This is a genomic window from Rhizobium sp. BK418 (genome assembly GCF_004341105.1).
In the GTDB taxonomy this organism is placed as follows: Bacteria; Pseudomonadota; Alphaproteobacteria; order Rhizobiales; family Rhizobiaceae; genus Rhizobium.
In genome coordinates this window covers 1-57,671 of sequence record NZ_SLZK01000013.1, presented here as the reverse complement: position 1 = coordinate 57,671, position 57,671 = coordinate 1, and the positions used below count along the sequence as shown (strand labels likewise).

Annotated in this window: 53 protein-coding genes (1 of these 53 running past the window's edge); 30 read left to right on the top strand and 23 right to left on the bottom strand. The window is 59.1% G+C overall.

Going from position 1 to position 57,671, the window contains the following annotated elements:
- On the top strand, nt 1-335 hold the 3' portion of the coding sequence (locus EV281_RS30165; RefSeq protein ID WP_132658510.1) for a beta-N-acetylhexosaminidase. Its footprint begins 1,687 nt before the window's first position; 335 of the gene's 2,022 nt are visible here — the last part of the coding sequence; the start codon falls outside the window, past its left edge; its stop codon occupies nt 333-335.
- Nucleotides 336-388: 53 nt separating this feature from the next.
- Here EV281_RS30165 and EV281_RS30160 read toward each other — a convergent pair whose 3' ends face one another.
- On the bottom strand, nt 389-1,591 hold the full coding sequence (locus EV281_RS30160; protein ID WP_132658523.1) for an ROK family transcriptional regulator: 1,203 nt from the start codon (nt 1,589-1,591) through the stop codon (nt 389-391).
- 276 nt (nt 1,592-1,867) lie between these two features.
- Here EV281_RS30160 and EV281_RS30155 point away from each other — a divergent pair, with 276 nt between their 5' ends.
- Nucleotides 1,868-2,782 (top strand): DMT family transporter, encoded by a 915-nt coding sequence (locus tag EV281_RS30155; protein WP_132658509.1) that lies wholly within the window; start codon nt 1,868-1,870, stop codon nt 2,780-2,782.
- On the opposite strand, the gene EV281_RS30150 is transcribed toward EV281_RS30155, so the two are convergent.
- The 6 genes from EV281_RS30150 to EV281_RS30125 are packed head-to-tail and all read right to left on the bottom strand — an operon-like array spanning nt 2,751 to nt 11,980.
- On the bottom strand, nt 2,751-3,932 hold the full coding sequence (locus tag EV281_RS30150; RefSeq protein ID WP_132658508.1) for a glycosyltransferase family A protein: 1,182 nt from the start codon (nt 3,930-3,932) through the stop codon (nt 2,751-2,753). The two genes, EV281_RS30155 and EV281_RS30150, sit on opposite strands and share 32 nt — an antisense overlap.
- Nucleotides 3,933-3,942: 10 nt before the next feature.
- Nucleotides 3,943-5,685 carry an ABC transporter ATP-binding protein gene (locus EV281_RS30145; RefSeq protein ID WP_132658507.1) on the bottom strand — a complete coding sequence of 581 codons (1,743 nt, stop codon included), beginning with the start codon at nt 5,683-5,685 and terminating at the stop codon, nt 3,943-3,945.
- A complete protein-coding gene (locus EV281_RS30140) occupies nt 5,682-6,752 on the bottom strand; it encodes a glycosyltransferase family 2 protein (RefSeq protein ID WP_132658506.1) in 1,071 nt (356 codons plus the stop codon). The genes EV281_RS30145 and EV281_RS30140 overlap by 4 nt, the downstream gene beginning before the upstream one ends.
- A 6-nt stretch (nt 6,753-6,758) precedes the next feature.
- Nucleotides 6,759-9,776, bottom strand: coding sequence for a trifunctional glycosyltransferase/class I SAM-dependent methyltransferase/polysaccharide deacetylase (locus EV281_RS30135; RefSeq protein WP_132658505.1), 3,018 nt, complete (start codon nt 9,774-9,776; stop codon nt 6,759-6,761).
- Entirely contained in the window at nt 9,770-10,948 is a 1,179-nt protein-coding gene (locus EV281_RS30130) for a glycosyltransferase (RefSeq protein WP_132658504.1), read from the bottom strand. Before EV281_RS30130 ends, EV281_RS30135 begins: the two co-directional genes overlap by 7 nt.
- Nucleotides 10,949-10,981: 33 nt before the next feature.
- Nucleotides 10,982-11,980, bottom strand: a complete 999-nt coding sequence (locus EV281_RS30125) for an NAD-dependent epimerase/dehydratase family protein (protein ID WP_132658503.1) — start codon at nt 11,978-11,980, stop codon at nt 10,982-10,984.
- A gap of 792 nt (nt 11,981-12,772) precedes the next feature.
- Between EV281_RS30125 and EV281_RS30120 the strand changes: the two genes are divergently transcribed.
- The 7 genes from EV281_RS30120 to EV281_RS30090 all read left to right on the top strand — a co-directional run bounded on the left by EV281_RS30120 (nt 12,773) and on the right by EV281_RS30090 (nt 21,050).
- Nucleotides 12,773-14,299: an ABC transporter substrate-binding protein gene (locus EV281_RS30120; RefSeq protein WP_132658502.1), complete on the top strand. Its 1,527-nt coding sequence runs from the start codon at nt 12,773-12,775 to the stop codon at nt 14,297-14,299.
- A 77-nt stretch (nt 14,300-14,376) separates the two neighbouring features.
- The gene (locus EV281_RS30115) at nt 14,377-15,318 is read left to right on the top strand and encodes an ABC transporter permease (RefSeq protein ID WP_165912003.1); all 942 of its coding nucleotides are present in this window, start codon (nt 14,377-14,379) and stop codon (nt 15,316-15,318) included.
- Nucleotides 15,318-16,187, top strand: coding sequence for an ABC transporter permease (locus EV281_RS30110; protein WP_132658501.1), 870 nt, complete (start codon nt 15,318-15,320; stop codon nt 16,185-16,187). The genes EV281_RS30115 and EV281_RS30110 overlap by 1 nt, the downstream gene beginning before the upstream one ends.
- Nucleotides 16,188-17,396 (top strand): amidohydrolase/deacetylase family metallohydrolase, encoded by a 1,209-nt coding sequence (locus EV281_RS30105; RefSeq protein WP_132658500.1) that lies wholly within the window; start codon nt 16,188-16,190, stop codon nt 17,394-17,396.
- A gap of 23 nt (nt 17,397-17,419) precedes the next feature.
- Entirely contained in the window at nt 17,420-17,935 is a 516-nt protein-coding gene (locus EV281_RS30100) for a RidA family protein (protein WP_132658499.1), read from the top strand.
- A 51-nt stretch (nt 17,936-17,986) separates the two neighbouring features.
- Entirely contained in the window at nt 17,987-19,183 is a 1,197-nt protein-coding gene (locus EV281_RS30095) for an aminotransferase class V-fold PLP-dependent enzyme (RefSeq protein WP_132658498.1), read from the top strand.
- A gap of 31 nt (nt 19,184-19,214) precedes the next feature.
- Nucleotides 19,215-21,050, top strand: a complete 1,836-nt coding sequence (locus tag EV281_RS30090; RefSeq protein ID WP_132658497.1) for an ABC transporter ATP-binding protein — start codon at nt 19,215-19,217, stop codon at nt 21,048-21,050.
- A 67-nt stretch (nt 21,051-21,117) separates the two neighbouring features.
- On the opposite strand, the gene EV281_RS30085 is transcribed toward EV281_RS30090, so the two are convergent.
- A complete protein-coding gene (locus tag EV281_RS30085) occupies nt 21,118-21,321 on the bottom strand; it encodes a hypothetical protein (protein ID WP_184328125.1) in 204 nt (67 codons plus the stop codon).
- Nucleotides 21,322-21,567: 246 nt separating this feature from the next.
- Between EV281_RS30085 and EV281_RS30080 the strand changes: the two genes are divergently transcribed.
- Nucleotides 21,568-22,776 carry an adenylate/guanylate cyclase domain-containing protein gene (locus EV281_RS30080; RefSeq protein WP_132658496.1) on the top strand — a complete coding sequence of 403 codons (1,209 nt, stop codon included), beginning with the start codon at nt 21,568-21,570 and terminating at the stop codon, nt 22,774-22,776.
- Between the two features lie 67 nt (nt 22,777-22,843).
- Here EV281_RS30080 and EV281_RS30075 read toward each other — a convergent pair whose 3' ends face one another.
- From EV281_RS30075 to EV281_RS30065, 3 genes are all read right to left on the bottom strand, one after another.
- On the bottom strand, nt 22,844-23,857 hold the full coding sequence (locus tag EV281_RS30075) for an amidohydrolase family protein (RefSeq protein WP_132658495.1): 1,014 nt from the start codon (nt 23,855-23,857) through the stop codon (nt 22,844-22,846).
- A 32-nt stretch (nt 23,858-23,889) separates the two neighbouring features.
- Nucleotides 23,890-24,582: a class II aldolase/adducin family protein gene (locus EV281_RS30070; RefSeq protein WP_132658494.1), complete on the bottom strand. Its 693-nt coding sequence runs from the start codon at nt 24,580-24,582 to the stop codon at nt 23,890-23,892.
- 85 nt (nt 24,583-24,667) lie between these two features.
- Nucleotides 24,668-25,657 (bottom strand): ABC transporter substrate-binding protein, encoded by a 990-nt coding sequence (locus tag EV281_RS30065; protein ID WP_165912002.1) that lies wholly within the window; start codon nt 25,655-25,657, stop codon nt 24,668-24,670.
- Between the two features lie 204 nt (nt 25,658-25,861).
- On the opposite strand from EV281_RS30065, the gene EV281_RS30060 reads away from it, so the two are divergent.
- Nucleotides 25,862-27,472: an FAD-dependent monooxygenase gene (locus tag EV281_RS30060; RefSeq protein ID WP_132658492.1), complete on the top strand. Its 1,611-nt coding sequence runs from the start codon at nt 25,862-25,864 to the stop codon at nt 27,470-27,472.
- Nucleotides 27,473-27,478: 6 nt separating this feature from the next.
- Here the strand turns inward: EV281_RS30060 and EV281_RS30055 are convergent, their stop codons facing one another.
- The 3 genes from EV281_RS30055 to EV281_RS30045 form a co-directional block, all read right to left on the bottom strand.
- Nucleotides 27,479-28,228, bottom strand: a complete 750-nt coding sequence (locus EV281_RS30055; RefSeq protein ID WP_132658491.1) for an IclR family transcriptional regulator — start codon at nt 28,226-28,228, stop codon at nt 27,479-27,481.
- Nucleotides 28,229-28,411: 183 nt separating this feature from the next.
- Nucleotides 28,412-29,176, bottom strand: a complete 765-nt coding sequence (locus tag EV281_RS30050; protein ID WP_132658490.1) for a class II aldolase/adducin family protein — start codon at nt 29,174-29,176, stop codon at nt 28,412-28,414.
- Nucleotides 29,177-29,244: 68 nt separating this feature from the next.
- On the bottom strand, nt 29,245-29,562 hold the full coding sequence (locus EV281_RS30045) for a non-heme iron oxygenase ferredoxin subunit (RefSeq protein ID WP_132658489.1): 318 nt from the start codon (nt 29,560-29,562) through the stop codon (nt 29,245-29,247).
- Nucleotides 29,563-29,776: 214 nt separating this feature from the next.
- Here EV281_RS30045 and EV281_RS30040 point away from each other — a divergent pair, with 214 nt between their 5' ends.
- From EV281_RS30040 to EV281_RS30010, 7 genes are all read left to right on the top strand, one after another.
- Nucleotides 29,777-31,063: a Rieske 2Fe-2S domain-containing protein gene (locus EV281_RS30040; protein WP_132658488.1), complete on the top strand. Its 1,287-nt coding sequence runs from the start codon at nt 29,777-29,779 to the stop codon at nt 31,061-31,063.
- A gap of 15 nt (nt 31,064-31,078) precedes the next feature.
- Entirely contained in the window at nt 31,079-31,603 is a 525-nt protein-coding gene (locus tag EV281_RS30035) for a 3-methyl-2-oxobutanoate hydroxymethyltransferase (RefSeq protein ID WP_132658487.1), read from the top strand.
- Nucleotides 31,604-31,691: 88 nt separating this feature from the next.
- Entirely contained in the window at nt 31,692-32,516 is an 825-nt protein-coding gene (locus tag EV281_RS30030; RefSeq protein ID WP_245508410.1) for an IclR family transcriptional regulator, read from the top strand.
- A 13-nt stretch (nt 32,517-32,529) separates the two neighbouring features.
- Complete coding sequence (locus EV281_RS30025) at nt 32,530-33,540, top strand: FAD-binding oxidoreductase (protein ID WP_132658486.1); 1,011 nt, start codon at nt 32,530-32,532, stop codon at nt 33,538-33,540.
- A 1-nt stretch (nt 33,541) separates the two neighbouring features.
- Nucleotides 33,542-34,474: a LysR family transcriptional regulator gene (locus EV281_RS30020; protein ID WP_132658485.1), complete on the top strand. Its 933-nt coding sequence runs from the start codon at nt 33,542-33,544 to the stop codon at nt 34,472-34,474.
- Between the two features lie 267 nt (nt 34,475-34,741).
- Nucleotides 34,742-35,671 (top strand): ABC transporter substrate-binding protein, encoded by a 930-nt coding sequence (locus EV281_RS30015; protein ID WP_132658484.1) that lies wholly within the window; start codon nt 34,742-34,744, stop codon nt 35,669-35,671.
- Nucleotides 35,672-35,797: 126 nt separating this feature from the next.
- Nucleotides 35,798-36,001, top strand: a complete 204-nt coding sequence (locus EV281_RS30010) for a hypothetical protein (RefSeq protein ID WP_132658483.1) — start codon at nt 35,798-35,800, stop codon at nt 35,999-36,001.
- 72 nt (nt 36,002-36,073) lie between these two features.
- On the opposite strand, the gene EV281_RS30005 is transcribed toward EV281_RS30010, so the two are convergent.
- Nucleotides 36,074-36,673: a HupE/UreJ family protein gene (locus tag EV281_RS30005; RefSeq protein ID WP_132658482.1), complete on the bottom strand. Its 600-nt coding sequence runs from the start codon at nt 36,671-36,673 to the stop codon at nt 36,074-36,076.
- A gap of 213 nt (nt 36,674-36,886) precedes the next feature.
- On the opposite strand from EV281_RS30005, the gene EV281_RS30000 reads away from it, so the two are divergent.
- Nucleotides 36,887-37,807, top strand: coding sequence for a LysR family transcriptional regulator (locus EV281_RS30000; protein ID WP_132658481.1), 921 nt, complete (start codon nt 36,887-36,889; stop codon nt 37,805-37,807).
- 2 nt (nt 37,808-37,809) lie between these two features.
- Here the strand turns inward: EV281_RS30000 and EV281_RS29995 are convergent, their stop codons facing one another.
- Genes EV281_RS29995 through EV281_RS29985 form a run of 3 tightly spaced genes read right to left on the bottom strand, consistent with a single transcriptional unit; the run spans nt 37,810 to nt 40,466 of the window.
- Nucleotides 37,810-38,655: an alpha/beta hydrolase gene (locus tag EV281_RS29995; protein ID WP_132658480.1), complete on the bottom strand. Its 846-nt coding sequence runs from the start codon at nt 38,653-38,655 to the stop codon at nt 37,810-37,812.
- A 14-nt stretch (nt 38,656-38,669) separates the two neighbouring features.
- The gene (locus EV281_RS29990; protein WP_132658479.1) at nt 38,670-39,347 is read right to left on the bottom strand and encodes an RraA family protein; all 678 of its coding nucleotides are present in this window, start codon (nt 39,345-39,347) and stop codon (nt 38,670-38,672) included.
- Between the two features lie 9 nt (nt 39,348-39,356).
- A complete protein-coding gene (locus tag EV281_RS29985) occupies nt 39,357-40,466 on the bottom strand; it encodes a zinc-binding dehydrogenase (RefSeq protein ID WP_132658478.1) in 1,110 nt (369 codons plus the stop codon).
- A 155-nt stretch (nt 40,467-40,621) separates the two neighbouring features.
- On the opposite strand from EV281_RS29985, the gene EV281_RS29980 reads away from it, so the two are divergent.
- Nucleotides 40,622-40,918 (top strand): hypothetical protein, encoded by a 297-nt coding sequence (locus tag EV281_RS29980; protein WP_132658477.1) that lies wholly within the window; start codon nt 40,622-40,624, stop codon nt 40,916-40,918.
- 8 nt (nt 40,919-40,926) lie between these two features.
- Here EV281_RS29980 and EV281_RS29975 read toward each other — a convergent pair whose 3' ends face one another.
- The 4 genes from EV281_RS29975 to EV281_RS29960 form a co-directional block, all read right to left on the bottom strand.
- Nucleotides 40,927-41,967, bottom strand: coding sequence for an amidohydrolase family protein (locus EV281_RS29975; RefSeq protein WP_132658476.1), 1,041 nt, complete (start codon nt 41,965-41,967; stop codon nt 40,927-40,929).
- 47 nt (nt 41,968-42,014) lie between these two features.
- Nucleotides 42,015-42,884: a phosphate ABC transporter substrate-binding protein gene (locus tag EV281_RS29970; protein ID WP_132658475.1), complete on the bottom strand. Its 870-nt coding sequence runs from the start codon at nt 42,882-42,884 to the stop codon at nt 42,015-42,017.
- A 126-nt stretch (nt 42,885-43,010) separates the two neighbouring features.
- Nucleotides 43,011-43,550: a chromate transporter gene (locus EV281_RS29965; RefSeq protein WP_132658474.1), complete on the bottom strand. Its 540-nt coding sequence runs from the start codon at nt 43,548-43,550 to the stop codon at nt 43,011-43,013.
- The gene (locus tag EV281_RS29960; RefSeq protein ID WP_132658473.1) at nt 43,543-44,136 is read right to left on the bottom strand and encodes a chromate transporter; all 594 of its coding nucleotides are present in this window, start codon (nt 44,134-44,136) and stop codon (nt 43,543-43,545) included. The genes EV281_RS29965 and EV281_RS29960 overlap by 8 nt, the downstream gene beginning before the upstream one ends.
- A gap of 553 nt (nt 44,137-44,689) precedes the next feature.
- On the opposite strand from EV281_RS29960, the gene EV281_RS29955 reads away from it, so the two are divergent.
- The 9 genes from EV281_RS29955 to EV281_RS29915 all read left to right on the top strand — a co-directional run bounded on the left by EV281_RS29955 (nt 44,690) and on the right by EV281_RS29915 (nt 56,466).
- The gene (locus EV281_RS29955; protein ID WP_132658472.1) at nt 44,690-46,201 is read left to right on the top strand and encodes a tripartite tricarboxylate transporter permease; all 1,512 of its coding nucleotides are present in this window, start codon (nt 44,690-44,692) and stop codon (nt 46,199-46,201) included.
- A complete protein-coding gene (locus EV281_RS29950) occupies nt 46,198-46,740 on the top strand; it encodes a tripartite tricarboxylate transporter TctB family protein (RefSeq protein WP_132658471.1) in 543 nt (180 codons plus the stop codon). The genes EV281_RS29955 and EV281_RS29950 overlap by 4 nt, the downstream gene beginning before the upstream one ends.
- A 156-nt stretch (nt 46,741-46,896) precedes the next feature.
- Nucleotides 46,897-47,901: a tripartite tricarboxylate transporter substrate-binding protein gene (locus tag EV281_RS29945; protein ID WP_132658470.1), complete on the top strand. Its 1,005-nt coding sequence runs from the start codon at nt 46,897-46,899 to the stop codon at nt 47,899-47,901.
- 69 nt (nt 47,902-47,970) lie between these two features.
- On the top strand, nt 47,971-49,764 hold the full coding sequence (locus tag EV281_RS29940; RefSeq protein ID WP_132658469.1) for a thiamine pyrophosphate-binding protein: 1,794 nt from the start codon (nt 47,971-47,973) through the stop codon (nt 49,762-49,764).
- A 36-nt stretch (nt 49,765-49,800) separates the two neighbouring features.
- Nucleotides 49,801-50,658: an NAD(P)-dependent oxidoreductase gene (locus EV281_RS29935; protein WP_132658468.1), complete on the top strand. Its 858-nt coding sequence runs from the start codon at nt 49,801-49,803 to the stop codon at nt 50,656-50,658.
- 123 nt (nt 50,659-50,781) lie between these two features.
- Complete coding sequence (locus tag EV281_RS29930; protein WP_207896916.1) at nt 50,782-52,002, top strand: hypothetical protein; 1,221 nt, start codon at nt 50,782-50,784, stop codon at nt 52,000-52,002.
- Nucleotides 52,003-52,068: 66 nt separating this feature from the next.
- Nucleotides 52,069-53,574: an ethanolamine ammonia-lyase reactivating factor EutA gene (locus EV281_RS29925; RefSeq protein WP_207896915.1), complete on the top strand. Its 1,506-nt coding sequence runs from the start codon at nt 52,069-52,071 to the stop codon at nt 53,572-53,574.
- A 148-nt stretch (nt 53,575-53,722) separates the two neighbouring features.
- A complete protein-coding gene (locus tag EV281_RS29920) occupies nt 53,723-54,961 on the top strand; it encodes a cupin domain-containing protein (protein ID WP_132658466.1) in 1,239 nt (412 codons plus the stop codon).
- Nucleotides 54,910-56,466: an ethanolamine ammonia-lyase reactivating factor EutA gene (locus tag EV281_RS29915; RefSeq protein WP_207896914.1), complete on the top strand. Its 1,557-nt coding sequence runs from the start codon at nt 54,910-54,912 to the stop codon at nt 56,464-56,466. Before EV281_RS29920 ends, EV281_RS29915 begins: the two co-directional genes overlap by 52 nt.
- A 259-nt stretch (nt 56,467-56,725) precedes the next feature.
- Here the strand turns inward: EV281_RS29915 and EV281_RS31375 are convergent, their stop codons facing one another.
- Nucleotides 56,726-57,301, bottom strand: coding sequence for a hypothetical protein (locus EV281_RS31375; protein ID WP_165912001.1), 576 nt, complete (start codon nt 57,299-57,301; stop codon nt 56,726-56,728).
- A gap of 263 nt (nt 57,302-57,564) precedes the next feature.
- Here EV281_RS31375 and EV281_RS32030 point away from each other — a divergent pair.
- On the top strand, nt 57,565-57,671 hold a 107-nt coding region (locus EV281_RS32030; RefSeq protein WP_165911992.1), incomplete at its 3' end, for a helix-turn-helix domain-containing protein.

The following is a 57,671-nucleotide window of genomic DNA, read 5'->3' as shown; positions in this document are numbered from 1 at the left end:
TCTGCCCGGGGCAGGTCTACTATCTCGATATGGCGCTGCGGCCGGATTGGGACGAGCCAGGTGCGAGCTGGGCCGGTACGTCGGATGCGGAGAAACTCTATACGTTCGATCCCGTAGGCGGGTGGACGGAGATGCAGAAGCAGAAGCTTCGCGGCATTCAGGCCTGTATCTGGTCCGAACCGATGACGGATCGTGCCGTCTTCGACCGGCTCGTCTTCCCACGTCTTTCGGCGCTTGCCGAGACTGGCTGGACGAGGCCGTCCTCCAAATCCTGGGAACGCTTCAAGGCGCTCGCCGGATTGATGCCGCTGCTCTATGGGCTGCAACAGTCCTAGTCGATTTTGGGACAACGGCGACCTAGTCTTCGCCTCTGGAAGCGAGGCGGAGATTAGCCGACGGGCTTCTGCAGCACGTCAAAGCGTGGATTGGTTTCCGAGAAGATCGGGAGGGCGGCCGCACCGAGGATTGCGGTATCCTTGCCGGTCGTGCCGATCATGACGCGCGGAATGGTCCTTTCCTCGGTCGGATCGATCGGCACGTGCAGCGGCTCCAGCCGCTCGGCTAGTCGGCGCATCATGATGGTGGAAATGCTGCCGCCGAGCACAATTGTCTGCGGATCGAAGGCCAGCTCAAGGAAATCGATCGTCTGCCGCAGCGGCTGAACGGCCTGATCCAGCCACGCATTGAGGCCTTTGCCACGTTCTGCAATCAGCGTGTCGAGATCCTCGGGCGAAAGCTCCTCGGCATCGGCAATGCCCATGAACTCGTAGGCGACGGTTGGAGAGACGTAGCGATCCAGGCAACCGCGCTTGCCGCAACTGCAGAGCCGGCCATGCGGCTCTACGATGATGTGGCCGATCTCACCGGCATTGTGCCGGCTGCCCTTGTAGAGATGCCCATCGAGAAACATGCCGGCGCCGATACCGCCGCCGCCGGCAAGGAAGAGATAGACGAAGCTATTGAAGCCGCGTGCGACGCCGTGCAGGCGCTCGCCGATGGCCGCCGCGGCCGCGTCATTCTCGACAAGAACGGGCACCTTCACGCGCCGTTCCAGCTCATAGCCGACGGGAAAGTCCTGCCAGCCGGGCAAGTTCAGCGGGCTCAGCGACGTGACGCCTCCCTCCGCATAACGGCCAGGCAGCGCCATACCGACACCGAGCAGCCTGTTGCGATCGAAAGAGAAGACTTGCTGCAGATCCTCGACGATCGCAGCCAAAACCGGCATGGCCTCTTTGGGATCCGGATGCTCTATATGGCGTTCGATGCGCGCGCAGACGGCGCCGGAGAGATCGGTCAGCACGCCATTGGCGCGCTGGCGGCCAAGTTCGAGCCCGATCGAATAGGCCCCATGCGGATTGATCGAATAGGGAATGATCGGCTGGCCGCGGGCTAGCTTCTGCGCCTTCGCGGGCACGAGCAGGTGTGATCGCTGCAATTCCTCGACGATGTTCGAGACGGTCTGTGCCGTCAGCGCCGTCATCCGCGCGATCGCCGCGCGCGATAGCGGACCGTTGGTGCGGACAGCCTCAATCACGACACGCCTGTTGTGTGACTTGGCCTGCTCGAGATTGGTGCCGGAAATCGCCTTCATGAGCGTGACCATTGCCACAAGACGATCCCGTGGGGAAGGGGAGAAGTGTGCAGTCTTTTCAATGTGATCGCGACGAAAATTGATGCCGATTGTTTCGACCGCAGTTCACCCATCACTTTAACGGCTGCGTCCCCGCTATCGTTGGGATTTGACGACACCGGACAAGCGTCGAATTCCTCTGAATGATTAGAATTCCGGCAAATCGTCAGTCGGGAATCGACGCTGCCAGGATGAAGCTCTATGGGAGATAAGAAGCCTAACCAATTGGGACGAATCATGAATTTACGCGTCAGCAAGGCCGCAGGAAACACGGTGCTTTTCGGCGTGCTTCTGATGCTGCTTGGCGATTTCCTGTTCTCGCTGAACGACGCCATGGGCAAATGGCTTGTGACGAGCTTCGCGGTTGGCCAGGTGCTGGTCATCCGCTCGCTCGGTTCTTTTCTCATCCTTGCGCCGATGATTGTCCGGCAAGGACCTCGCTCGCTGTTCCAGGTCGAGCGCGTGCCCCTGCAAATCCTGCGCGTTATCCTGACGACGGGGGATGTCGCCTTTTTCTACGCTGCGGTTGCTTATCTGCCGCTTGCAGACGTGATGACCTTTTACATGGCCGGCCCCATTTATGTCGCCGCCCTTTCACATTTCTTCCTGGGTGAGACAATCGGCTGGCGTCGCTGGCTCGCCGTCATCATCGGCTTCATCGGTGTCGTGATTGCGCTCAGACCGTCGGCGGCCATGTTGTCCTGGCCATCGGTCTTTGGCCTGATCGGCAGCCTTTCTTTCGCGCTGACGCTGATCCTCGGCCGCCGGCTGCGACAGACAAGCGATGCCACGCTTGTCACCTGGCAAACAATCGGCGCGTTGTTCACAGGTCTAATACTCAGCATCGGCGACTGGCGCGCAACATCCGCCATCGATTTCGCAGCCATGCTGGCACTAGGGATCATCGCCGGCAGCGCCCATATGATGATCACACGTGCACTGAAACTGGCCCCCGCCTCTTTGCTTGCGCCCCTCCAATACAGCCTGCTGCTCTGGGCAATTATCCTTGGTTACATTTTCTTCGACGAATTACCCGACAAGCAGATTCTGGTCGGCTCCGTCATCATCGTTCTCGCAGGCCTCTTCATCTTCCATCGCAAGAACATAGTGGACATCACGTCTAAAGCAGATGTTCCGCCTGACGGCCATTAGGGGCTATGCTGCCTTCCGATTTCGTCACCTGAGAGGCTATTCCCTCGGCGCTCTCACGGATTGAACTCAGCCTCGCATCCGTCGCAGTCAGTCGCATCAGATGACGCCGTGACTTTATGGTTTCTTCCGGGCCTTCAATAGGCGAAAGGACGATTTGTTCGTCGAATCTCAATCTGTCCAGTCGCGGACCTTCATCCTGCGCTGTCGTCGCCTTGAGATTCAGACGTCTTTTTATGAGGCGTAGGCAACTATGCCATACGAACCTAAATATGAAACGCGGGTCATCCTGAAGGATTGCCCAAGCAGATGCGAGTGTCAGACGTAAATTCCTGGCTTTTCTGTACTGCCGGAATGCGTATTTTTGAGTAAGCGCGACGGCGCTTTTGGCTGCATATTTCGGAAGCTGCGGATTTGCGGCCAACGAGCGTTTGATGACTTCCAAAGCGCCTTGCCCCATTTGAGCGTGGTTGGAAGACATGTTGCCGGGATATTCTCTGTAGCCCACCAGGCGTTCGGGGACGACTTCGATCCAGTAGCGTGCAGCTAACCTGAGCTCGAAATCGAGGTCTTCGCAGCCTCCAATACCTGCTGCGGCGTACGAGCTGTCAAATCCACCTATCTCAAGCGCTGCATCCCGTCGCACAAGAAGCGCGCTTCCATTGCCAATGTATTTGAAATTCAGATGCCGAGCGTAAATGTATCCTCTCGCAATATTGGACGCGCCGGGCCGGATGATCTCATCGTCGCGATCGATGACGTAATGCAGCACGTAGACCGCCGCCCACTGCGAGGAAAGGCCATTGAGAGCATCTATCTGCTTCTCGATTTTCGTCGGATGCCATAGGTCGTCCGCGTCAAGGAATGCCACAAATTGACCTGATGATGCCTCGATGCCGGTATTCCTTGCGGCAGAAACACCGCGGTTTGGAGTGCGTAGCAGGCGGATCCGTGGGTCAATCATCGCGCTCTGCTTGACAAGGTCTGCCGTATCGTCTGTCGAACCGTCATCGACCACGATGATCTCCAGGGCCGGATAGGTCTGTCGAGTTGCAGATCGCAATGTGCGCTCGATAAACGTGGAAGCGTTGAATGCTGGAATAACCACCGAGACCAGCGGCTGAGAGGGATCAAAAGTTTCTCCAGACTCCATCGGTTTTCCCCTATGCCGCAGCCGGGGCGAGGTGGATCTGATGCTGCATCAGGCGGGCAACGGACGATCGGTGGCTGACGATGATCAGGGTCCGGTTGCTGTATTCTTCGAGCAGAAGAGAAAGCACTCGCGTCTCTGTCTCTTCGTCAAGTGCATTGGTGGCTTCGTCGAGAAGCAGGATTTCAGGTCGGCCCGCAAGCGCCCGCGCCAGGCCGATGCGCTGCCGCTGGCCGCCCGAAAGTCTGATCGCCTCATCGCCCAGCCACTCTTCGAAGCCGTAGGGTAATTTCTCGATGAACTCGGTCGCGCAGGCCATATCGGCTGCCCAACGGACGTCTTCTTCGGAGATCTCGCGACGGAAGCGGATATTGTCGAGGACGGTGCCTTCCATCAGCTCGACATCCTGGCCGGAGACTGAAAGTTGTCGCAACCAGCTTGACCGTTTGATGGTCGAAAGATCCTTACCGTCAACGGTGATGCGACCCTCGGTCGGCTGAATGAGGTCGAGAACCATGTTGAGGATCGTCGTCTTGCCGGAGCCGCTCGGGCCGATCAGCGCGGTCGTCTCGCCGATCTTAATCGAGAAGCTGACATGGCTGACGGCGGGCACGCTGCTTCGCTCGTAGAGGAAGGAGACGTCGTGGAAAACGATCTCGCCCTTCAGATGTCTCAGCTCTTCCCCGTCGCAGACCCCTCGGGCATCGTCCGCTTCGGAAATTATCGTGAGAACGTTCTGCAAGGAGGCTTCCATGGCGTGCAGGCCAAGAATCTGGGAGTCGAAATCCTTGATATGTGGCTGAAGTCTGTAGAGAAGGACGGTGGCCGACAATGCTGCGCGGAAATCCACCGGGAGAAATTGCGAAGACAGGATAATCGTCAGGATCACGCCGAACGTCAGCGCCTCACTCAGCAGCGAGGTTGCCGCGCCCAAACGATCGGAGCGGGACCAGGCCCGCCCAACATCCTTTGAAAGGGCGTCGAAAATGATTTCGTGGCGGTTTTCAAGCCCGAAGCTTTTTACCGCCTTCAAGGTCTGCAATGTAGTCCATGTTAATTGTGTCAGATCCTCCACGGCCGAAAGGGCAGTCTCGCCGATACGCCGATAAGCATCGGCAAATAGGCCGAGCGTCAGATTATGGACAACGCCGAAGACAAGTCCGAGCAGAGCGATCGGCCATGCCATCACCAGCATTCCGGCGCCGAAGATCACGATGGTCCCGAGACTGATCCCGAGGCGAACGAGACTCGCATGTGCCGAAGCGACGGCATAGGATTCAGTGGCGATCACATTCATGATGTCGCTGCGCTCGTAATGCTGAAAGCGCTGGAACGGGATCGTTAGGATTTTTGAATAAAGACGGCGCCGGATTCGATCGCTGATCTGATGACTGACGGTGCTCGCAATGATGGAGTTGGCAAAGCCCAGAGCGATCCTGAGGATGATCGCGCAGATGAGGACCGTGACCAGCATCGGCTTTGAGATCGCGGTATCGAACCCGCCGAAAAATGCGGGAAACCAGCCGACAGCTGTTCCGGAAGCAGATCCCTGCTGTCCAAGGACAAAAATCAGGCTGACAAGAAAGGTGATGCCGACCATTTCCATCAGACCGCTAAGGATGCCGACTGAAATCATCACAAAGGTCTTCATCCGAAGCGTCGGAATAAGTTGTAAAAGCTCTCGGAAACGGGCCGCGACGACCAGATTGAGGGGCCTTGGTGGCTTGCCCGAAGCGGACTTTCGCATCGTCGTCATGCATCACCCGCGCGCAGCGTGGTGAACTCACCGGCCTCACCGATAACAGCTACTTTAAACCGATCGTGGAATGACGTACCGCTTTCTGGAAATGCGATGCTGATCGCGGGGCCAGATGGTATTGGAGCCTTTGGCGACCGATTTGCCAGCCGTCGCGCTTGCTGTTTGGCCGCGTACCAGACGAGGCGAGTGCCGTAGACGGCGAGTTTCGCGGAAAACCGTCTCGCAAGCATCAGCGCCAGTTTCCTGACCTGATCTTGATCTCCGCTGGAAATCGCCCGCTTGAAGTACCATCGTGCCATGTCGAATTCCGCAACGCTGACGATGGCGGCAAGCCGCGGGTGGCGTTTTTTGACCTCTGCCATCACCAGGGCATGAGATTTCAGCATGCGATAGGCATTGCTCGACATATTTCCCTGAGTGAACCGGTATCCGGTTAGAAAACCAGGAACCACAGCGAAGGGCAGGCTTTCGGCGAGTGCGAGATAGAGTTTCAGGTCTTCGCATCCCTCGGCCTCTTGATCACGCAACGCCGGATCATAGCCACCGCATGCCAGAACATCGGCGCGCGGCATGAGCGGTGTGCTGCCATTACCGATAAAATTTTCCCGAGCCATGATTTCGAAGACGTCGCCCTTGTGCAGCACGGGTCTCGAATGGTTGAAAATCAAGTCATTCGCGTCAATTGCCACATACCAGTTGTAGGCGACCCCTCGTCCTTCGGGAAAGCTTCTCAGAGCTTGGACTTGCAACTCAATCTTGCGGGGATGCCAGAGATCGTCGGCATCGATCGGGGCTATATAGCTTCCGGTTGCTTCGTGAATCCCGTGGTTGCGGGCACGCGCTACCCCGCCATTTTCCTGCCGCAGAACCCTGACACGCGGATCCTTGAGGCGATAATCACTTGCCAGCTCGTAGGTTTTATCCCGCGAGCCGTCGTCCACTACCAGGATCTCAAGGCGTTCATAGGTCTGGTTCGATACGCTCTGAAGCGTGTCAACAAGAGTTTTCTCGGCATTGTAGGCCGGAATGATGACCGTGACCAAAGGGAGGAAAGGAGCGCTCATCGCTTGCTATCCAATGAACGCATCGGGTTGGCCCATCAGCTCGGCAAAGGCCCCGAGTGGAAGGTCACCGCGGACTTCAAGGCGTGGTAGGGAAAGCACTTGGTCAGCAGAGCTCGCCCTTGCAGGCTTCGTCGAAAAGCCGATCTCGTAACCGGTGTGGGCAAGAATGCTGGGGACACGGAAATCGATGGAGCCGAAGGGAAGGGCGATTGATGTCACAGCCTCGCCCAGCTGGTTTTCGAGCGCATTACGCGACAGAGCAGCTTCGCCAAGCAATGTGGCGTTGTCGAGCGAACTCGCCGGCCTGTGAGACGCCAAATGGGATCCAAAGCAGATACCCTGTCGGTGCAGAGTCCGGATATCGGCCCAGGACATTAGCGGGGCCGGCTCCCCGTAGGTGGCATCCCAATCCGACGAGCCACCAACCTTGTCCGTCACCACGAAAACGTCTGCGCCAAACCCGCTCTCAGCCAGAATGGGAAAGGCATCGGTGAGAAAATCGAGATAGGCGTCATCAAACGTCAAGACGACGGGACGTCCTTGGATCGGTTTGCGCTCGCGCAGCAGTGCGGCAAGGCTCTGGGCAGTCAGCGTATAATAGCCCTGCCGCCGGAGGAACTGCATCTGCTTGCGGAAGATCTCCGGCGCGACCCGAAACCGACTGAGTGCGTCCGGCCCGTCGAGCGCAATTCTATGATACATCAGCACTGGAACCGAAGTCGTCACCTCGTTCGTCCATACCGCCCCGCGATCGACGCCGGCCGGGCCCCAGATAATGTGCTTGGCTACATCTGCGTCGAGAGGGGCGCCGTAAGCTTCGATCCGCACGGCGGCCGGTTTTGCCGTCGTGTGCTTTGCGAACCGATGGATTGCGTAAAGCTCGGTCTCGATCGTTTCTTCCAGCACCAGTTCAGGGAGGTTCGACAGGACTTCCTTGATCGTGCCTACGCCAAACGGATTGTTCCAGTCGAAACCGGTTCTGTCGGGTTCGTCGCGACGGATATGGGCATGTGCCGTGATAAGGCGCCCTCCCGGTTTCAACGCCGCCGCGATCTTCCGGCATACCTGTTCCAGGATCTTCTCGTCGTCCATGTAGTATAGGACCTCCGAGCAGACGATCAGATCCTGCTCGGGCGGAAGTTCACTCCCGACGAAATCTAGGACGCGAAACTCAGCGTTCGTACACGCCCGACATCTCTCGGATGCCCTTTCAATGGCGCGGCGCGAAATATCCGTAGCCGTCAGGAAACCGACCTTCTCAGCGAGCCTCGCCGTGAATATTCCTTCCGCGCAGGCGAGCTCGAGCGCTTTTTCGACCCCTTCCGGAACAAGGCTCAGCGTCTGGTCGTATTTAACCTGCTCGTAGACAGACAGGTAGTTCCACGGGTCCGGGCGCTCGAAAACACGCTCCCAATATTCCTCTTTCGTTGCGGGTTCCGGCAAAACCGTCTGCGCATCTCCTGTTTCGGCAGACACGCCGCTCCTCTCGGCAACTGGTCCGGGGAACTGCCGCCCGTGACGGGACTGCACCTCCAACAAACGTGCGTCATTGTCCCCAGCCTCCGTCGCCGCGGATTTGACGAGCACGTTGCGACGTATCGCGTAGGAGAGCTGGTTGAGCTGACGTCGTCGCCCCCGCCGCTGCCGGGCTATTTTGCCCAAAACCCTGGTGTTGCGGACGGCTTCGGCTGCCCAGGAGCAGCCATAAGTAAAGGTCAAAGGGGTGGGCACGTGATCTCCGGCCCGGAGCTCATCGATGATGAGCCTGAGTTGAGCGCGAACGGAGAGGTCTCCCCACAGAGGGCCCACATACGATCCGACATGTTTCCCTTCGGAAAAGACGTGCAGTAGCAGCGTATCGACCCCGTTCGCCTTGGCAACCGAGATCAGGTTGCCGGTGTCGACTGCAACCACCTGCAGACGGCCAACCGAGTAGGAGCGCGACTTATCGGCAGCCGAGATTGACCAGACAACGAACTCCTCCAGGCGGCGCCCGGTCCCGGGCAGCGAGTATTGCTCGAGCAATTGAACAATGTCGAGAAATGCTGGTTTCCAGCGTTCTGACAAATCGATGAGATCGGCGGCATTCGCCGTTGCCAGACCTGTTTGCAATCCATGCAATATCACCGCGCCGAGAAAGCTCTCATAACCTGAGGCGTTGGGAAATTCGGGTAAAAGCTCCGCTAGCGCGGCTAGATCAGCTCCCGTACACAGGTTGGCCGAAGCGGTCCAGGCGAGCATCCGCAATTGCCCGAGAGCCGGCGCCGTCCACCGGGCATCCTCATCATCCGCCGACGGTTTCTCTTCCACGCCGAGGGCCTGCGCCCTGGTGGTAACCCGGATTGCGTCCCTTACCATCTTAAACGGATCGCCCGAGAGCGAGCCGGCCTTCATCCGATAGAAGGCAAGGCACTGGTCGACCTGTTTGAATTCAGCTCCTGCAAACGCCATACGAAGCCAGAGATCCCAGTCCTCGCAGGTCTGCAGCTCGGTATCCATGCCGCCAAGCCGGACGAGAAGGTCTTTGGGAAAAACCACTGTATGAATGGCCAGGGCACAAAATGACGAGAATTCCCGCTTTGCTCGATCGCCCGCCAGATTGGGGGGCGTTTCGATTTCGAGCATCCGGCCATCCGGCGTGACGCGGCGATAGCTGCAGCATGCGATCACCGGCTGGGGGCCATCCGCAGCAATCGGCAGCATGCATTCGATGAAAGTTGGATCCAGCCAGTCGTCCGCGTCGAGCATGCAAAGAAAAGGGGCGGTCGCAAAGCCGGCGGCTGCGTTACGCGCTGCGGCCGCGCCGGCATTCGCCTGACGATGGATCAGGATCCGGCTGTCAGCTTTCGCAAAGCCTTCGAGCGCATTCCAGGTATCGTCTTTCGAACCATCGTCAACGACCACCGCCTGCCAGTTCGATACCGACTGTTTTTGCAAGCTGCCCAGGCAATCGGCCACGGTCTCCGCCGCGTTGTAGGCGGGGATGAGGAACGATATGTCCGGCTTCGATGCGGCTGTCACCATGCTGGCATCTTCCAGCGGCGAAGGACATACCACGCACCGTTCAGGCAGCCCAGTATTTCGTCCTTGAGAAAGAAGTTGTCCGAAGTTGCTTCCTTGCGCAGCCGTCTCCTCAGCCTCCGGAGATAATATTGAGGCAACGAAACCAGAATGCGCCGCAGATTGCCCCGGTTTCCGGTGTTCTGGTATTGGACCAGCAGTGCCGCCACGTGACCGCTCATATATTGGCGTATTTGCTTGGCGAGTCCCTTCATCTCCTTGCGATGAAAATGCCAGGAAACAGCCGTCGGCTCGTAGCGACAGGTGCCGCCATAATGGAGAAGCCGGTTCCAGAATTCGGAGTCACCCGAACACCCTGCCGCACCCATATCCAACCGCACGTCGAACAATCCGATTTCATCGAACACCCGACGCCGGAAGGCCTGGCTTGCGCCGGCGCCGATCAGCCATGCCTGCGCCCCGTGGCGCGCACTTTGACGATAGAAATCCGGACCGAAGTCTTGGCGCTTGTAGCCTCTACCAAATCCCCAATGAGTTTCGAATATCAGTTGGGCGGGCGTGGAAAGCTCCCCGGGAAGGACAAGGCCGGTGACGCATCCGATTTCAGGCCGGTCGAAAGCCTTCATCAGGTTCTCCAGCCAACGTTCGTGCAGAACGACGTCGTCATCGGTGAACGCCACGAACTCGGTCTTTGCCGCGCGCACTGCCGCATTGCGAGCGTAGTCCAACCCAATCCTGTTCTCGCGCACATAGGTCGCGCCAGCCGCTTCCACGGCACGGCGGGTGCCATCGCCGGTTGAGGCATTGTCGACGACGATTACTTCAGCCGGAGGCAGAGATTGTTTGGGGATTGATGCGAGGCATCTGGCCAGTTGATCCGGCCGATCCTTGGTGCAGATCAGGAGGCTGACGTCGCGGTTCGTGATCGGCGCCTGCGTCACATTCCGAGCGTGTTCGATAGTTTCCGGCAGCACGGCGCGCGCAGCCAGCGCGGCAGGGCTTTCTTGCTCTTCGATATAGGCCTGACCAACAGGGAGGCCTTCGGAAACGAAGACCACGAGCCCGGCGCCGATCGCCGGGCCATTCGCACCAACGTCATCCGACGAAAGATCCAGGTACCGGATAGGCACGGGGAAGACATTGTTTTTCATGTCACGCGGTATGGCGTCACTCATTACTACACTCTGCGCCAGGTGCTGGGGAACTGTTCAGCGTCCTGCCTTGGCCAGCCGGCGGGAGCCCCCCTGCGCAACCTTTGCCGAGGTAATTTTCATCTCCTCCCTGAACCAGTCCAGAGTCTTGGCGACGCCTTCCTCATAGCTAATCGTGCACGACCATTCGGGCATCACATAGTTTGCATTCGTCAGGTCTGGCCGTCTGTTTGTCGGATCGTGCGGCGGCGAAGGCTCGAATACGATCGGAACACCGCCCATCAGGCGCGAGACATACCGCGCCACTTCCAGGACTGCGATTTCCCGGTCGTTCCCGACATTAAGCGGCCCCCTGTAATCCGTTTCGGTCATCCAGAAATAACGGGCAAAGCCGTCGATGATATCGTCGACATAGCCCCAGCTTCGGGACTGGAGGCCATCCCCGAACACCGTAATGGGGCGGCCGGTCAGCGCCTGCGCGGCGAAGTTGGAGACGGCGCGGCCGTCGTCCGGTCGCGTCCTCGGGCCGTATACGTTGAAGGGACGAACGATTTTGACGTCCAGACCCTGCGTGCGCTGCATCTCGAACAGCAAGGACTCGGTGCAGCGTTTGCTTTCGTCATAGGACGAACGTGGTCCGGTGCAATCGACCTGGCCCTTATAGGACTCCGGCTGCGGCGAAACGAGCGGATCGCCATAGACCTCCGAGGAAGAGGTGAAGCAGAAGCGGCCTCCTTTTTTCAGAAGGTCCAGAAGACGAAACGCTCCGATGAGATTTGCCGAAATAGTTCTCTTGGGTTCCTTCATGTACCATGGAGGTGAGGCCGGAGAAGCAAGGTGATATACTTCGTCAAACTTATCCGAAGTCTGAAGCTTTTCCACGTCGGACCGGACGAAATGGAAGCGAGGATCCCTTATATGGGAAATATTCTCCTCACGCCCGGTCCAAAGGTTGTCAACAACAACCAGCTTTTCGACGTCGGCGCGATTTAAAAGCCTGTCGCACAAATGCGACCCGAGAAAACCAGCTCCGCCTGCTACAAGCACTTTCTTCATGACTTCTCCAACAGATGGCATGTTTCGATTTGCTTATATTCAGAGTATCTACAACGCAAAGAAATGGTCAACGCTACGGCCATCTTTCCGAAGTTTAACGTTAAGACCTTTGATTAATGTCGAGAATTGGAATAAAGTTTTATTGGGTTTGCCTGAGTTCAAAAAGAATCCTCCGGGTTCTCTTGCGTCCAGCGCAATGATATTTCAGTCCGGCCGAGTGGAGGTTGCTTTTAGATTATTAGCGCGCGCCCCCCGCAAATCGGAGCGCCAAGGGAGTGATCTTCATCCAATGCGCGCCCTAAGGGACGGCCTTCAATGTCCCCGATAAAGTAAACACGATCGTATTGTGGCTTTTTTTTGTGCGGTGCGCACCCCGGACCTTAGTCCGATATGGCTACTTCTTTTGGTATATACCAAAATCATTAAAGAATCCTGCGATATTCTAGTTATAATATACTTAACTTCAGATTGAATCTTCAAGAGGCCATTGCGACCTTATTTAGACCGACAGCCGTTGTCGGGCCGCTGCCCCCATTTGCGTCACCACAGCTGATCCCGTGTTGCTTCCAGAAGGTCATCTGAGCTCCCTATCAAGGCGAAGCCGCTTCATTACCTTTAGCAATGGACGTCACGAAACCTAAACCAGCAAGTTGCAGACAATGGCTACCCATGGCGGCAGTTTTCATTTCTGCGTAAGGAACCACTTTCCCGATTGACAGGACCACTTCTGTCGATATTCTATTATAAAAATCGACATAACATAATTGTGGAACATTAAACCGGGAGCATGAAATGAAGACATTTGTCGCATTCCTTCTCGGCACAGCGATGGTCGCTTTGCCGACAACTTTGATGGCTCAGGAGAAGGGGGGCGTGATCAACGTCGCGACGATCGGCGAACCGCCGACGCTTGATCCGATGTCCTCGACCGCCGACCTCGTCGGCATCGTTACGCAGCATATTTTCGAGACGCTCTACACTTTCGACAAGAAGTGGAGCGTGACCCCGCTTCTGGCTGAAAGCCTGCCGGAAATCAGTGCCGACGGTAAGACCTATACGATCAAGCTGCGTACTGGTATCAAATTCCACGATAACACCGACATGACTTCGGAGGATGTTGTCGCCTCGCTGAACCGCTGGATGAAGATTGCATCGCGTGGCAAGCAGGTAGCAGGTTTTATCGACTCCATCACGGCTGCCGATCCGGCGACCGTGAAGATTTCGCTGAAGCAGCCCTATGCGCCGCTGACCTCGCTGCTCGCCTTCAACAATTCCGCCGCTATCATCATTCCCGCTGAAAAGCAGGATGAACCGATGAAGGAGTTCATCGGCACCGGCCCCTATATGCTGAAGGAACGCAAGGCGGATCAGTATATCCAGCTCGTCCGTTTCGACGGCTACAAGTCGCGCGACGGCGAGAGTGACGGTTACGGTGGCGCCCGCCACCAATATCTCGACGAAATCCGCTTCGTGCCAGTTCCGGATGCCAACACCCGCGTTGAGGCTGCCGTATCCGGCCAATACGATTACGTCGACTCGATCCCGGTCGAATCCTTCGATAAGCTGAAGGCTTCGACCGCGTCGCAGCCTGTCATCCTGAAGCCGTTCGGTTACCCGGTCTTCGTCTTCAATACCAAGGAAGGCATTGCTAAGAACATCGAGGTCCGCAAGGCAATCCGTCAGGCGCTCAGCATGGAGGACATGCTTGCCGCTGCTTTCGGAAGCACGGATTTCTATACGCTCGACGGCGACATCTATCCCAAGCCTTACGCCTGGAATACGGATGCCGGGGTCAAGGGTAATTATAATGCGGCCGATCCGGAAGGTGCGGCGGCTGCGGCGAAGGCTGCAGGCTACAATGGCGAGCCGATCCGTATTCTGACCAGCCGCCAGTACGAGTTCCACTACAAGATGGCGCAGGTCGCCGCCGAATATCTGAAGGCGGCCGGCTTTGCCGTCGATCTGCAGGTCGTCGACTGGGCAACGCTGACGCAGCGCCGCACCGATCCGAAGCTTTGGGATATCTACATCAGCCACAGCCCCTTCCTTCCGGAGCCGGCGCTGATCGGCTCGCTCTCGCCGAGTTCGCCCGGCTGGTGGGATACGCCGGCGCGCAAGAGCGTCGTCGATGCCTTCACCTCGGAAGTCGATCCGCAGAAGCGCGTGGCACTGTGGGCTAATGTCCAGAAGACCATGTATGATGAAGTGCCATATATGAAGATTGGCGATTTCAACGCGGTATCGGCGGAGTCGACGAAGCTCGAAGGCGTCGATCCGGCTCCGTGGCCGTACTTCTGGAACGCATCCATCAAGAAGTAGTGCTCCATCGGGGGATACCGGTGCGTCCGCGCCGGTATCCTTTTCCATCGTGCTCGCCCGGCACCAGGATAGGCTTCATGATACGTTACATTTTCCAGCGCCTGCTTGGCATGATCGTCGTGATGTTCCTCGTTGTCACGATCGTCTTCGTCATCGTTCGCGTCACTCCCGGCGATCCGGCTGCCGTCATGCTCGGCCCCGATGCGACGCCACAGGATATTGCCGATTTGCGCGCGAGCCTCGGCCTCGATAGGTCCATCGGTGTGCAATATCTCTATTATATCGGCCAGTTGCTGAAGGGCGATCTCGGGCAGTCGATCTTCCTCAATATGCCGGTGACGGCAGCACTGCTCGATCGTGCCGAACCGACCTTCTTCCTGACGATCTTCTCGCTCGTTATCGCTGGCATCATTGCGCTTCCAATCGGCATTTATGCCGCTTATCGCCGCGGCTCCTTTGTCGACCAGGCTGCAACGACGCTGGCTATGTTTGCGGCTAGCATTCCAAGTTTCTGGCTCGGCCTCATTCTTATGCAGATCTTCGCCGTGCGTTTTGGTCTGTTCCCAGTCTCGGGATATGGCGGGCCGGGCTCGACTTTCATCGACCGCATGTATCATCTGACCCTGCCAGCCTTCGCGCTCGGAATCGTGTCCTCGGCGCTCATTTTGCGCTTCACGCGCGCCTCGATGCTCGATGTTCTTGGTGACGATTATATCCGCACGGCGCGGGCCAAGGGCTTGATCGAGCGCCGGGTGATTCTCAAGCATGCCCTGAAGAATGCGCTGATCCCGATCCTCACCGTTTTAGGTCTAACCGCTGCCGTACTTATCTCAGGCGCCGTCGTCACCGAAACCGTCTTCGGTCTTCCGGGCGTCGGTAATCTTGTCGTGTCAGCCGTCCTTCGCCGTGATTATCCCGTCATCCAGGGTGCGCTGTTGGTGATCGCAGCACTCTACGTCCTGATCAATTTTGCGATCGATATGCTCTATCTGCTTGTCGACCCAAGGGTGCGCTACTGATGACGGATATCGCGATCCTACCGGCCGAGAATGAAGGCCGTAAGTTCATCCGCCGCTTCCTGAAGCGCAAGACGGTCGCCGTCGGCTTGCTCATCCTGGTGATCTTCGTGCTGCTGGCGGTCCTGGCACCATGGGTTGCTCCCTATTCGCCGTCGAAGCTTTCGATCGTCAACCGGTTGAAGCCGCCCAGCGGCACCTATTTCTTTGGCACCGACGAATTCGGCCGCGATGTACTGTCGCGCACCATCTTCGCCGGCCGGCTGTCGCTGCTGGTCGGCGCTGCGGTCGTCGCGCTGTCGGCCGTGATCGGGGTTACCCTCGGATTGCTCGCCGGCTTCTTCAAAAATCTCGATACGCCGATTGCCCGCCTGATTGATGCGATGATGGCTTTCCCGGATATCCTGCTGGCAATCGCGCTTGTTGCGGCGCTCGGCCCGTCTCTGACGACTGTCATTATTGCGCTATCGATAGTCTATGCACCACGCCTTGCGCGTATCGTCCGCGCCTCGACACTGGTGATCCGCGAATTGCCCTATGTTGAGGCGGCACAGGCGCTCGGCATTTCGACGTTCCATATCATGACGCGCCATGTACTGAGGAACCTGCTTTCGCCGATCATGGTGCAGGCAACCTTCCTCTTTGCGAGCGCCATGCTTGCCGAGGCCGGCCTGTCGTTCCTTGGCCTCGGCGTCAGCCCGGAAATTCCAACCTGGGGCACGATGATCGCCGCTGGCCGGCAATATATCGGTCAGGCCGACTGGATGACGCTGTTTCCGGGCGTCGCCATTATTCTCTCCGTGCTTTCGCTCCAGATGGTCGGTGACGGCCTGCGCGACATGCTCGATCCCAAACTTCGAAAGGACCTTTAAATGACCGGTGAAACAGCGGGCAAACCGCTTCTCCTCACCAATGTGAAGCCAGTCGGCTTCGGTGCTGACACGCCCGATGGGGCAATCGACATCCTCGTCGGCGCGGATGGCAAGATCGCGCAGCTCGGTCCGCAGCTTGCGGTCGCCGACGATGTGACGCGCGTCGACGGTAAGGGCGCCTTCGTATCTCCCGGCTGGGTCGACCTGCATGTGCATATCTGGCATGGCGGCACCGATATCTCGATCCGCCCGTCCGAATGCGGAGTCGAGCGCGGCGTAACGACGCTCGTCGATGCCGGCTCTGCCGGTGAAGCCAATTTCCACGGCTTCCGCGAATATATTATCGAGCCGTCGAAGGAGCGCATCAAGGCCTTCCTCAACCTCGGTTCGATCGGTCTCGTTGCCTGCAACCGTGTCGCGGAACTGCGCGACATCAGAGATATCGACCTCGACCGCATCCTCGAATGTTATGCCGAGAATAGCGAGCATATCGTCGGCATCAAGGTGCGCGCCAGCCATGTGATCACCGGCTCCTGGGGTGTCACCCCGGTCAAGCTCGGCAAGAAGATCGCCAAGATCCTCAAAGTGCCGATGATGGTGCATGTCGGCGAGCCCCCGGCGCTTTATGACGAGGTCTTGGAAATCCTCGGTCCCGGCGATGTGGTCACCCATTGCTTTAACGGCAAGGCGGGTTCGAGCATCATGGAGGACGAAGATCTCTTCAATCTCGCTGAACGCTGCGCATCCGAAGGCATCCGCCTCGATATCGGCCATGGCGGCGCCTCCTTCTCCTTCAAGGTGGCGGAAGCGGCAATTGCCCGCGGTCTTCTGCCCTTCTCGATCTCCACCGATCTGCATGGCCATTCGATGAACTTCCCGGTCTGGGATCTGGCCATCACCATGTCGAAGCTTCTGTCGGTGGGCATGCCCTTCGACAAGGTGATCAACGCCGTTACCCATGCGCCGGCATCGGTCATCAAGCTATCGATGGACAACCGTCTGACGGTTGGCGCTCAGGCGGAGTTCACGATTTTCGATCTCGTCGATTCCGATCTGGAGGCGACCGATTCCAATGGCGACGTCTCGGTTCTGAAGAAGCTCTTCGAGCCGCGGCATGCGGTCATCGGCAACGAGGCCTACACCTCCAGCCGTTATGTTCCGCGCGCCCGTAAGCTTGTGCGCCACAGCCACGGTTATTCCTACCGGTAAGACCAGAGCATAAAAGAAATCGCATGACAGGAGTTTGCGTGAACCAGTCTCCCGCCACCGCCGGCACCATCGGCACGTCGCCTTATGAGCGGCTCGCTGCACTCGGCATTACGCTTCCGGCTTCACCGCCGCCGATCGCCAACTTCGTCACCAATGTGCGGGAGGGCAACATGCTTTACCTGTCGGGGCAGGGGCCGCGCGAGGCTGATGGATTCATGCATGTCGGCAAGGTCGGCGCCGAGATCGGCGTCGAGGCTGCTTACAGCCATGCAAAGCTGACCGGCATCAATCTGCTCTCAGTCATGCACGAGGCGCTTGGTGATCTCTCGCACGTCAAGCGGGTGGTCAAGCTGCTCGGCATGGTCAATGCGGTGCCGCATTTTGTCGATCATCCCGCCGTCATCAACGGCTGCTCGGATCTCTTCATCGATGTCTTCGGCGAAGAGATCGGGCAGCACGCCCGCTCGGCCGTCGGCTTCGGCTCGCTGCCGGGCAACATCACCGTCGAAATCGAAGCCATCGTCGCGATCAAGGATTGATGGGCACGCACATGATTGTTCCGGCCCAACAGATTGAAATTGGAGAGACCCATGTCTGAGGACATCCGCACATCGATCGGCCTTCGCCCGGTCATCAACGTTTCCGGCACCATGACGAGCCTCGGCGCGTCAATCGTGGTTCCCGAAGCGATCGCCGCCATGTCGTCGATCCTACCGCAATTTGTCGAGGTCAACGACCTGCAGCGCAAAGCGAGTGCCGTTATCGCACGGCTTACGGGCGGCGAAGCAGGTTTCGTGACCGCTTCCTGCTCGGCGGGTATTTCGCTTGCCGTCGCTGGCGCCATCACCGGCAACAATCTTCTCGCCGTCGAAAAGCTGCCGGACGTCGTGCCGGAGAAGAATGAAATTCTCGTCCAGATGGGCCATGTCGTCAGCTATGGAGCGCCGGTCGATCAGGCGATCCGCCTTGCCGGAGGCAAGCTCGTGCTGATCGGTCAGGCGACCTCCACGCACCGCTTCCATATGGAGCATGCAATCACCGAAAAGACGGCTGCAGCCGTCTACGTCGTCTCGCATCACGTCGTCGATTACGGTCTCCTGAACCTCAAGGAGTTCGTCGAGATCGCCCATGCCAAAGGCGTTCCTGTCATCGTCGACGCAGCGTCGGAATATGATCTTCGCATCTTCCTGGAACAAGGTGCCGATGTGGCGCTCTATTCCGGCCACAAGTTTCTCGGCGGTCCGACTTCGGGCATCGTTGCCGGCAAGAAGGAACTGGTGCGCAATGCCTTCCTGCAGAACATGGGTATCGGCCGCGGCATGAAGGTGGGCAAGGAAAGCATCTTCGGCGTGATGGCCGCGCTTGAAGCTTGGGAAAAGCGCGACCACGCCGGCATTCGAGAGCGTGAGACGAGCTATCTCAATCTCTGGAAAGAGACTTTGGACGGCCGTCCCGGCGTAACCGCGCTGATCGAGCCCGATCCGACCAACAACCCGCTCGACCGCCTACGGCTGATCGTCGATGCCGAAGAGGCGCATATCACCGCCTGGGATCTAGCCGATGCGCTCAGCCGCGGTTCGCCGCCGATCATCGTCCGCGACCACGAAGTCGAACACCGCTACTTCTACCTTGACCCCTGCAACCTGCATCCGGGCCAGGAAAAGATTGTCGCCAGCCGTCTGGCTGAGGAGCTCGACAAGGCGCGCGCGTCCAACGAAATCATTGCAACGCCAATCGAAAATCGCAGCAAACGCCGCTTCGACGGTGTGCTGAAGTGGCCGGACTGATCCGGAACTGCGGATAATTGAGGAAGCAATCATGACCGGCATTCAGGCACAATCCATCGCAACGGCTGAGCCAGTCCTCTCCGTCCAGAACCTGACGACATCATTTCGGGTCGATGGCGCCTGGAAGCCGGTCGTTCGTAATGTCTCCTTCGATGTCGCACATAGTGAGACAGTCGCAATTGTCGGCGAAAGTGGCTCCGGTAAGAGCGTCACTTCACTCTCGATCATGCGCTTGCTGCAGGCGGATTCGAGCCGCATCGAAGGCAAGATCGTGCTCGGCGGGCGTGATCTGCTCGGCCTGCCGGAAGATCAGATGCGCAAGGTGCGCGGCAACGATGTCGCGATGATCTTCCAGGAGCCGATGACGAGCCTCAATCCGCTCTTCACGATCGGAGATCAGATCTCCGAGGCCTTGCTCTGCCACAGATCGATGTCGAAGGCCGAAGCCCGCGCCGAAACGATCCGGTTGCTCGAAAAGGTCCGTATTCCCTCGGCATCTTCTCGCTTTGATGAGTATCCCCACCGCTTCTCCGGAGGCATGCGCCAGCGCGTGATGATCGCCATGGCGCTTGCCTCACGGCCAAAATTGTTGATCGCCGACGAGCCGACCACAGCGCTCGACGTAACGATCCAGGGCCAGATCCTCGACCTGATCAAGATGTTGCAGGAAGAAGAAGGCACATCGGTCCTGTTCATCACCCATGACATGGGTGTCGTGGCCGAGATCGCCGACCGCACTGTTGTCATGTTCCGCGGCGAGCAGGTGGAAACGGGGGCAACCGCCGATATCTTCCATCGTGGAAAACATCCCTACACTCGTGCTCTTTTGTCGGCTGTGCCGGTTCTTGGCTCCATGCAGGGTCGCAAGCGGCCGCTACGTTTTCCTGTCGTCAATACGGCGACCGGTGAATCGAATGCTCCGGTCGAGACCGCCGATACGGTTGCTGCGGCAGCCCGCCCGGTGCTGGAGGTGAAGAGCCTCACCAAACGTTTCGATATTCATTCCGGCCTCTTCGGAAAATTGACCGGTCGCGTCCACGCGGTCGAAAACGTCTCCTTCGATCTTTACGCCGGCGAGACGCTATCGCTGGTCGGAGAGTCCGGTTGCGGCAAATCTACGACCGGACGCGCGATCATGCGGCTGATCGAGGCGCAAAGCGGTTCCGTCATCGCCGATGGCAAGGATGTGCTGGCGCTCGACAAGGCAGGCATGCGCGAGATGCGCAAGACCGTGCAGATGATCTTCCAGGATCCCTTCGCCAGTCTCAATCCTCGCATCCGCGTTGGTGATGCTATCGCCGAGCCCTATCTGGAACACAGGATGGGCACAGCCAAACAGGCGAAGGAGCGGGTCGCTGACCTCCTAACCAAGGTCGGCCTGACGCCGGACATGGCCTCCCGTTTCCCGCATGAATTTTCCGGGGGACAGCGCCAGCGTATCTGTATTGCCCGCGCGCTTGCATTGGAGCCGAAGGTCATCGTCGCGGATGAAAGCGTCTCGGCGCTCGACGTGTCCATTAAGGCACAGGTCATCAACCTGATGCTCGACCTGCAGCAGAGCCTGAACCTCGCCTTCCTTTTCATTTCCCATGATATGGCCGTCGTCGAGCGCGTCAGCCACCGCGTTGCCGTCATGTATCTCGGCGAAATTGTCGAAATCGGCCCGCGGGCCGCCGTCTTCGGAAGTCCGCAGCATGACTACACCAAGAAGCTGATGGCAGCTGTTCCAGTTCCCGATCCCGATCGCCGCCGCGAAAAGCGGACTGCTGCCAATGACGAGATCAGGAGCCCGATCCGTCCCGTCGACTACAAGATCAAGCCGCTGGAATATCATGAGGTATCGCCGGGGCATCTGGTCGCCGTCTGAGCGCAGCAGAAAACCACAGCGATGGTTTTCCATGCCAAGGCCCAGAAATGTTTACGTCAGGGAGCCCTCAATGTTTCGTATCGTCGGCCCGGAGCTGGTCGATCGCGTCCAACGCTTCGTCTGCCGACCAGCCAGCGCGTAAGGCCGCGGCAACGAGACGAACCTCCTTCTCCATTTCGAGCCTCAGATAAAGCCCTTCCAAGGCTTCCTTGGCGGTAACGACGTGGTCGTCATGCGGCACAACATCAGCCGTCCGTATGGTCGTAGACACATTCCTTTCCTTTCTCGAAGTGGAGTTGTGCTTGTTGTTAGGGCGATAACAGGCTTTTTCGCGTCCCAGGGAGACACTACGCAGCTGAGGCCATTTTGTTCCACCGCATCTTACCACAATCGGCGAGGGTGTTTGAAATTTTTGCAACGACGCTCTCTGCCGAAAATGACAGGCCAATGGACCATTGATGAAATTGCGTTAGAACGACAGACCTCCCCAAAAAAGCGGAGGGAGAAGGACGTCGCCATGCCTTGTTTGCAAGATCTGATCGACTGGATCATCTCTGAGGGATTATCGACGGATACGATCGACACCATTTTGCAGGGTGTCGCAGAACGGCTGGCGGATCTCGGATACCCAATCCTTCGCGCGTCGATAGCAATGCCGTCGATCGATCCCCTGCAGAGAGGATTTTCGGTCGCCTGGTACCGTTCGTCCGGTATTTCGAAGGAGGTTCAAGGGCATGATGAAGCGAGCCAGGAACTGTTCCGGCGCTCTCCCATCTCCTATCTCCTCACAAATAATCTCCGATATGCCCGCTGGAGATTGCCGCCGGGACCGGATGCCCCGCCGATTCCACTGCTGACCGAACTCGCTGAGCTCGGTGCTACCGACTATCTGACGAAGCTTGTTTCATTTCCCGGTGATACTGCGCTTGCTGGCGTCAGCTTCTCGATTGCGGTCGACGATCCCGATGGCTTTTCGGACAGGCTCATTGCCGATCTGCAGAAAATGGTCCCAGCACTGTCCCTTGCCTGTTGGCGTATCGCCACCACGCGGGTGGCTACCGATGTCCTGGCCGTCTATACGGGCGCTAGAACCAGCGGCCACATCCTCAGCGGTCATATCCGCCGCGGTGACGGTACCGCGGTCTATGCCGCGATCCTTCTCGCCGATCTTAAGAATTTCACCTCGCTCAACGAAAAGCATGGGCCCGAACGCATCGTTGCCTGGCTCAACGAACATTTCGAGGCGATTGGCACACCGGTCGAGCAGGAGGGTGGAGAGATCTTGAAGTTCATGGGCGACAGTCTTCTCGCCATCTTTCCTGCAGATATCGACAACCCGGCCGAGGCATGCAATCGCGCTCTGTCTGCGGCACAGGCCGCCATGGAAGCCAATGCCGCTGTCAATCGCGAGCGCGCGAAAGCAGGAGAACCGCAACTGCTCGTCGATATCGTTCTGCACGTCGGCCAAGTCTTTTACGGAAACGTCGGGGCGGCGCGCCGTCTCGATTTCACGGCCATCGGTAGAGCGGTCAACGAAGCGGCGCGCATGGAGAAGCTCGCCGATATCGTTGGCCACAGCCTGTTGGCATCAGCCGACTTCGTTTCGCAGGCGCCAGGCCGTTTCGAGGAGGCGGGCTCTTTTCCGCTGAAGGGGGTCTCCCGGCCAGCCGCGATTTATGTCTGGCCGGATCAACAGCCGCTGGATGCGAAATCCCGCGGCGCGTGACGTGATATTGTCTGCGCGGCCGGCCACAATGCATGGCGGCCGCGCGTCAGATTAGCTTGCAGCTGTGTCAGCTCTTGAGCCCGAAGAGGGTTTCGGCGTTGCGGAAGCAGATCTTCTCCATATCCTCCTTGGAAAGATCGAGAGAGTTCAGGATCTTCAGCGTGTCGCGGATGTAGCCCGGGCCCTTTTCAGGATCGAAGGGCGAGTCCGATGCGAAGAGGATACGGTCGCTGCCATAGAATTCCAGGCCGCAGAGCGTCGCTGCACGCGAGCCGAACACGGCCGTGTCCGCATAGAAATCCTTGAAATAATCAAGCGGGCGCTTCTTGAGGCGCTTCAGAACGAGCGACAGATCCTCGTCGGAAGTGCGCTTGCCGAGCTGGTCCCAACCTGGGCCGACGCGGCCTTCGAAATAAGGCACCATGGCGCCCATGTGATGGGCAAGCACCTTCAGGTTCGGCAGACGGTCCATGAAGCCCGAGAAGACGAGGCGGGCCATGGCGGCGCTGGTTTCATAGGGCCAGCCGAAGGTCCACCAGATTTCGTACTTGGATTTGTCCTCGGTGGCGTAATCCGCCATAGACGAGGTGCGTGAGGGATGCAGAAGCACCGGCTTGTTGTGCTTGGCGGCGGCTTCGAATATCGGGAAAAAACGCTCTTCGTCAAGCGGCGCGCCATTGACGTTGGTATGGATCTGCAGACCGTTGGCACCGAGTTCGGTAAAGGCGCGTTCAGCCTCGCGCACAGCGGCGTCGGGAGCATTCATCGGCAGAGCGGCAACGAAACCGGCGAAGCGTTCGGGATATTTCTCGACGAGTTCAGCCTGTCCGTCATTGGCGATGCGGGCAAATTCGGTGGCGAGTTCCGGGCCGCCCATGGCTTCGAGCGGCGGCATGCCAAGCGAGATGATTTGCCGATAATCGGAAAATTCGTCCATCACCCGGAAGCGGGTTTCAAGATCGTAGATGCAAGGCACGCCCTGCATGCGCCGACCGATATCCTTGCCGGCCCCGTCAAGCTTCTGGATACGATCCCAGAGCTGCTTAGGAAAAAAATGGTTGAACGCATCGATATAATACATCGGACTCCTCCTCAACGTATCGTCTTGCCGCTTCAGCCGCGCTTCAGGCGGCGGACGAGATAGGCGAAGGTCGCCTTGAACATCTCTTCGCGGAACATGTGCTTGCGCTTGGCCTTGATATCTTCGGGTTTGCCGAGCGCCTTGGCGCCGCCTGCTGCCTCCACCCACAGCTGCATCATGCAGGCGTTCTCCAGGGACAGCGCGAGATAGATCGCCTGTTCGATGGATGGGCCTGCCGTCACCAGGCCGTGGTTTTGCAGGAGCATGGCACCGTGCTCGCCGAGGCAAGCCGCGACCGCCTTGCCGCGCTCGGGCGTGGTGATCAGCTCCGTCGTTTCTGAAAAGACCGGCAGGCCTTCGGCAAAGATCGAGCCGGGGTGACCGATCGGCTGCAGCGGCTTGCCCAGTGCGGAAAAGCTCACGGCATAGGGTGCGTGTGTGTGGACGACAGCATTGACGTCGGGGCGGGCACGCAGCACCTCGGAATGGATGTAAACCTCGTTGTGACGACCGTATTCGCCATCGACCTTTTCACCCTCGAGATCGACTGTGATGATGTTGTCGTGGGTGATTTCTTCGAGGCCGAATTTCGAAGGCTTCATGTAGAAGCGGTCCGGCTGGTCCGGAACGCGGATCGATATATGGCCGCGCGTCCAGTCTCCCTGGCCGGCCTGTTCCAAAATGCGGCCAGCCTCGATCATCCGCTGCTTCAGTTCTTTATGCATCGTCGTGTTCTCCGAGCAATTATCACAGCGGAATCCAGTGCCGCTCCAGGCCGGTTCAAATGCGGTGTCACCGCCCTCACAGGCGCTACACACGGTGTTTGTCGCCGCGCTTGCGGCCCTGCGATACGTCGAGGAAGAGGTCCGAGATCGCGACCTTGCGGTCGATCAGCCCTTGTTGATGCGCGTAACCGATAACTGTCTCCAGCGTCCTGGCATTCTGCCCCTCGACGCCGTAGGCCCACGGGTCGTCGCCGAGGATCGCCTGCTGTTCCTCCCAGGCTTCACGGTACCAGGCGAGCGGCACGATACGCGGGTTCTCCATACGCTTCATGGCGACCTGCTTGGCTTCCTCGAATGCGATGTAGAGATTGATGGGCACCCACGGGTGCCGCACGACGATATCAGGACGGATGCCCATGACATGCATGATCGGAAAGATGCCCGTCCGCTCGTAATAGGCGATTTCCTCGGCTTTATAGTTCGGAAACAGCCGGCCGACGCGGGGGTCGCGCTTCTTGATCGGGGCGATGAGATCAGGGTGCAGCAAGGCGTCGATCTCGCCATCGACCAGCATCTGCTCTATGGACTTGTCTTCGGCGATCTTATGCAGCTTCAGGCCTGAAGGCAGCGTATAGTCCACATCCTCATCCAGCTCGGAATACCATTCGATCGACTGGTGCGGCACGCCATATTCACCTTCGAGCAAACCACGCAGCCAAAGCGATGCGGTCACCAGATAGCTTTTGACACCGACCTTTCGGCCGATCAGGTCCTTCGGCTCGCGGATGCTGCTCGCCGTATGCGTGAAGATGAAGCCGTGGCGGAAGCGCCGGTGCAGGAAGACAGGGATCGCGTCAAAGGGCAGGCCGCGCGTCTTTGCCGCCATATAGGAGGAAAGCGAAACCTCCGCGACGTCGAATTCGCCGTTGCGCAAAAAGCGCCAGTGACGCGTGGTGGAATCCATCTCCGTCAGGATCGTCAACTCGATTCCGTCCGGTCGGACCGTTCCTTCCTTCAACGCCCGCACGATCTCATAATCACCGCAAGCAAGCGTGAGCTCAACCTTCTTCGTCACTGAACTCCTCCAAGAGTCGCACGGCAAATCGTGCCGCGACGTCATTTGAGGTTAGCATGCGCAGAACAGCAATCACCTGTCCAGCGCTTTTTTAACTTTTCCTGTATTGTGGGATTTTTTTAGTTTTGAATTGACTGGTCTTTCGAACTCGCGATAAATGAGCCCGACGCTACCGGGTTGGCGGGCAGCAAGGGGATGGAGAGCATGGAACAGACGGATGTCCTCATAGTTGGCGCAGGCCCGGTCGGGCTGACGCTTGCTATCGACCTCGGCCAAAAGGGCGTGCGCTGCACGCTGATTGAAAAGAAGGAGGCGCCGGAGTTCCTGCCGAAGATGGAGCGCTGCAATGCGCGAACCATGGAAATCTTCCGCCGGATGGGCCTTTCGGAAAAGATCCGAAAGGCCGGACTCGACGCTTCCGTACCGATGGATGTCTACGTGGTTCTGGCGATGAACGAGCCGCCGCTGCTGCGATTGCCATATCCATCGGTCAACGAGGCGCTGGAAGAGATTCGTCGATCCGAGGATGCAAGCCAGCCGCTCGAGGCATATCAACTGATCTCGCAATACACGCTGGAACCATTGCTGAAGTCGGTGGCGGAACAATTGCCGAGCGTCACGGTCCGGTATGGCTCGGAATTCGTTTCGCTGGAACAGGACGACGGCGGTGTGACGGCGCATACGATCACGAAAAAAGGCAATCTAACTTATCGCGCAAAATATGTCGTCGGCTGTGATGGCGGGACGAGCCCGGTGCGCAAGCAGCTCGGAATCAAGCTGCGCGGCGAGGGTAATCTCCTGCATCTGCGCCAAGCGCTATACTATTCGGAAGAGCTCTACAGCCGCATTCCACTCGGCGATGGCCCTGGTCGCGGACGTCATTATCACGTTGCCGACGGGCAGGCGACATTTCTCATCATGCAGGATTCGACGAAACACTGGACGCTGCATGCCGTCGTCGAGAAGGACGAGGACATGGCCGCCCAGTTCGAAAAGGCAGTCGGCGTGCCCGTCGATTACAAGATGCTCTATGTCGGTCAGTGGAAACAGAACCTTCTGCTTGCCGACCACTATGGCGCGGGACGTGTCTTCCTCGCCGGCGATGCCGCCCATCTCGTCATTCCGACAGGCGGACTCGGGATGAATACCGGCGTTGGTGATGCGATCGACCTCGGCTGGAAACTGGCCGCGACATTGCAGGGCTGGGGCGGTCCGAATCTACTGCGCTCCTACGAAATCGAACGCCGGCAGGTTGGTGACCGCAATGTCGGGGCTTCCCGCTACGCTTCGCTCGGCCGGCGCCAATGGCGCTCACAATACCGGCCGGATATTCGCGATCAGACACAGGCAGGCCAGGCAACGCGAGACAATCTCGCACGCATCGCCGATGTCGAGCAGCGTAAGACCAACGAAATGATCGGTGCGGAACTCGGCTACCGCTATGTCGGCTCGCCTGTGATCACTGACGAGCCCGGCGGACCGGAGCACCTGTTCCGCGAATACCATCCGACCACATGGCCGGGTGCCCGCCTGCCGCATCTGTGGCTGGGCGAGAACGATCCCGTCCAGGACCATATCGGCCCCGGTTACACCATGCTGCGGCTCGGCGGCACGGCGATCGATACTTCGGGCATCGAGGGTGCGTTCAGAGCGCGGGGCGTACCGTTCGAGACGCTTGACATCGCGTCGCAGCGTGTTCGCGACATTTACGGCTACGATCTCGTTTTGGTGCGGCCGGACATGCATGTCGTCTGGCGCGGCAAAAGTGCCCCGGAAGACGCCGAGGATCTGGCGGCTATGGTCACGGGGCACTGACGGGGATCAGTTGCGCGCCAGCGTCTTGGAAAGCACGCCGGCGCAGAAAACCACCTGTTCTGCGATATTATCGAGGGTCTTTGCCTGGATCTGCGCGTCGCGCAGCGTCAGGCTGAGACTGCCGATGATCTCGGAACGGCCATCGAAGACGGGCGCGGCAACGCCGGTAACGCCGGGTGTGACATCGCCGCTGGTGCTCACCCAGCCGCGCTCGCGATGCTGGCGGAATTTCGCCTTGACCTCCGGCAGAGAGCCGCCGAAGCCGGCCTTTTGGAACTCGTCCTGCGCAAGCCCGTAGAATTTACGGAACTGATGATCGGGAAGATAGGTGAGGATCGCAATCGAGGCCGCGCCATGCAGCAGCGAGCGCCGGCGGCCGCGGTCGTAATTGCTGCGCACGGCGTCCGTCCCCGCTTCCTGGTGCACGCAGAGCACCTCGAATTTGTAGCGGCGGCAGAGCAGGGCGACGGCCTTGAAGCGGGCGGCAAGCTCTTCCATCATTGGGCGCGCTGCACGGATGAGAACGTCGCCAGTGCGAATCTTGTAATCCAGCTCGACAATTCTGGGACCGAGCATGTAGCCGACGCCTGGCAGCGACGTCAGCAGGCCGGCATCCGTCAGAATCTTGAGGTAGCGGTAGAGGGTCGAACGCGTATAGCCGAGGTTGTCGCAGAGTTCTTCGAAGGTGAGTGCTACCGTATCTTCTCCCGCATCGAAGAGATCGAGAAGTCCGATCATTTTTTCCAGGCTGTTCAAGCTGATCTCTCCACCGATGAGTTGGCAGAACGGCGCTGCGCGCCATCGGACCACCAGTCTGTCAGCAAATCGAATCCCACCTCGGCAATATCAGGAAGGGCCACTATAAAGCGATGATCAGCCGGCAAGCAATCGGCCGCGCGGGACCGGAGCGCAAGCTCTGCGCTCCGGTTCGCATGCGACTCAGGCCGCCGTATTCCATGCCTCGGGGAACAGGCCGTCGCGAATGGCGCCGCCTGCGTAATATTTCCAGAGCTTGCGGATGTGATGGCCGCGGCGGAAGCTGTGGGCGAAGGATTCCATTTCTTCCTCGGTCAGCGGCTTGATCTTGCCGAGCGAGGCGGCGCGATAGGCGGCTTCCGCATTCTCGACGAGGTGCACGGCATCGATGAAAACGCCACGTACGGTCTCGGCAGTGACGATCTGGCCATGTGCGCGGATCTGCATCGCATGGCAATTGCCCAGTGTGGCAACGATGTCGCGGCCGCGCTCGGGCGTATCGACATGGGCAGGATCCGAGTGAACGGGAATACCATTGCGCCAGCGGATCGCATGGTTCTTGACCGGCGGAAGTGGGACATCCTCGACCAGTGTGAAGACGTTGGTCACGTCATGATGGAAATGGGCGATCGACTGCACGTCCTGCTTTGATCGATAAATCTCACAATGGAGGAATACTTCAGATGGCGGTTTGACGCCAGGCGTGCCGGCAACCACCTTGCCGTCGAGATCGCAGACGAGTAGATCGTCAGGCGCAACATCGGCGCGGCTCTTGTCTTGCGGCTGAATCAGGAAGGTCGTGCCGCCCGGCAAACGAGCGCTGACATGTCCGCTATATTCGAGTATTTTCAGGCTGTTCAGAAGGCGCGTCGCCATGGATACATCATGGCGCAGCGTATTTTCCGACAGCTCGGATTGCGGTTCTTCCGCGTGTTTGTGAGATTGCATGATCGGCTCCTCCCGTTTCGAATTAATCTCACATTATACGACTTTTTATCTTCCGCAAGCGACGGGCGTCAGACTTCGATCAGCACGTCGTTGTTTTCGACGACGACCTTGTAGGTCTTGACCGGAATCATGCAGGGCGGGGCGACGACTTCGCCGGTGCGCACGTCGAACTGGCCATTATGGAAATCGCATTCCACGGTGTGGCCATCGAGATAACCTTCCGACAAAGAACCTGGACCGTGCGTACAGAGATCGTCTGTCACGTAGAACGTCCCGTTCACATTAAATACGGCAAGCGTGAGATCGCCTTCCTCGACCCGGATCGCGCTATCCCAATCCACATCATCGGTCGAGCACAGCCTGATCCGAGTACCCACTTCCGCCATTGGTCTTTCCTCCCTGCTTTGGCGACTTCGCCAGCGCTTGACTAGCCTGCTATCTCGATATAGCGTTTAAAACGAAACGATGTTCTGCATAACGGAACACTCGCTAAAAATACCCGATCCGGCGCGAAGGTCAACCGCAAATCCGATCGGCCGGAGGAAACAGAGGTGGCGCGGCGCAGCTGTCGGTCACTGACGAGCTCGAGGAGGAGTTGTCATGCTCAGGAAAGAACAGAACGATCTACTGACCCAGACCGATATCGGTACGCCGATGGGTGAGATGTTCCGCTGTTATTGGATCCCGGCGCTGCTTGCCGAGGAACTGCCGGACAATGATTGTGCGCCTGTGCGTATCAAGCTGCTCGGCGAGCGCCTCCTGGCTTTCCGTGATAGTGAGGGGCGTTATGGGCTGATCGATGAATTCTGCGCCCATCGTGGCGTTTCGCTCTGGTTCGGCCGCAACGAGCAGGGCGGCCTGCGCTGCCCCTATCACGGCTGGAAATATGACCATACCGGCCAGTGCGTGGAAGTGCCTTCCGAGCCGGCAGAAAGCGGTTATTGCAGCAAGATCAAGTTGAAGTCCTACCCGCTGATCAAGATCGGCGACATCCTCTGGACCTATATGGGCCCTGCGGACAAGCAGCCGCCGCATCCGGAATGGGAATTCGCGCTAGTGCCACCCGAGCAGACTTTCACCTCCAAGCGCTGGCAGGAGTGCAACTGGCTGCAGGCCATGGAAGGCGGCATCGATTCCAGCCACGTCTCCTGGCTCCATAGCGGCAGCTTGAACTCCGACCCGCTTTTCAAAGGTGCGCGCGGCAATAAATACAATATGTCGGATGCGAGGCCCTTCTTCGAAGTAACCGACATGGAAGGCGGCCTGTACATCGGCGCACGCCGCAATGCGGAAGAGGGCCATTATTACTGGCGCATCACCCCTTGGGTCATGCCATCCTTCACCATGGTTCCGCCGCGCGGCGACCACCCGGTTCACGGGCATTTCTGGATTCCGATCGACGATGAAAATTGCTGGGCCTGGAGCTTTGACTATCATCCGGTTCGCGCTCTGACGACGGAAGAACGTCAGGCGATGAAGGATGGCAAGGGTATCCATGTGGCCTATGTTCCGGGCAGCTACCGGCCGCTCGCCAACAAGGACAATGATTACCTGATGGATCGCGAGGCTCAGCGTAAGGGCACGACCTATTCCGGCGTCGAGGGCATCGCCATGCAGGATGCGTCGCTGCAGGAAAGCATGGGACCGATCGTCGATCGCAGCAAGGAAAACCTGGTTTCGACCGACAACGGCATCATCATGGCGCGTCACAGGCTGATGCGGGCGGCACGTGCATTGAAGGACAAAGGCATAACGCCGCCCGGCGTCGATCCGGCCCATCACCGCGTGCGCTCGGCTGCAATCGTGCTGCCGGCTGACAAGGCCTATATCGATATCGCCGATGAAGCACTGACCGTGATTTCGGGCAAGGCACAGACGAGCGTCTGATAAGGAGCGCAGATCATGCAACTCGGATTGAGTGAAAGCGCTCGCGCAACGACTGCGGAAGAAGCGCGGTTTCGGATCAATTATCCGAATTCGCGGCCGCGGAAATCGCGCATCATCGCACTCGACAAAACCGCCGAGGCCACGCTGGAACGGCTGGCTGTCGGTTACGCCGGAGGCCACGCGCATTTCCTGCGTTATGTCGAAGCCAAGCCGGTGTCCGATTCGCTGAAGATGCTGCCCGTCGATGCGGTTCTGGAGGATCTCTCCGGCAAGCGCACGGCGCTGGTGGACGAAATCGCCGATGCCGATGTCATCGTCATGTTGACGACGGCCGGCAGTTCGGCGGAGGCGGCCGAAGTCATCGGCAACGCCTGTTTCGTGCGCAGCAAGATGACGACTGGCCTGGTCGTCAGCTCTGCGGAAGTGCCGGCGCTCGATCTTGCCCGGACGCTGACGGCGATGCGCCCCTTTGCGGCGATGCTCGTCATCTCGAACGGCGATGATTATGTCGCCGAGATGCTGAGCGCCTTGAGGGTCTGAGAATGCGTCAAGGCGTGGCGTGAGTATTTGCAGGAGCTGTGTTATGGACGATCCCTCACTCCTTGCAAAAAGACGGAAAACGCACGCCATGAACGCATCTGTGAAGGAAACGGCACGTACGAAAAAGGCCGCCCCTGCCAAGCGCAATCGCTTGTCTTCGGTCACGACGGCGATCCGCCTTTTGAAAGCATTTTCGGAAGATGAGGTCGAAATCGGCGTCAGTGCGCTCGCTCAGAAGCTCAAGGTGGCAAAGAGCACGGTGCATCGCCTTGCCGTGACGCTGGTTGCCGAAGGGCTGCTCGAGCAGAACCCCGAAACCGAGCGTTACCGTCTTGGGGTAGGCCTCTTCGGGCTCGGAACGCTGGTGCGCCGCCGTATGAATCTCTCGAACGAGGCACGTCCTTATCTGTTCGACCTTCGCAAGCATACCGGCGAGACCATCATCCTGGGCATCCCGACCGATACCGAAGTGATGCATGTCTACGACCTGGAAAGCCCACAGGCGGTCGGCATCAAGTCGGACCTCGGTGCCCGCCGGCCGGCGCATTGCACTGCAGTCGGCCGGGCGATCTTCGCTTTCGCGCCGGAGGAGACAGTCGAGCGCCTGCTTGCCGGACCGCTCGTGCGCCGTACGTCGCATACAATTACCGATCCCGCGCGGGTGCGCGAGATTTTCGCAGAAGTCCGCCAGCGCGGCTTTGCGATCGAGGATGAAGAGAGTGAGCCGGGCATCCGGGCGATTGCCGCCCCGGTCCGCGATTCCACCGGCGCCGTTGTCGGCGCCGTCGGCGTTGCCGGCCCGTCGTTGCGGCTCTCGCTCGAAGCCATAGAGAATTTCGCGCCGTCACTCCTGGATACGGTGGCGACCATTTCATCCCGCCTCGGCCATGGAGCGGGCTATAGACAAAGATGATAGGGAGGAACGCATGACCGTGATGACATTGAGCGGGACCGATATGAAATGGTCCTGCGCCGACGGAGACACGATCATGCGATCCGCCATTCGCGCCGGTCTGGGCTTCCCATACGAATGCAATGTCGGCTCCTGTGGCAATTGCCGTTTCGATCTTCTCGAAGGCGAGATCGAGGAGCTTCGCCCCGATGCGCCGGGCCTCAACGACCGTGATCGCCAGCGGGGCCGCCGGCTCGGCTGCCAGGCGCGGCCGCTGACGGATTGCCTCGTCAAGCTCCGGCTGATGCCGCAATATGTCAGCGCCCATACGCCGGTACGGCAGGAAGCCGAGCTTGTCGGCATCCGCGACATAACCCACGACATCAGAGAATTCCGCTTCCGTCTCGACAGACCGGTCGCATTTCTCTCCGGCCAGTATGCGCTGCTTTCGCTTGCCGGGGTCGAGGGCAGCCGCGCCTATTCCATGGCGAACAGGGGAGACCAGCCGGAGGAGTGGCACTTCCAGATCCGGCGGGTGCCAAATGGTGCAGCCACGTCGATGTTGTTCGACAAGCTCAAGACCGGCGACAGGATCGGCATCGACGGACCCTATGGCATGGCCTACCTGCGCGAGGATTCGCCGCGCGATATCATCTGTCTGGCCGGCGGCTCAGGCCTGTCGCCGATGATTTCGGTGACGCGGGCAGCGGCGGTCTCGCCGGCCCTGGCGGGGCGGCGGCTGGATTTTATCTATGGAGGAAGAGAGGCACGCGATATCTGCGGGCGCGAAATGCTGGAGGAGCTTCCGGGCTTCGGCAACACCCTCCATTACCATCCTGTGGTGTCGGGCATGCCTGCGGGGGACGATGGCTGGGACGGCTATCGCGGCTTCGTGCATGAAATTGCCGCAAAACTGTTCGCTGAGCGTCTTCCGCAATGCGAGATCTATTTCGCCGGCCCGCCGATGATGGGCCAGGCCATCCAGAAAATGCTGATCGACCTTAGCGTGCCGCAGGGCCAGGTCCATTTTGACCAGTTCTACTGACATGAAACTTCGCCAGCTCTCCTATTTCGTCAAGGTGGTTGAAGTCGGCAACATCACACGTGCCGCCGAACAGTTGAACCTTGCCCAGACCGCGCTCGGCATACAGATCCGCAATCTCGAGGATTCGCTTCAGATCCAGTTGCTCGACCGGCATTCGCGTGGCGTTAGCGCCACGCCGGCCGGTATGCTGCTCTATGAACGGGCGCTGGAAATTCTCCAGCGTATCGAGGAGACGCGTCGCGACCTGGTTTCGCTCAGTGGTGAACGCGTCAGAGTGCGGCTCGGCGCGACGCCGAGCATCCTCAAGCTGATCGGAACCGATCTTCTCGTAGCGGCCAACGAGCAGCTCCCGGGCATCGCCCTCCATGTCGTCGAGGAACTGAGCTTCGTGCTCACCGATGCGCTGGAGCGCGGCGAACTCGATTATGTGCTCGCCTACGATATCGAAGACAGTCCGGGCCTCAGGCGCATTGCGCTCATGGAGGAGGATCTGCTGCTGATTTCGGCGCCAGACAGCAAATCTGAGGAGACCGATGTCTCCTTCCGGCATGCGGTTGAGGGCGACCTCGCACTCGTGTCCAACCGCGACATCATCTGGCGGCGTGTGCACGAAACCGCGTCGCGCCTCTCGGTCGACGTCAAGATCACCTATCAGGTGCAATCCATGGAGGCGATCAAGGCGCTCATCGTGCACGGTGTTGCCCAGAGCATCATGCCCTATGGCATCGTGTCCGAAGAAATTCGCTCGGGCGAACTCGTCGCCCGGCGCATCGAACGGCCCGACGTGAAGCTGACGCTCTTTCTTGCGCACGCCTCCCACAAAGGGCTGGCGGACGAGCGGCTCTTCCACTCTTTCATCTACAATATGGTCGACCGTTTGGCCTCGGCCATCGGCCCCTACGCACATCCGATCGATCGCGTCACTGATGCCTGACCAGCGATTTTCGTATGAGCTGGACAATATGCTTTATCTTGGACATTTGTCCGAGTGAGCCCGATGATCCCAAGGAAATATCAAGGGTCGAGGTCGGATTTTCATGTCCGGCTAAAGAGTGCGGAAGCTGATTTTCCTTGGATGTCAGTCGCTTGGTAGGAGGTTCCCAAGTTCCGTATCAGGCCCGGCTGTTGGGGAGTGAGAATTCTGACATCGTCGCTTCGTTTGTCTTTCGGCTGCTGGAACTATGACCGCACGCGGGCCCTGATGGACCGGACAGTCGTGCCGGACGGCATCGATCTCGTCTATCTGAACATGCCGGTGGAAGAGACCTTCTTCCGCATGCTTCGCCACAAGGAATTCGATATCGCCGAGATGTCGCTGTCTTCCTATGTGATGTCCCATTTCACGGAGGCGCAGCCCTTTGTCGCCATACCGGTGTTCCCCTCGCGCTATTTCCGTCATTCCTCGATTTATGTGAATTCCGGCGCCGGTATCCGCCAGCCGTCCGACCTCGCCGGCAAACGCGTCGGCAGTCCGGAATATCAGATGACGGCGCCCGTCTGGATCCGCGGAATCCTGTCGGACGAATACGGCGTCAGAGTAGATGACGTGACGCATTATACGGGCGGCGAGGAGCAGCCGAACAGGCCGGAAAAGCTGCCGCTGGACCTGCCACCCTATATTCGCGTCAAGCGCATCGGTCCGCAGCAGACGCTGTCGACGATGATCAGGGAAGGGGATATCGATGCCCTGTTTACGGCGCGCAAGCCCTCATCCTATGACGGGTGCCATGTGAAGCGGCTGTTTGAGGATTTCGTTCAGGTCGAGCGCGACTATTTCCGCAAGACCGAAATCTTTCCGATCATGCATACCATCGTCATCCGCCGGGAGATCTACGAGGCGCATCGCTGGATCGCACAGTCTCTCTACAAGGCATTCGCCGAAGCACAGGCGCGCATTTACCGCGATCTTGAAGAGACGGCGGCGCTGAAGGTGATGCTTCCCTGGCTGAACGCGCATGTCGAGGAAGCCCGCCGGATCATGGGCGACGATTACTGGAGCTACGGCTTCAAACAGAACCGCCAGACGCTCGATACGTTCTTGCGCTATTCCTACGAGCAGGGGCTATCGAAGCGCCGACTGGAGCCTGAGGATATCTTCGTCCCTGAGACGATGGAGAATTTCGTGATCTAACGCGTTTCCTTATCTCAGGTTCGGGCTGCTATGCGGCCCCCGTATATCAGCATTGATGCTTAAGCCCTTTCCGCGGCTGCGCCAGCAGGTTATATGCAGCGCACAATAGACGCGGAGAGATGACAGATGACGACGATTGCTTACCGGAACATGCCTCGCACCGACTGGGTCCGCAGCGCATTCGGCGGTTTCTTCGAGACCATGAGCCTCGTCGGCGCCGCGCATGAATGCTCGATGGCGCGCAGGGAACGCCGCGTTCCCAATTCCGCTGCCCTTCACACGCTCGGCATTGATGAGACCGCGTTCAAGCGCACTCTGAAGCGCGGCTGATCAACCTATATCAATACATGAAAAAAGGGCGGCAATCCATTGGATTGCCGCCCTTTCTTGTCCGCTAAGATTTTAGATGAGGCCCGCGAGGATGCCGACGCCGGCGATTGTGGCAATGCCGCCGGCAAGGCGAGTTGCCAGGAAGCCGCTGCGCTCACCGCCGCGCCCGATCGCAAAGCCGAGTGCGAGGCCTGCAACATGCAGCATGGCCGTTGCCGTCATGAAGCCGATGGCATAGGCGAGGCCGGCAGCATTTTCCGGCATTTCAGAACCATGGGCGTGGCCGTGGAAGATCGCAAAGAAGCCGACGATGGCCATTGCCGCGGCAACCGGGGCCTTGATGTTGAGAGCAACGACCGCGCCGAGCACGACAACGGAAAGCGCAATACCGAGTTCGACGAAGGGCAGGTTGATGCCGGCCATGCCGAGCATACCGCCAGCCGCCATGACCAGCACGAAGGTTGTGGGCAGCAGCCACGTCGCGCGGCCACCGAGCTGGAAGGCCAGTACGCCGACCATGACCATCGCCAGGATGTGGTCGAGACCTGTCATCGGGTGGGCGAAACCATGGCCGAGGCCGGCAGCTTCACCGATCGCCGGGTGGGCATAGGCGGCAGCCGGTACAGCGGCGGCGGCAACGGCCAGAAGCACGCGCTTGATTGATTGTCTCATTTTCATTTTCCTCCTGGGTTCTGCGTCGGCGACAATTTCTGAGGGGCAAAGTCGTCAACATACGATGATAATGCAAGGGGTCATTTGCCGTAGGCGTCTCCTGCGCAAAGCGGAGAAGAATTGCCCTCCATCGTCACGACGCTAGGCCCGGACGGGGCGAAAGTAAATTTTAATCTCTTTACGCCGGCATTAAGTTTTTTTATTATTGAAGCTATGAAAAATATAAGCTTTCGCCAGCTGAGATCGCTACTTGCCATCGAGTCGCATGGCAAGATCGTCGAGGCTGCGAAGGTGCTTCGACTCAGTGCTCCAGCCGTCACGTTGCAGCTCAAGCAGCTGGAGGCGGAGGCAGGCGTCCGGCTATTCGACCGTATGGCGCACGGCATGTATCCGACGGAAGCGGGCAGGGCGGTTTTATCCGCCGCGCGCGATATCGAGGACCGCCTTCAGCTCCTGAGCGACGAACTCAATGCATTCAAAGGCATCAAACGCGGCCGTATCACGGTGGGTGCGGTATCGACGGTCCGCTATTTTGCAAGTGCCATGCAAAATGCCTTCGCCAACGAGTTTCCCGATATCGACCTGGACCTCGTGATCGACCGGCGGACCGAGACAATCGAGCGTCTGAAGAAGCGGACGATCGATATTGCCCTGGTCGGTCGGCCGCCCAGGGATATTTCCGTGCGCGCGGCAATCTTTGGCGAACATTCGCTGGTGATCGTCGCGCCCCCGCATCATCCCCTGGTTGGACGTCACGATGTTTCGAAGGCGGATATCGTGCAGGAGCATTTCATCGTGCGCGGCACCGATTCCAGCACGCGGATTTCCTTCGAGCGCTTCATGGCCGACGTTCCCGGCCGAGCCGCCAGTCCGATCACCGAAATGGAACTCGTCGAGGACATCAAGCGGGCAGTCATGGTCGATACCGGGCTCGCCTTCCTTGCTGCCCACAGCGTCGCCGACGAGGTGCGGGCGGGCAAGCTTGCGGTTCTCGATGTGGTCGGGCTGCCGATTCGTCGTCAATGGTTTGCCATCAGCCGCACGGACAGGGCCATGACCCCCGTCATGGCCGCCTTCCAGGATTTCCTGACGCAGCGAAGCGGTCAGTTCCTCCCGGAAGCGCTGCCGGCTTGACATTAGGCTTTTAGGAAGTCGATGACCCTTGCATTGGTGTTTTCGGCTGACAGTTGCGGCACCGGAATATCCCAGTAGTCCGAACCCGGAATGCATTCCTGGATGTAACGGGCGGCCGACGTCGCATGTGAGAAGTCGGCGCCCGGGACGATGAGCGTCGGAATGTCGAGCCTGACAAGGTCCTCAGGATCGGCGCCCGGCGACGTATCGCGATCAATGAGGCCGCGCGGCATGCCGGCGATGATCGCCTTGTAATGATCAACATTCATCGAGATGTAACGCTCGGCGAATTCCTTGTCATGACGAAGCACCGAGACCCATGGGCCGCCGCGCGGATCGGCGCCGAAGGCCTTGTTGCTCTCCCTGGCAAGTGCAACGACGGCTTCCAACCCGTTCTGCTGCACGAAGGCCAGATGTTCGGCGAAGCGCTGATGGCCGGTCATGCGATAGCGCGCGCCGCCAACGGGCCAGAAGAGCACCATCTTGTCGACACGTTCCGGGAATTCCGTGGCGAAGGCCATCGCCACGCTGCAGCCCATGCAGCCGCCCATGATATGAGCCTTCTCGATGCCGAGATGATCGAGCAGGCCCGTCGCCTGCGCGACATAGTCCTGCCATGTAACCCGCTCGACGCGCCCGCCTGACTGACCGGTTTCGCGCCGGTCGAAGAGGATGCAGGTGAAGTGCGAAGGCAGCTGCTCCAGAAACTGGATCTGCTCATAAATGCCCTGCGTACGCCATTTCTCGATCGTGGCGTCGAAACCACCCGGTGAGAACATCAGCAGGGGCGGGCCATTGCCGATCACCTCGTAGCGCGTACTGATACCGTCGATTATTGCCGTTGCCATCAATCTCTCCTGTCTTACAGCCCTTCGCAGCCGAGCTTGCGCAGGCTTTCATCGACCCAGAGCTTCGGATCGAGCTTGCCGGCAAGCGTGTTGGCCACAGTTCTGGCTTCCGCTTCATTCTTGGCCTTGGCCTGGGTATAGATGTCGTCCGTCATGCCGTAGGGCACACAGAGAAGGCCGTCATCGTCGCCGATCACAAGGTCGCCGGGGTTGATGACCATGCCGCCAAAGGCGATCGGCACGTTGATTTCGCCGGGGCCATCCTTGTAGGGGCCGCGGTGCGTTACCCCGGCGGCAAAAACCGGGAAGGTCCCGGCCTTGATCCAGCCGTAGTCGCGCACTGCACCGTTGATGACGACGCCGGTCACGCCGATCTTCATGGCGTGCGAGAGCATCATCTCGCCCACGAGCGCATTGGTAAGATCACCGCCGGCATCGACGACAATGACATCGCCGGGCTCAGCCGTCAGCAGCGCCTTATGGATCATCAGATTGTCGCCGGGCCGCGTCTTCACGGTGAAAGCTGCCCCCGACATCTGACCCGAGGCATGCAGTGGGCGAAGCTCAGGCCCGCCAGCTGTCATGCGCGACATCACATCGCTGACATTGGCGACGGGCAAGGTCCGGAACTTCTCGATGGTGGCCGCATCCACCTTGCGGGTGCGCGGAACGATCCTGAAACCGAGGGTCATGATGTGCTCCTATTCCCAAGGCAACAGCGATGCGTGGATCACATCGGGCACGCCCTGGCCGCCGACCGACTGGATGGCAAGTGCTGCATCCTTCAGGCCGAAGCGGTGGGTGGTGATCTTGTCCAGCGCGAAGCGGTTGGACGCGATCTGCTCCAGAGCCAATTCGCACGCACGGTAGCTGTGGCCGCGCGCACTCTTGATGGTGATCGCCTTGGTCGTCACTTTTTCAAGCGGGAAGTTGGGGAACTCCTTCATCTCGCCCTGCACGAGGATCGTGCCCGCCTTGCGCACGAGCGCTTCGACGCCAAGCAGGATCGGGATCGTTCCGGCGCCTGCGGTACAGTCGAGCGAGATGTCTACGCCCTTGCCACCGGTGATCTCCATGATGCGGGCCAGCGGATCTTCCTTCTGGACGTCGATGACGTAATCAGCGCCGAGTTGCTTGGCGACCTCGAGACGTGCCGTATCCTTGGTCGTACCAGTCACGATGATGAGAGATGCGCCGGCCTGCTTGCAGATCACCGTCTGCGAGAGGCCCTGCTGACCCGGCCCTTGAATGAGAACGGTCGAATTATAGCCGACGCCTGCATCGAAGAGCGACCATTCCACACCATTGGCCATTGGAGTGACGAGACCGGCAAGCTCCGGCGTAACGCCCTTTGGCACGCGGTGGACGACGGCGTTCCACGGCAGATAGACATATTGTGCAAAGCCACCCCAGAGATGGGGTGCGCGCTCGGCCGAGGTGTAGCCGTAGCGGATACTTTCCGGGTTGTTGCGCCAGTCGGTATTTTCGCAATGACGATACTGACCCTGATGGCACCACTGACACTTGCCGCACATGACATAGTGTTCGACGAAGACGAGATCGCCTTCCTTGAAGCCCTTGCGGCGGGTGAATTCGCGGCCGGCCTTGGCGATATAGCCGATATTTTCGTGGCCCATGATCGTCGGCGCATTGTTCGGCGGCGTCTTGAAGAGCTTGACGTCGGTGCCGCAGATGCCGGCCACTTCCATTTTCAGGAGGGCAGCGTCCTCCGGAACGTCCGGCATCGGAAATTCGCGGAAATCCATCTGGCTCGGTCCGGTGCGGACTGCGGCGAGAACCTTCTCTGTCATGCTTCACTCCCTTCATACGAGCTGTGGACCTGCGGCATAAGCGCCGCCCGGTGAGCCCTCAGTTTAGACAAACCATTTTGACAAGCGGCGCTGCCACGCCCTATGCTCACGATCGAAAGCGGCCGATCGAGCGCCGCCGAACCCAGCCGGAAACCATGCTGAAGACCACAAGCCGCAACGCCGGAAAGATCGAGGCCGTCCGCCAAATCAAGGACTGGACGCGCGAGCGCTTCGGCCTCGATGACGAGGTCCCGGTCATGGTGGCGGAAGTCGCCTGCGGCCTTCCGGGCTGTCCGCCGATCGAGACAATCGTGACCTTCTGGACAGCACCCGAAACCCGACATGCCTTCAAGGCGTTCAAACCGGCTACCGACGTGACGGTTGATGACCTGCCGCCCTCGTGGATGAAAAACGCCATTATTTCGGACCGCGACGATCTTTCGTGCTGCTGATGCGGCGATCATTGCGGCCGGCCCGGACGGCCGCGGCGCATTAACTGCGCATCGAGGCGCGGATAGACAAGGCGCGCATTGCCCTCGAAAATCTTGTAGCGGCTGACCTCATCAAGCGCTTCGAGCTTGTCGATATAGCGCTTCGTATCGTCGTAGTGATGCCCCGTTTCCGGGTCAATGCCCTTGACGGCGCCGAGCATTTCCGAGGCGAAAAGGATGTTATCGACCGGGATCACCTTCGACATCAGTTCGATGCCTGGATAGTGATAGACACAGGTGTCGAAGAAGACATTCTTCAGCAGATGCTCGGTCAAAAGTGGCTTCTTCATCTCCTGCGCCAGGCCGCGATAGCGGCCCCAATGGAAGGGCACGGCGCCGCCGCCATGCGGGATGACGAATTTCAGGGACGGGAAATCCTTGAACAGATCGCCCTGCAGGAGCTGCATGAAGGCTGTCGTGTCGCCGTTGATGTAGTGGGCGCCGGTGTGGTGGAAACAGGCATTGCAGGATGACGAAACGTGGATCATCGCCGGCACGTTCAGCTCACAGAGTGTCTCGTAGAGCGGATACCACTGGCGGTCCGTCAACGGCGGATCGGTCCAGTAGCCGCCGGACGGATCCGGGTTGAGGTTGACGCCGACGAAGTCGAGTTCTTCAACGATGCGTTTCAGCTCAGGGATACAGTTTTTCGGGGCAGCGCCGGGGTGCTGCGGCAGCTGACCGACGGCTGCAAAATTATCCGGCAGCAGTTTACAGATGCGATGGATCAGATCGTTGGACATCGACGTCCACTGCATGCTGACTGCTTCCGTGCCGACGTGATGCGCCATGCCGGCGGCGCGCGGCGAAAAGATCGTCAGATCGCTGCCGCGCTCCTTCTGAAGCTTCAGCTGCGGCGCCACCGATTCACGCAGCATATCGTCGGAAATGCCGAGATCGGTGCTGAGCGGCCGACGCATGGCGTCTGCAAGCCCGGCGAGCTGTTTGTCGCGGAACTGGTGAAGCGCCTGCGGCTCGGTGGTGTAATGTCCGTGAATGTCGATGATCATGCGCAATCCTCCTTGCGTCATCGATGAGAACTGGTGTCCGGCATCAATCAGATGCGAACGAACAGCGCGTCGACCTCATAGCGCCGCGGTGTGACCTGCTGGTCGGCGGAATAGTCAAAGGCAAGTTGCAGCGACCGGCGGTTCGCCTCTAGCCCATAGGCGGGCGGTGGCGTTGCGCCATCCTCTTCGATCGAGACGCGCCGCGCCTCTTCGAAGAGTTCCATCAGCTCTCCGGCAAGCCAGGGGTACGCATCAAGCAGTGCATTGCGAACCGTCAGCACGTGATTGATCGGCACGATCCCCGTCCGTTCGATCCACGCTTCGGCCGCCTTGTCGCCTTCGGGAACGACGGTGCGGATGCCCGAGGGATCGACCACGCGTTCGCCCATGATCGCCGAAAGCTCGCCGGTCATCATCAACTCGCGCAGGCCCATGGACCTGTCGTTGCGCACCGTGTTGGCGGGATCGGTATATTCGCTCAGATGGGCGTCTTCCATCGTGAGCCAGGTGATGCTGTCAAGATCGACGCCGTAATCGTCCTTGATGATGCCGCGCACCCAGACGCCCGATGTCTGGGCATAGGCGCGCACACCGACTTTCGTATTGTTGAGATCCTTCGGCTCGCGGATGGCCGAATCCACCGGGCAGACGAGATTGGCATGGGGCAGGCGGTTCCAGAGTGGGATGGCGATGCCCCTGAGCGGCTTGGCATAGTGATGGGCGAGAAGGTGCGTGACGACGGCGAGTTCGGAGACATCGAGCTCATCGCCGCGAACCATGGTGCGGAAGGCCTTGGGCAGCGGATCGTAGTCTCGAAACTCGAAGGTGACGCGGCTGGACGAGACGCGCCCATCCACGAGTGGCTTGACGTGAGCGTGTTTTCCCAGCGCCGTGCGTAACAATAATTTATCTGACATCGAGCCCTCCCGGATCGATTGTTCCTATATATGGAACGATGTTCTTGTTTAATGATAATAACGGGAATCGCCGACCGGTCAATTCCGGGTTGGCGATTTTTCGGAGGGGCGTGTCGAAGCTGGGTCTTAGGCGTAACCGCCGAGGCTGAGCAGGAAATAGCCGAGGGCGCTTGCGGCCAGGATCGGATAAGGACCAACCTTTGTGAAGAGCAAGAGGGCGACAGCGGCTGCAACCGTTGCCATCTCGATCAGATTGAGCTGGGCCGACTGCGCGACCGTATAAACGCCAGCAAAGATCAGACCGGCTGCGACCGGTGCCAGGCCGCGCTCGGCGGCAATGACCCAGGCCGACGTGCGGTGACGATGCCAGATGCTGCCGCAGATGCAGACGAGGAGCGAGGACGGCAAGAAGATCGCAAGTGTCGCAGCGAGTGCGCCCAGTAATCCGCCAATATGCCAGCCGATCAGCGCGACGATCAGGGTGCCGGGGCCTGGCGCGGCGCGGGAGATGGCATAGAAATCCGTAAAAGCACGCGCGCTCAGCATCCCCAGCACGTCCACCGTCTGGTGCTGCAGGCCGGCAATGATCGACTGTCCACCACCGAAGGAGACGAGCGACAGCGGAATGCAGAGAAGGACGAGATTGAGGAGTTTTGCATCATCCATGCTTCTTCTCCCGCCTCTGGTCTTTCACGAAGAAGGCGGCCACGATGCTGACCGGTATGCTGAACGCAACGACCGGCACCAGCGGCCAGCGCAGGAGGCCGACCATGACAAAGACGGCGATGGCGATAAGAATGGGCACCGCGTGCCGGTGCAGGCGACGCCCGGTCTTGATCCCCATTGTCAGTGACGAGGCGATGCCGACGCAGGCAAGGCCGCGCAGAACGGTATGGGCCTCGGAATAGCCGTTGATCTTCTCGTAGAAGAAGCTCATCAACAGAATCACCGTGAGAGCCGGCGCGAGCATTCCTGCGAACGCCAGCGCAGCGCCGGTCCAGCCCCGCAGCTTGAGGCCTATATAGACCGCCAGGTTGACTGGATTGGCACCCGGAAGGATCTGCGCGATCGTCAGCGTCTTCAGGAAATTATCGTCATCGAGCCAGCCGCGGCGTTCGACGATCTCGCGATGCGTCCAGCCGGACATGCCGCCGCCGAATGACGATGCTCCAAGCCGCAGGAAAGAAATCAGAAGATCGGAAAGTGGGACTGCTTCCTCCTTGTGCATATGAGCGTCTACCGGCTTGTCCAATTCGGCCCTCCCTTGCCTGCATCTCGTTACTGCCCCGATTGGGAAATCTTGGGCGACACTTGGGAAGGATGCTCCGCACTTGGCGACCGAGTCCACGCCATTTCCGCTTAGCGACGCACTAAGGAAAATTTATCGAATGCGCTGTTGGCGATCTTTTTCAGCAATAAGATGAGCCTTTTAGGCTGGTGAAAGCGAGCGATTTCCCGCCGTTCCAAAGCGATGAGCCCAGCCTACACATAATCACGTTTTTTACGGATGATATTTGTGAATATACGCTATTTCGGCGACGATTTCAGTTCAAAAACAAATACTTAAATTATGTTCTCCTAAATGGAACGTCGTACCTCATTACGGAATACCCATTGCCAGCCAGCAAGAAAAGTGGTGGACTAAGCATAAATTTTTGCTTTGGACAAAGCTCTGGCGAGGGGTCCTAATGAACCCAAGACGCCAGGGGCTTAAGGCGCCGGGTGAGGACAACTGCACCTAGGGGGAGTGCGGGAAAGCGGCGAAGGCTTGTTGCGGCTTTCGTAGCGGGAGGAGTGAAGCTGCAATGATTGAAACTATGTTCGGGGCGCTATTCAACCTCGTTAGCTCGCCTCATATTATGGGTCTGATGCTGATCGCGGTGGTCTTCGGTCTGCTCGTCGGCGTGACGCCCGGTATCGGCGGCAAATTGTCGATCGCGATGGCCATCCCATTCGTCTATGGTATGGATATGGTGGCGGGCGCTGTCTTCCTGCTGACCATGCACGCCGTTAACGGCACCAGCGGCCAGATATCCAGTATCATGTTCGGCATTCCCGGCGACGGTGACGATGCTGCCACCACGCTGGACGGCTACCCACTTGCAAAACAGGGGCAGGCGGCGCGGGCGCTCGGAGCCAGTATTACGGCATCCGGCGTCGGCGGCATCATCGGCGCGGTGGTCTTCGCGATCATGATCCCGATTCTGGAACCAGTCATCCTGATGTTCAGCCCGGCGGAGTTTTTCCTGATCGCGCTGCTCGGCATCAGCTTCATCGCTTTCCTTTCGAGCGGCAGCCGTATCGTCAAGGGTCTCATCGTCGGCTTCTACGGCCTGATGCTCTCGACCGTGGGTATGGACCCCATCACCGGCACGCCGCGCTACTCGGGCGACTTCCTCTTCCTGTGGGATGGCGTCAGCCTGGTGACGGCAGTGCTCGCGATGTTCGCCGTGCCTGAAATGATATCGCTCAGCACCAAGGGCGGCTCGATTTCCGCCGTTCCGATGGACTCGGGCTTCTCATACCGGCAGCTTCTGTCCGGAGTCATGGAAGTTCCGCGTCACTGGTGGCTGGTTGTGCGTACCTCCGTTATCGGCGCCATCATCGGCATGATCCCGGGTCTTGGCGGTTCTACGGCAGCCTGGCTATGCTATGGCCACGCCGTGCAGAGCTCCAAGCATCCCGAGCGCTTCGGCAAGGGCGCGATCGAAGGCGTGATTGCTCCGGAAACTGCAAGTAACGGCAAGGAAGGCGGATCGCTGTTGCCGACGCTGTTCTTCGGCATCCCCGGTTCGTCGGGTATGGCCGTCCTGCTCGGTGCCTTTCTGATCCTCGGCATCCAGCCGGGCGCGCTGATGGTGACCAAGCATCTCGATCTCGTCTGGACGTTGATTTGGGCCCTCGTCGTCGGCAACCTGATCGCCGTTGCAATGCTGCTGGTCATCTGTCGCTGGGTCGCCGTGCTGACCTTCGTGAACGGCCGCATGCTGGTGCCTTTCATTCTGGTCTTCGTGTCTCTCGGCTGCTTCGTCAGCGATTTCCAGTGGCAGAACCTGATCGTCCTCGTGCTGTTCAGCGTCATCGGCTACGGCTTCCTGCGTGCTGACTGGCCGCGTGCTCCGTTCGTCATCGGTCTCGTGCTCGGCGGCAAGGCTGAAGCTTCGCTCAATCAGGCCATGCAGCTCTGGGGCTTCAGCTTCTTCCTGCGGCCTCTGTCGCTGGTGCTGATCGCCATGATCGTGGCGCTGATGGGCTACGCTTTTTATCGCAACTTCCGCCCGGCCGCACGCCGGTCCAACCTGGAGGTCAGCCCATGACCCTGAAGAACATCAACTTCAGCACGGCGCTGACCTTCGTCATGCTTGCCATCTTCACGTCCATGGTTGCCATTTCTTTCGACTATCCGGCAAAGGCGCGTTTCATGCCGCTTGTTGTCGGCCTGCCGGGCATCGTGTTCTGTCTGATCCAGCTTGGTCTCGATCTTTTCCGCTCGCCGGATGAAAGTGCCTCGGCGTCGGTCGGCGAGCAGATTGCCGCTGCCAGTGCGCCAGAAAGCCAGCATGAGGAACTGCCGGAATTCGGGCCGCATACTGCGCGCCAGGAAGTCGTGATGTGGGGCTACTTCGTGAGCTTCATCACGGGGGTCATCCTGTTCGGCTTCTATATCAGCGTTCCGATCATGCTGCTGACATTCCTGCGCCGGCAGGGCGAAGCGAGCTGGAAGTTTGCGCTGGCGCTCGCAATTGCCGCAACGCTTGCCCTTTACCTGATGTTCGGGCGCCTGCTCGGCATCGAACTTCATCCGGGTTTCGTGACGCGTTGGGCAATGCACGCCCTTGGCCTCGGCGCCATCTGACGAAGCACGGGGCAAATTTCAAGCCGCCGGCGTCGGAGCCTGCGGACGAGAAGAAAAACATGCCGGCCAGCAATATCCGCCGAGGAGACGGAACGGCCGGCATGATCAACGGCAGCTGCTTACAGACTTTGACAGAGCTCACTGGGAGGGAAACTTATGAATATCAATGCAATTCGCACGACGGCTCTTAGCCTCGGTGCCGGTCTTGTGATGCTGGCAGGATCTGCCGCAGCACAGGAAGGCCCTGACTTCTTCAAGGGCAAGACGGTCAATTATATCGTGGCAACCGCCCCTGGCGGCGGCTATGACACGAACGGACGCCTCGTCGCCCAGTTCATGCAGAAGCATCTGCCGGGCTCCACCTTCGTCGTACAGAACATGCCGGGCGCCGGCCACCTGATCGGTGCAAACTTCATCTACGCCTCCGACCCGGATGGTTTGACTTTCGGCACGTTCAACACCGGCCTGATCTACGGCCAGCTCGCAGGCAACCCCGGCATCAAGTTCGATCTCGCCCAGATGTCCTGGATCGGCAAGGTTTCCTCCGATCCGCGCGTCATCGTCGTATCGAAGGATTCCGGCATCAACAGCTATGAGGACCTGGCAAATCTGAAGGAGCCGATCAAGTTCGCCTCCGCAGGCGTCGGCTCGGCTTCGACGATCGAAACAACCATGCTCGTCAAGGCGCTCGGCCTGAAGATTCAGGTCGTTTCCGGCTATAACGGCAGTGACGACCAGCTCGCCATGCGCCGCGGCGAAGTGCAGGGCATCATCGGCTCGCGTTCGACGTTTCAGCCCTTCGTCGATGCCGGCAACGGCAAGCTAATCGCGCAGATCGGCGGTTCGGAAACCGACATTCCGCAGCTTTCGTCTCTCGTCAACAATGAAGATGCCAAGCGCGTCATTGCTCTCGTTGAATCCCAGAGCGACATCTCGCGCCTGACCGCTGGTCCTGCTGATATCCCGGCCGACCGGCTGAAGGCGCTGCGCGACGCTTATGCGGCTGCAACCGCGGACCCGGAATTCCTCGCAAAGGCTAAGGAAATCGGCGTTCCGGTCGATCCGAAGATCGGCGATGACGTCGGCAACCTGGTCAAGGGTGCCATGAACCAGACGCCGGAAGTTGTCGACTTCCTGAAGCAGTCGCTCAAGGAAGACTGATCGATCCATGTGTGATTGCCGGGCGGCAAGCCGCCCGGCCTCTTCTCAAGACGGTTGAAGGAAAGCAGCATGGACAACCAGGTAACGACCGCCGCGCTTGACAAGACGGCGAACAAGGAAGGCGTACCCTCTGCATGGCAGTCGGATGTCATCGCCGACCTGATCAAGCAATATGGCTTTCCCTTCATCACCCTCAATCCGGGCGCCAGCTACCGTGGTCTTCACGACTCGCTGGTCAACCATAACGACAATAATCCGCCGATGCTGGTCTGCCAGCACGAGAAGATCGCGGTGCAAATCGCCCATGGTTATGCCAAGGCGACCGGCGAGCCGCTCGCCGTTATCGTCCATAACGTCGTCGGCCTCCTTCATTCGACGATGGGCGTCTATTACGCCTACACTGACCGTGCGCCGGTGTTCCTGATCGGCGCGACCGGTCCAATGGATGAAGGCAAGCGCCGCCCTCGCGTCGACTGGGCCCATACCGCCAATGTGCAGGGCAACCAGGTCCGCGATTATGTGAAGTGGGACTATCAGCCTGGAGGCATCGACGGCGTCGTCGACAGCTTTGCCCGCGCCTATTCGATCATGATGACGGAGCCGCGTGGCCCGATCTATATGTGTTACGACGCGGCCCTTCAGGAAGCGCCGCTGGAAGCGCCGATCGCGCTGCCTTCACTGAAATCCGCGAAGGTGCCGAGCCGCATCGCGCCCGATCCGAAAGCGCTGGAGGAGGCTGCTGACCGTCTGGTCTCGGCTGAATGGCCTGTGCTTTTGCCGCAATTCGTCGGTCGCGACAAGAATGGCTACAGTGACATGGTCGGCCTTGCAGAAGCACTGGGCGCCCCTGTCGTCGATACGCAATGGCGCCTGAATTTCCCAACCGAACATCCGCTCGACATGCGCATGAGCAAGGATGTCTTTAAGCAAGCGGATCTGATCACGCTGCTCGACTGCCGTGATTGGGAACGCCCCACCCACATCAACGATCGCATCAACCGAACGCTGAAACCGCTTTTCCCGAAGGGTTGTGACTGGCTGGACATCGGCTTTGCCGACATTGAGATCTCGAAATGGGCAACCGACTATCAGCGTTTTCCGGAGACCGCCCAGCGCGTGCTGGCTGATACTGCGCTTGCGATCCCGGCATTGACGACGCTGATCAAGGATCGCGTCAAGGATAACAGCGCGCTTGCCAAGCGCATCGCCGAGCGCGCCAGCGCCGTTGCCCAGATGCACGATGCCCAGCGTGCCAAATGGCGTGAAGAAGCGCGCAACGACTGGGATGCCAAGCCCGTCACGCTTGCCCGCCTTGCAAGTGAGGTTTGGGACAAGGTCCGCAACGAGGATTGGGTGCTGACCACCAACGCGTTCGAAGACTGGGCGCTGAAGCTTTGGGATTTCGATAAGCCATATCGCTGGCCGGGCAAGGCGCTCGGTACGGGTACGCAGATCGGTATGGCGACGGGCGTTGCGCTAGCACACAAAGGCACCGGCCGCCTCGTCGTTGACTGCCAGACGGACGGCGATCTGATGTTCGATGTCGGCGCGCTCTGGTTTGCGGCCAAGCACCGTGTGCCGTTCCTCTGCGTCATGCACAACAACCGTGCCTATTATAATGACTGGGAGCATCAGATCACCGTGGCGCGCCAGCGCGGCACGCCTGAAGAGCGCGCCTATATCGGCATGGATATCTTCGATCCTGCGCCGGACTTCGCGACGCTTGCTCGCGGTCTTGGCTGGTATGCCGAAGGTCCGATCGAGGATGCGAACGACATCGGGGCCGCGCTCGAAAGGGCGATCGCCAAGGTCAAGAGCGGCATTCCGGCCCTCGTCGACGTGGTCACGCAGCACGAAGGCTGAGCACTTTAGCGCATACACGCATATGAGGAGACAGGTATGAAAGTTGCGGTAGTCGGCACAGGGGAAATGGGGCTCGCGATGGCGGGACACATGCTCGAGCACGGGCATGAGGTTTCCGCCTTCGACGTCGATGCCGAGCGCCTTGCCGCAGCCGCTGAGAAGGGCATCATGGCAGCGGGCGCACTTTCTGAGCTCTCGGAAGCGGAGGCTTATATTCTCGTCGTCGCGACCGATCAGCAGGTGATCGACGTCTGCGAGAGGCTTGCCGAAAGTGCCATGAAAGGGTCGATCATTGCAGTTGCTGCGACCATCAGTCCGGAGACGATGCTTGAGCTTGGGCCGAAGCTCAAGGAGAAGGGCATCGGCCTCGTCGACGCGCCCGTCGTCTACGGCGCGTCGGGCGCGAAATCCGGTACACTGCTGTCGCTCTGCGGCGGCAGCGAGGAGGATGTCGAGCGCATCCGCCCGGTACTGATGTGCTACAGCCGTGACGTCCTGCGTGTCGGCCCACTCGGTTCAGGCCAGATAGCGAAATCCTGCAACAACCTGCTGCATTGGGTTCATTGTGTCGCCAATTACGAAACGCTGCTGATCGCCAAGCGTTATGGCATCGACGCGCAGCGCATGCGCGAAATCCTGCTTCTCTGCCCGGGCACGAACGGAACGCTCGCCCGCTGGGACACGACGCGTTTTACTTGGCAGGAAAAGGATATGGATGTGACGCTGGAGCTTGCCCAGAAGGGCGGTCTCATGCTGCCGCTAGCTGGCCAGGTGGACCAGATCATCAAGTCGCTGAAGGCTGATGACGTAAAGGGCCTGCTTTACGGGCCGGAGGCCAGCTATCTTGGCAAGACCGTGCGGCCCATGTCGCCAGCTGAAGGGGGCGTCGCCTGAGGCTTCAGCCCCGAACTGAAATTTGCGCCCGCGCATGCGCGCCGGATCAGTCCGCAATTGCGCCGAACCGCCGCTCCATCAGTTTCAGTGGCGAAACCAAAACAGAAAATCGAGAGTGAGATCATGTCCGTCAGTGAAAAGCCAACCGTAAGCGATCCTGTTGCGACCAGCGATCCCGGCAATTCCAAGTTTCTGGTCGATCCCTATGGCAATTGGTCGAAGGGCGAGGGCATCCCGATCCACTTCGATTACGGCCATGACCTGTTGGCGCTGGAGACGGGTACCTGGGACCGCTATGACGCCCGTGGCTGTTTTGCTCATACCAATGGTATGGGCGACTTCATGGCGAACTACGTCATCGAAGTCCTGCCCGGCAAGAAGACGCGGCCGGTGAAGCACCTCTATGAAGCCTTCTTCTACGTTCTGTCAGGCTACGGCTCGACCACGGTCTGGCTGCCGAATGGCGAGACGCGGACTTTCGAATGGGGTCCGAAGGCGCTTTTCGCCATTCCGCTGAATTGCCAGTATCAGTTCCACAATGGCTCCGGCCAAGAAACTGTGCGTCTCTCATGCACCAATGATGCGCCGCTGACGATCAACCTCTATCACAATCTGAAATTCGTCTTCGAAAACGACTTCGAATTCGACGACCGCCTTGGCGGCGCCAAGCATTTCGAGGGCGAGGGCATCCTCTACACCTATGGCGCGGAATCCGCCCGCAAGATCCAGAACGTCTGGGAGACCAACTTCGTCCACGATCTGACGAGCTTCAAGCTTTACGAATTTGATGGCCGTGGCAAAGGCTCGCTCAACGTCAACTTCGTGCTGGCTGACGGCACGATGCATTCGCACGTATCGCAGATGCCGGTCGGCCGTTACAAGAAGGCGCACCGTCATGCGGCCGGTACGCACGTCCATGCCGTGGATGGCGAGGGCTATTCGCTGATGTGGTATGAAGGAGAATCCGAATTCAAGGAGATCCCCTGGCGTCACGGCTTCATGTACACGCCGCCCTTCTGGATGTACCATCAGCATTTCAACACCTGCGATCAGCCCGCACGTTATGTCGCCTGCTCGCTCGGCAGCCGCCGTTATCCTTTCATCTCGTTGCGTCGTAAGAGTGCTGAAGGCGGTGGCGCCACTTCCGTCAAGGATGGTGGTCGCCAAATCGAGTACGAGGATCAGGATCCGCGCGTCCATCGCAAGTTCCTCGAGGAACTGCAGAAAACGGGCGTGCCCTCCGCCATGGGTGACATCTTCGACGAGCCGGCTATCATGGCCCTGCCAAAGGAAAGCCTGACCGGTGTTATCAAGACCCCGATCCTCGCCGGCCCGGCAAGCTGACAAACCCTGCCGGCGAACCGCGCAGGAATCGCGCGGCTCAGGGACATGCAAAGGGAATGGCCTCAAGTGCACGATCTCGATTTCGACCACGAGCATGGCGACCTCTCCGAAGAGGAGCGCCGGGTCATATCCGAATGGCTATGGCAGCAGGAGACTGTTGAGCTCTTGACCGTCGGTATCGACATCGGCAGTTCGACATCTCATTTGCTCTTCGCTCGCGTCGTTATGCGGCGCGAGACGGAAGAGCTGTCGAGCCGCTTCCAGGTGATCGACCGGCAGGTGGTCTGGCGTTCGCCGATCCTGCTGACGCCGTTTCTGCCTGACGGCACGATCGATGCCCAGGAACTCCGGCACTTCTTCGCGCATTGTTATGAAGATGCTGGCTACAAGCGCAGCCATATCGATACTGGCGCGGTGATCCTGACCGGCGAGGCGATCAAGAAGAAGAATGCGCGGGCGATCGACGAAATCTTCGCCAGTGAATCCGGTCGATTTGTCTGCGCGACAGCCGGCCACAAGCTCGAATGCATGTTGGCGGCACACGGCTCTGGTGCAACGGAGCTTTCCAAGAAGCGCAATGCCTGCGGGCTGCATGTCGATATCGGCGGCGGCACAACGAAGCTTGCTTTGATCAGCAAGGGCGAAATTCTGGATGTCGCGGCTTTTGCAGTCGGTGGACGTCTTGTCGCGCGGGACAAGACGGGCACGTGGGCGCGTGTCGATGAATCGGCAGCACTCGTCGCCGCTGAGCTAGGCCTTTCGACCGATCCCGAAACGGTCGCGAGGCCGGAGGTGCGGCTGGCGATCGTAAAAAGGCTTGCAGCCGCGGCCGTCGATCAGATCCTCGGTGCACCGCTCGACACGCTCGGTGAAAAGCTGCTGCTGACCGAGCCGCTGGAACGCAGCATTCGGCCGGATTATGTCACGTTCTCGGGCGGGGTCTCGGAATATATCTTCGAATATGAGACGGCCGATCACGGCGATATCGCCCAGATGCTTGCCAAGGAGATCGTTTCGCAGCTGACGCCACGTCTCAGCGTTCCGATCGTCGATGCCGGACAACGCATCCGCGCGACGGTTATCGGTGCCTCGCAGTTCACCGTACAGGTGAGCGGCAAGACGATGTATCGCAGCGGCGACAGAGGCCTGCCGTCTCATAACATCCCGGTCGTCCATCTCGGCCACGCCGTGCCTGAAAATGTTGATGCGGAGGCGATCGCCAGGGCCTTTGCCGCTGGTGCCGCGCGCCGCGACAGCGACATTGCTGCACCTCTCGCGCTTGCCTTTACCTTCACCGGTCTACCCGATTATCCGCGGCTTCTCAAACTTGCCAAAGCGATCAAGATGTTTGCTGCGCCTGAAGGGCAGCGCGATGAATTGCTCGTGCTCGTGATCGATGGCGACATCGGTCTCACACTTGGCCGCATCCTCGATCGCGAGCTGAAGATCGGGCCGCATCTGGTCTCGATCGACGGCGTGCAGTTGAAAGAACTCGACTTCGTCGATCTCGGCGAATTCATCAATCCGCCGGGCGTCGTGCCTGTCGTGATCAAGTCGCTTTTGTTTTCGTGACGGATGTCAGCCCGACCTTGATTTGCAGGGCGGGCAGATGTACGTTGAGTTTAAATTGGAACGATGTTCTGTATGGAGGAACATTAAGTTGGGAGGAGCGCCTTGGGCAGAAGTGCCCGGGGCGGCCTCGTATTGAGAGGAGAAACCCATGCATCAGGATCCACTTGGCGGCGGCACAGGCACGCACTGGCACGAGCCTGCCGGCACGAAGAAGGCAGGCTTCGGCGAATTCAAGAAGCAGCCGACGCCCTATGATCAGTTCATGGAGGAAGAGGGCATTCCTGTCTTCCGCGATCTCGGCGTTTCCAACGTTAAGAACCTGCCGCTGAAGCCTTGGAAGCGCACCGGCGGTCGCGGCACGTATATTCAGCTCTATGGCACCGAAACCAAGTGGGGCTGTCACCTGGTCGAAGTTCCGGCAGCGGGTGAACTCAACCCGGAAAAGCACATGTACGAGGAAATCTACCTCGTCGCGGAAGGCCGCGGCTCGACGGAAGTTTGGCTGGAAGGCGAGGGCAAGAAGCACGTCTTCGAATGGCAGGAAGGCTCGATGTTCTCGATCCCGATGAATGCCTGGCATCGCATCGTCAACGCCACCAACAGCCCTGCGCTGCTGATCGGCGGCACGACGGCACCTGTCGTCATCAATGCCATTCAGAATTTCGACGCTGTCTATAATAATCCCTTCGTCTTCCGTGATCGCTTCTCGGGTGCCGACGACTTCTACAAATATCGCGAGGAAATCGAGCCGGATCCGGTGCGCGGCCTTGCTATGCGCCGCACCAACTTCCTGCCAGATGCCGTCAATTGCGACCTGCCGCTCGATAACCGGCGTTCCGTCGGCTATCGCCGCGTCGAGCCCTTCATGACCAATAACAATTTCTACTACTGGATCGGCCAGCATGAGAACGGCCGCTATTCCAAGGCGCATGCCCACACGTCCGCGGCGATCCTGATCTGCCTGAAGGGCGAGGGCTATACCTATACCTGGCCGGAAGAATGCGGCGTCAATCCCTGGCAGAATGGCCATGCCGACCGCGTCCGCCGTCTGGATTACGGTCCCTTCGGCATGGTGACCGCAGCACCTGGCGGGGCACGCTGGTATCACCAGCATTTCAGCGTCTCCAAAGATCCATTTCGCCTGACGGCCTGGTTCGGGCCGCACAATCCCGGCCGCGATCCGGGTGCGCCGGGCGAAAAGCATACGGATTACACGGCAATCGACGTCAATGAAGGCGGTACCGCCATCCCCTACTGGATGGAGGACCCCTATATTCGTCGGGAATACGAAGCGCTGCTTAAGAAGAACGGCGTCGAGATCCGCATGAAGCCGGAATGGTACGAAAAGCCGGCCGATACGACGGCAAAGAAGTCGACCGTCGTCTGATCATGTCCGACGACGAGGAAGAACAGGGCGGCCGGATATTCTTTTCGAATATCGGCCGCAGCATGGAACTCGAGGACGAGATCGTGCTGGTCAGCGTCGGCATCGATATCGGCTCCTCGACTTCGCATCTCGCTTTCTCCCGCATTGTGCTGGAGCGGCTCGATACGCGCTACATGGTCGTAGAGCGTACGCTGCTACACCAGTCAGACGTGCTTTTGACGCCCTATAGCGGCGAGGACGAAATAGATGCGGATGCGCTCGGCGCCTTTTTTGCCGATCAGTATAAGGCGGCCGACATCACACCCGCCGATATAGACACGGGCGCGCTGATCCTCACCGGCGTCGCCGTACGTCGCAGCAATGCGCGGGCGATTGGCACGCTTTTTTCGGAAGAGACCGGCAAGTTTGTGGTCGTCAGCGCCGGTGACGGACTGGAAACGACGCTTGCGGCCTTCGGTTCAGGTGCTGTCGCGCTTTCAGGGCGTGGCCAGCAATCCGTATTGAACGTCGATATCGGCGGCGGCACGTCCAAGCTTGCTTACTGTGCGCAAGGCACCATCCGCCACATCGCTGCCATCGACATCGGCGCGCGCATCGTCGCCTTCGATGAGAACAGGAGAATTACGCGCGTCGAGGAGGCCGGCCGCTACTTTGGCCGCAAGACCGGCATTAAGGTGGCAATCGGCGAAACACTGTCCGATGCCGATGCGCGGATCCTCGCCTCTGCGATGGTCGACCGACTGTTCGAGGCCATGCAGGGCGGGGCGATGAGCGAAGAGATGATCGGGCTGCATCGCCTGCCGCACTTGCCGGCAGGGCTCTTGCCCGATGTCGTGACGGTATCCGGCGGCGTCTCCGAATTCCTCTATTCCGACACGCCCGAGAGCTTCAGCGACCTTGGGCCGCTGCTTGCGCAGTTGTTGCGGGAGAGGCTGGAGCGCTGGTCCCCGCGGCTTGAAAAGCCGGAGCAGGGCATCCGCGCCACTGTCGTCGGCGCTTCGCAATATACGGTTCAGGTGAGCGGTAGCACAATCTTCGTTCACCCGCTCGAGCTTCTGCCGGTACGCAACATCCCGGTGATCAAGCCGGCGATCGATTTCGCCGAAAGGATCGAACCGGCCGATGTCGCCGCCCGTATCACCGAATCCTTGTCGCGGCTCGATCTCGGCAACGGCGAAAGCCCGGTTGCTGTCTGCTACGACTGGGAAGGGTCGGCAAGTTATCGCCGGCTCGACGGCTTCTGCCGTGGCGTGATCGAAGGTCTCGCCCCGGTCCTTTCGCAGGGTCACCCGTTGATCCTCGTCGGTAATGGCGATGTCGGCGGCCTCGTTGGCATGCATTGCAAGCTGGAAGCGGGCATATCAGCGCTCGTCTCGATCGACGGCATTAAACTCGATGAATTCGACTTCATCGATATCGGCGCCATGCTGGAAACATCAGGGGCGGTGCCCGTGGTCATCAAGTCGCTTGTGTTTCCTGACAAGAAGCTCGGAAGCGGCGGATAAGTGATGGCGCGGCGGTAGCATCAAGCCGCTGCGCCACATCTACGGAATGTCTCTCGATTCCAATTCCGGACAGCTTGGCTCATTTCCGAAGGTGATCTCTTTACGATCTCCGTTAAGCGTCAACCCTCTGAAGGTCAGCACATTCTCATCACGATAGACGATTTCGCTCCGGTAGATGCCGGCGCGGATCGCTCTGTTTCTAGCGCGGCTGACGTTGCACTGCCCGACCGGCGGTGACGCATGCCAATGGGAGGTGCCTTCAGTGTCTGTTTGCCAGCCTGCGGCCGAAGTCAGTGTCGAGCTGACGACCAGCGCAAATGTTGAAACCAATAACGCAAACGGCAATCGAGATTTCACGATATGACTCCGAGGCAATTCCGCTATCGATGCCTCTGCTATTATCTGAAATTGCTTGCCAGATCATCCAATGGCGCGTCAACCAGCTTTGCCTTCTCAGGAAATGGTGAACAATTGCACTCACAATTGAAACTGCGATACGCCCGAACGCGTTTCCGGCTGCTGTTTCAGGCGTCCTGATCCGCCTGTCCTTGAGGGAGGCGAAGCCTTGGTATCGCTTCAACATGTCATCGCATGAGTTCAGTGAGTGGATGCGGGCGGCCTGATCGGCTGCAGCGACATCTCTTGGTGCAATCGCCTCGATGATTGCAGGATGCTCGGCGATAATGCCATCCATTCGGGCGGCGGGAAAGCCGTAACGCAAGCGGATGGTTCGAATAGGTTGTGATGGCGGCGGCGGATGCTGACAGCCTCGTATTTCCCGAAATTTTGCCAAAACAGGTATGGAAGTCGCAGTTGCGGTCGGCGCGTCAGTCATTCGCCTGCGGCAACAGCATCTTCGAGATTTTCGATATCGCGCAGGTGCCGCAACCGGGCTGGCGTCGCAATCTCGGCGCAGCAGCCGGTGAGGCGGCAGCAGATACAGCCAGAAATGCAGACAGATCAATAGTTTGTTTAGGATTCTTCAGGCGCGTATTTCAGTTCCATAACATAGATTATGCGATCTGCGTATGTAAGGGGGGCAGATTCCAATTTCAAATGCAACGAAGACAATAATGGCCATGATTTCAGGAGGATGGAATGGCCCGCTCATTTGTGCAGTTGAGTATGGACGAACGTCGCGTCATTGCGCGGATGTATGAGAAGAAGATCAGTCAGGCGGAGATCGCTCGCACCCTTCGCCGCGA

Coding starts and splice junctions, on each gene's coding strand:
- EV281_RS29990 (WP_132658479.1), bottom strand. CDS start 39,347: ATGACCCTCGGTTTCAGGATCGTTCCGCGCACCCGCAAGGTGGATGCG.
- EV281_RS30030 (WP_245508410.1), top strand. CDS start 31,692: ATGAACGCATCTGTGAAGGAAACGGCACGTACGAAAAAGGCCGCCCCT.
- EV281_RS30040 (WP_132658488.1), top strand. CDS start 29,777: ATGCTCAGGAAAGAACAGAACGATCTACTGACCCAGACCGATATCGGT.
- EV281_RS30025 (WP_132658486.1), top strand. CDS start 32,530: ATGACCGTGATGACATTGAGCGGGACCGATATGAAATGGTCCTGCGCC.
- EV281_RS30125 (WP_132658503.1), bottom strand. CDS start 11,980: ATGAAGAAAGTGCTTGTAGCAGGCGGAGCTGGTTTTCTCGGGTCGCAT.
- EV281_RS29955 (WP_132658472.1), top strand. CDS start 44,690: ATGATTGAAACTATGTTCGGGGCGCTATTCAACCTCGTTAGCTCGCCT.
- EV281_RS30100 (WP_132658499.1), top strand. CDS start 17,420: ATGACAGGAGTTTGCGTGAACCAGTCTCCCGCCACCGCCGGCACCATC.
- EV281_RS29975 (WP_132658476.1), bottom strand. CDS start 41,967: ATGATCATCGACATTCACGGACATTACACCACCGAGCCGCAGGCGCTT.
- EV281_RS29970 (WP_132658475.1), bottom strand. CDS start 42,884: ATGTCAGATAAATTATTGTTACGCACGGCGCTGGGAAAACACGCTCAC.
- EV281_RS30015 (WP_132658484.1), top strand. CDS start 34,742: ATGGACCGGACAGTCGTGCCGGACGGCATCGATCTCGTCTATCTGAAC.
- EV281_RS30130 (WP_132658504.1), bottom strand. CDS start 10,948: ATGAGTGACGCCATACCGCGTGACATGAAAAACAATGTCTTCCCCGTG.
- EV281_RS29995 (WP_132658480.1), bottom strand. CDS start 38,655: ATGGCAACGGCAATAATCGACGGTATCAGTACGCGCTACGAGGTGATC.
- EV281_RS29950 (WP_132658471.1), top strand. CDS start 46,198: ATGACCCTGAAGAACATCAACTTCAGCACGGCGCTGACCTTCGTCATG.
- EV281_RS30035 (WP_132658487.1), top strand. CDS start 31,079: ATGCAACTCGGATTGAGTGAAAGCGCTCGCGCAACGACTGCGGAAGAA.
- EV281_RS30145 (WP_132658507.1), bottom strand. CDS start 5,685: ATGACGACGATGCGAAAGTCCGCTTCGGGCAAGCCACCAAGGCCCCTC.
- EV281_RS30120 (WP_132658502.1), top strand. CDS start 12,773: ATGAAGACATTTGTCGCATTCCTTCTCGGCACAGCGATGGTCGCTTTG.
- EV281_RS29935 (WP_132658468.1), top strand. CDS start 49,801: ATGAAAGTTGCGGTAGTCGGCACAGGGGAAATGGGGCTCGCGATGGCG.
- EV281_RS30010 (WP_132658483.1), top strand. CDS start 35,798: ATGACGACGATTGCTTACCGGAACATGCCTCGCACCGACTGGGTCCGC.
- EV281_RS29930 (WP_207896916.1), top strand. CDS start 50,782: ATGTCCGTCAGTGAAAAGCCAACCGTAAGCGATCCTGTTGCGACCAGC.
- EV281_RS30060 (WP_132658492.1), top strand. CDS start 25,862: ATGGAACAGACGGATGTCCTCATAGTTGGCGCAGGCCCGGTCGGGCTG.
- EV281_RS30050 (WP_132658490.1), bottom strand. CDS start 29,176: ATGCAATCTCACAAACACGCGGAAGAACCGCAATCCGAGCTGTCGGAA.
- EV281_RS29915 (WP_207896914.1), top strand. CDS start 54,910: ATGGTACGAAAAGCCGGCCGATACGACGGCAAAGAAGTCGACCGTCGT.
- EV281_RS29920 (WP_132658466.1), top strand. CDS start 53,723: ATGCATCAGGATCCACTTGGCGGCGGCACAGGCACGCACTGGCACGAG.
- EV281_RS30020 (WP_132658485.1), top strand. CDS start 33,542: ATGAAACTTCGCCAGCTCTCCTATTTCGTCAAGGTGGTTGAAGTCGGC.
- EV281_RS30075 (WP_132658495.1), bottom strand. CDS start 23,857: ATGTATTATATCGATGCGTTCAACCATTTTTTTCCTAAGCAGCTCTGG.
- EV281_RS30070 (WP_132658494.1), bottom strand. CDS start 24,582: ATGCATAAAGAACTGAAGCAGCGGATGATCGAGGCTGGCCGCATTTTG.
- EV281_RS30135 (WP_132658505.1), bottom strand. CDS start 9,776: ATGGTGACAGCCGCATCGAAGCCGGACATATCGTTCCTCATCCCCGCC.
- EV281_RS30115 (WP_165912003.1), top strand. CDS start 14,377: ATGATACGTTACATTTTCCAGCGCCTGCTTGGCATGATCGTCGTGATG.
- EV281_RS30090 (WP_132658497.1), top strand. CDS start 19,215: ATGACCGGCATTCAGGCACAATCCATCGCAACGGCTGAGCCAGTCCTC.
- EV281_RS30105 (WP_132658500.1), top strand. CDS start 16,188: ATGACCGGTGAAACAGCGGGCAAACCGCTTCTCCTCACCAATGTGAAG.
- EV281_RS29945 (WP_132658470.1), top strand. CDS start 46,897: ATGAATATCAATGCAATTCGCACGACGGCTCTTAGCCTCGGTGCCGGT.
- EV281_RS30150 (WP_132658508.1), bottom strand. CDS start 3,932: ATGGAGTCTGGAGAAACTTTTGATCCCTCTCAGCCGCTGGTCTCGGTG.
- EV281_RS30005 (WP_132658482.1), bottom strand. CDS start 36,673: ATGAGACAATCAATCAAGCGCGTGCTTCTGGCCGTTGCCGCCGCCGCT.
- EV281_RS29985 (WP_132658478.1), bottom strand. CDS start 40,466: ATGACAGAGAAGGTTCTCGCCGCAGTCCGCACCGGACCGAGCCAGATG.
- EV281_RS30160 (WP_132658523.1), bottom strand. CDS start 1,591: ATGAAGGCGATTTCCGGCACCAATCTCGAGCAGGCCAAGTCACACAAC.
- EV281_RS30045 (WP_132658489.1), bottom strand. CDS start 29,562: ATGGCGGAAGTGGGTACTCGGATCAGGCTGTGCTCGACCGATGATGTG.
- EV281_RS31375 (WP_165912001.1), bottom strand. CDS start 57,301: ATGACTGACGCGCCGACCGCAACTGCGACTTCCATACCTGTTTTGGCA.
- EV281_RS30140 (WP_132658506.1), bottom strand. CDS start 6,752: ATGAGCGCTCCTTTCCTCCCTTTGGTCACGGTCATCATTCCGGCCTAC.
- EV281_RS30110 (WP_132658501.1), top strand. CDS start 15,318: ATGACGGATATCGCGATCCTACCGGCCGAGAATGAAGGCCGTAAGTTC.
- EV281_RS29980 (WP_132658477.1), top strand. CDS start 40,622: ATGCTGAAGACCACAAGCCGCAACGCCGGAAAGATCGAGGCCGTCCGC.
- EV281_RS29965 (WP_132658474.1), bottom strand. CDS start 43,550: ATGGATGATGCAAAACTCCTCAATCTCGTCCTTCTCTGCATTCCGCTG.
- EV281_RS30155 (WP_132658509.1), top strand. CDS start 1,868: ATGAATTTACGCGTCAGCAAGGCCGCAGGAAACACGGTGCTTTTCGGC.
- EV281_RS30080 (WP_132658496.1), top strand. CDS start 21,568: ATGCCTTGTTTGCAAGATCTGATCGACTGGATCATCTCTGAGGGATTA.
- EV281_RS29940 (WP_132658469.1), top strand. CDS start 47,971: ATGGACAACCAGGTAACGACCGCCGCGCTTGACAAGACGGCGAACAAG.
- EV281_RS30000 (WP_132658481.1), top strand. CDS start 36,887: ATGAAAAATATAAGCTTTCGCCAGCTGAGATCGCTACTTGCCATCGAG.
- EV281_RS30095 (WP_132658498.1), top strand. CDS start 17,987: ATGTCTGAGGACATCCGCACATCGATCGGCCTTCGCCCGGTCATCAAC.